Source organism: Dysgonomonas sp. ZJ279 (genome assembly GCF_011039205.1).
Taxonomy (GTDB): Bacteria; Bacteroidota; Bacteroidia; order Bacteroidales; family Dysgonomonadaceae; genus Dysgonomonas.
The window spans coordinates 288357-346027 of the sequence record NZ_JAAKEL010000002.1 but is presented as its reverse complement, the minus strand read 5'-3'; the positions used below and the strand labels follow the sequence as shown (position 1 = coordinate 346027).

Sequence of the window (57671 nt, the reverse complement as noted above, 5' to 3'; positions counted from 1 at the left end):
AAAATAAAAATTCAGAAAAAGAATCGAAAACGCACAAAATAAAAATGATGTTTCACGTGGAACATAAACTAAAAAGCAGAAATGACAGTAGAAGAAAAAGAGTCTAAAATTGAAAAACTGAGAAGAACAGTAAGAAACATTCCAGACTTTCCAATCGAAGGAATTCAATTTAAAGATGTGACTCCCCTATTTAAAACCAAAGAATCTTTATTCGATCTTACAGAGGTATTACTTGATGAATATAGAAACAAAGGAATAACTAAAGTAGTCGGGATAGAATCCAGAGGTTTTATAATGGGTCCCATTATGGCACTCGAATTAGGAGCCGGATTTGTACCAATTCGCAAACCCGGAAAATTACCTGCTGAAGTCTTCGAAGAACTGTACGAAAAAGAATATGGTGAGGATAGCATACAAATTCACAAAGATGCATTGACCAGTGAAGATGTAATACTTCTTCACGATGATCTCCTTGCTACCGGCGGAACAATGCTTGCAGCATATAGGCTTGTAAAAAGAATGGGCGTAAAAAAGATATATGTTAATTTTATTATAGAGCTCGAGGAATTAGCAGGCAGAGAAGTATTTCCCGAAGAGATAGAAGTAAAAGCATTGCTAAAATATTCTATTTAAATAATTTTGGTTATTTAAATCAAAATAGTATATTTATTTAATAGAAATTTCTTAGCATAAAATTATTTCGGATGAAAGAATACCTAAAAAATATAATACAAAATATTCCCGAAAAGCCTGGTTGCTATCAATATTTTGATGACAAAGGGACTATTATATATGTAGGTAAAGCAAAAAATCTCAAGAAGAGAGTATCATCCTATTTCACTAAGAGTCACGATAATAGCACAAAGACCAGAGTCTTAGTAAGTAAGATCAGGGATATAAAATACATCATTGTAGATACTGAAGAAGATACTTTTCTTCTCGAGAATAATTTAATAAAAGAATTACAACCAAGGTATAATGTCTTACTGAAGGATGACAAAACGTATGCATCTATTGTTATCCGAAACGAATATTTTCCAAGAGTAGAACAAACAAGAAATCTTGTAAAAGACAATTCATTATATTTTGGCCCCTACCCTAGTGGAAATGCAATAAAAGTATTACTCGAAACAATTCACAAAATATATCCGATCCGTACATGCTCGCTAAGTCTGACACCCGAAAATATAGCCTCCGGAAAATATAAAGTTTGTCTTGAGTATCATATAAAAAGATGTATGGGCCCTTGTGAAGGACTACAATCTTTAGAGGATTATCATAAAAGTATAGAAGCAATAAAAGGCATCTTGCGTGGAGATACCAATTCTGTTAGCGAAGGTATCTACAATGAAATGATCAAACTATCTGATAATCAAAACTTTGAAGAGGCACACAAGCTAAAGGAAAAATACATGCTCATAGAGAGCTTCAAAAGTAAATCGACCGTAGTTAGCAGCATTAAATATAATATAGATGTTTACAGCTACGACGAAGATGATAACTCTGCATATATCAACTACTTAAGTGTACATAACGGTGCTATCATACAGGCATATACGTTCGAATACAGAAAAAGAATGGAAGAAGCTAAAGAAGAATTGCTCGGATTGGGTATTCTTGAAATGCAAAATCGATTCGGTGCAAAAGCAAAAGAAATTGTAGTACCCTTCTATCCCGATCTCATTCTTAGCGGTGTGGAATTTACGATTCCTCAACGAGGTGATAAAGCCAAGCTACTCGGCCTCTCAATTAAAAATGTGAAACAATATAAACTTGATAAACTAAAGAAAGCAGAAACACTAAATCCTGAACAGCGAAATACACGCATTCTCAAAAATATACAAAAAGATCTCAACCTAAAAGAATTACCGACACATATAGAATGTTTCGATAACTCGAATATACAGGGAACAAATCCAGTATCGGCATGTGTTGTTTTCAAAATGGGAAAACCGTCCAAGAGAGATTACCGCCATTTTAATGTAAAGACAGTAGAAGGTCCTGACGATTTTTCGACAATGCGCGAAGTTATATACAGACGCTATCACAGGCTACTAGAAGAGAAAACTCCCCTACCCCAACTCATTGTAATAGATGGAGGAAAGGGGCAACTAAGTGCAGCATGCGAATCTCTCAAAGCTCTTGGTATATATGGAAAAGTTGCGATTGTGGGTATTGCTAAACGACTCGAAGAAATATATTATCCCGAAGACTCTGTTCCTTTGTATCTCGACAAAAATTCAGAATCTCTAAAGGTAATTCAATACCTTAGGGATGAAGCACATAGGTTCGGAATTACCTTCCATAGAAACAAAAGAAGTAAAGCTCAGGTAAAATCGGAACTAGACAATATTAAAGGTATCGGTGACGAAACCAAACGGATACTCCTAAAACATTTCAAAAGTGTAAAACGAATAAAAATGGCTCCACAGGCAGAAGTAGAAGCAATTGTGGGCGTTTTCAGAGCCAAACTTTTAAAAGATTATTTTGAACAAAAATAAGCTATAGTCTGTTATATAATAGATAGTAAGTACACATACTATTTAGTGTGCTTTCCTAAAATATAAAAGACTAAAACACTAATTAAATTGTTCAAATTATGAAAAATGGCTTATTAAGTTCAGTAAAACAAGCAGTTAAATACTGGTGGGTATCACTCCTAATAGGCGCATTAGCTGTAATACTAGGTATATGGTGTATAGCAGCACCTAACACAACTCTTATTGCTTTATCCGCAGTATTTGTTGCCGGCTTCATCGTCAGTGGTATATTTGAAATTTCTTTTGCAATATCAAACAGAAACAGCCTGAATGGATGGGGTTGGACACTGGCAAGCGGATTTATAGACCTGCTCTTCGGGTTTTTACTAATTGCACTTCCCGTACAAAGTATTGCCGTTCTGATATTCTTTATCGGATTCTGGATAATGTTCCAATCCGTATGGGGAATCGGCGCCGCTATAGAACTACAACGCCACGGAGCTAAAAATTGGGGATGGGCGCTTGTATTAGCAATAATAGGGCTGTTGCTATCATTCGTATTGATTGTAAATCCCATATTTGCAAGCGGATTTATAGTTGGCTTAACAGCTATAACCTTTATATGCTACGGACTCCTCAGAATATTCTATGCATTCAAATTAAAAGCATTGGGAGGAGAAATAGAGGAAGTAGAAAAAATATTAGAAGATAAATAAACTCCATAATTAAAAGTTAGGAGGAAATTGTTTACAAATAAATACCTAATTTTAAGGTCGCATATCAACTTTGATATGCGACCTTTATTTTTAAGATATACGTAATGAGAATACTTATACAACGGGTTAAAAAAGCATCGGTAACAATAGATAATACGATAAAAGGAGAGATAGGAAAAGGATTATTAATCTTTGTTGGAATAGAAGATAGTGATAATCAGGAAGATATAGAATGGCTTTGCAACAAAGCAATTAATCTTCGTATCTTTGATGATGAAAAGGGAATTATGAATTTGCCAATAACTGATATAGATGGCGAAATATTGGTCATATCGCAATTTACACTGCATGCTTCGACCAAGAAGGGCAACCGCCCATCTTATATTCGTGCATCTAAACCTGATATTGCGATTCCTCTTTACAACGAGTTTTGCGACAACCTCCAAAAGCTATTGAACAAACAGGTACAGACAGGTATTTTCGGTGCAGACATGCAAGTGGAGTTAATAAACGATGGTCCGGTAACTATCTGGATCGATTCTAAAAACAAAGAATAAATGACAATAGAAGAAGCTCAACAAGAAGTAGACAACTGGATACAAACTATTGGTGTCCGCTACTTTAATGAATTGACCAATATGGCTATCCTTACCGAAGAAGTAGGAGAACTAGCTCGCATAATGGCCCGAACTTATGGTGACCAGTCATTCAAAAAATCAGACTTGGCAAAAGATTTAGGGGACGAGATGGCCGATGTACTCTGGGTACTGATCTGCATAGCCAATCAGACAGGAATAAACCTCACAGAAGCCTTCAAAAAGAATATGGAGAAAAAAACAAACAGGGATAAAGACAGACATATAAATAACGAAAAACTAAAATAAAATGGCCGAAACAAATAAATATCTCGACGCGCTGAATAAGTATAAAACTGACATCAAAGATGAAGACATAACAGCTACTGTGAACGAGATAATCAGCAAAAAATTTGCAGCTAATAATACAAAAGAAGCATATAAACGTATCTATTCATGCATTGATCTCACATCGCTGAATGCTACCGATACACGTGAAGATATATGGAACTTTACCGAAAAAGTAAACGATTTCGATGGTTCATCCGATACACCGAATGTAGCAGCAATATGCGTATACCCTAACTTTGCCGAAGTGGTAAAAGAAGCATTGATAGCCGATGTGAAAATCGCTGCTGTTGCTGGAGGCTTCCCTTCATCTCAGACCTTTACCGAAATAAAGGTAGCCGAAGCTGCTCTTGCAGTAGCAGCAGGAGCCGACGAAATAGATATAGTGCTTAATTTAGGATACTTTCTTGAGGAAAATTACGAAGAACTTTCGGAGGAAATAAGTGAAATAAAAGATACATGCCGCGATGCTAAACTGAAAGTAATCCTCGAAACAGGAGCTCTCAAATCGGCCTCGAATATAATGAAAGCCTCTATCCTATCGCTTTATTCGGGAGCAGATTTTATAAAGACTTCTACAGGCAAAGGATATGAAGGAGCTTCACTAGAAGCAGCTTATGTAATGTGTACAGCTATTAAAGAATACGAAACTAAAACAGGCATAAAATCGGGTTTTAAAGCTTCCGGTGGTATTTCTACGACAGAAGAGGCCGTAAAGTATTATACAATAGTAAAAGAGGTGCTAGGCGACGAGTATTTGTCTAATGAATATTTCCGTATCGGTGCAAGCCGTTTGGCCGGTAACCTGATCAATAGTATAAAATAATTATCACCAACTATTATTAATAAAGAAAATGGAGAACAGCTATCTGTTCTCCATTTTTATTTTCAAATTTAGATCTTCTTTATGATCTCCTGCATAATAAATGCCATCTTCGGCTGAGCTATTTTAGCTGCCTCCTGGACATCTTCGTGTGTACATTCGACTATCTTACCTATTACACCCAAATCGGTGATTATAGAGAATGCCAGCACCTTCATTTTAGCATGATTAGCTACGATAACTTCCGGTACTGTAGACATACCGACTGCATCCCCTCCTATTATACGGAAATAATTGTATTCGGAAGGTGTTTCGAATGTAGGACCTTGCGTACCTATATAAACTCCATGCTGCAATTTTATATTATTATCCTTGGCAACTTGCATTGCCATCAAACGAAGTTCTTTATTGTAAGCCTCACTCATATCGGGAAAGCGGACTCCTAATTCTTTATAATTTTTGCCATGGAGCGGGTGTTCCGGAAACAGATTTATATGATCGTCGATAAGCATAATATCACCTATATCGAAACTACCATTCATTCCACCAGCTGCATTCGAAACAAATAGATATTCTATACCCAATGCCTGAAATACGCGGATAGGAAAAGTAACTTCTTTCATATTATAACCTTCGTAAAAATGAAAGCGTCCTTGCATTGCAATAACGTCTTTACCACCCAGTTTTCCGAAAATCAACTTACCACTATGCCCCTCTACTGTCGATAGAGGAAAGTTTGGTATCTGTTCGTATGGGATTTCTTTTTTATCACTTATTTCATGTGCAAGCTCACCCAATCCGGTGCCTAAAATGATAGCTATATTAGGAATAACTTCTACTTTATCTTTTATAAAATGCGCGGTTTCCTGTATTTTCTTTAACATGCTTATATATTTTGTCTTTAAATTGTTGTTTACTCTCCTCATCCGAAAAAACAACTTCGATAGGAAGATAGTAAAACGAAGATTTTAATTGCTCGTCAATATCATCTCGCAATACTAGTCGAGCAGCATCTTTTTCTGTTACTAATATAATCTTATTTACCGATTGTATAGCCTCGAATTTATTTGCTATATCCTTAATATCTCTTGCCTTGAAAGCATGATGATCGGGATAGATCATTGCTTCTACTTTATTGGTATACTCCGATAGTTTTTCAATTATCATTTTAGGCGAGGCTATTCCTGTAACCAATAATATATCTTTATCATCCAGATAATCCAAATCAATCTCCTGTTCGTTCTCACTAAATACCGGCTTAAGGTTCTGATAATTAAAGCTGGTAAAGAAAAGGCTCTGATAAGGGAATGTATTTATATTATGCGATATAATGCGGTATTCTATGGGTTGCAATTTCTGAGGGCATTTTGTTACAATCACCATACTGGCCTTACGAACATGCATTGCTGATTCCCGTAATCTGCCGGCAGGAAGCAATTTATCTTCATAAATGGGTCTGTTATAATCGGAAAGGATAATAGTGTAAGACGGCTTCACATAACGATGTTGAAAAGCATCGTCTAACAAGATAACCTGCGGAGGTTTTTCTAGTGCAAGCAATTCATTAATACCCCTTCTCCTATTTCCATCCACAGCTATAATAGCATTCGGATATTTCTGTTTGATCTGGAAAGACTCATCACCTATTTCCAAACTGGTAGACTCACTTGTAGCTAATACAAATCCCTTTGTTTTTCGCTTATAACCACGACTCAATACTGCTACACGATATTTATCCTGAAGTATTTCTATCAAATATTCGGTGTGTGGCGTTTTTCCTGTACCACCCGCCGTAATATTTCCTATACAAATAACAGGAATATCAAATTCTTCGTACTTCAGTATTTTCCAATCGAATAACTTATTCCGAAAAAACACAATAAGCCCGTACAACCATGAAAACGGCAATAACCATTTATTAATGCGTACGGGTGGATTTGTAATCATTATATATTTATTTTATTTGAAAGTCGTAAGGTAAACGGGCTTGTATAAAATCCTGTTCTTTAATTTCTTTCATTAGTTTAAATAGCTCGTAATCGACACCTAAATATTCCTTCATGGCACGAGTGGTCATTTCTTCTTTCTGATCGGAAAATAAAGCCTCAAAGAAATCTACTTTTACAGGGAAACCTGACAGCGCATAATCTTCTAATTCAGCCAATTTTGCAGCTTCTTTTATAGCAACATCTATTCCACCAAGAGCATCCACAAGTCCAATTTTAAGAGCTTGATTTCCTGTCCATACACGCCCCTGAGCTATATTATCTAAAGAATCTTTCGGAATACCACGACCTTCAGAACAACGAGTAAGAAATAAATCATACCCTTTTTCTACGAAATTTTGAAGCATTACCTTTTCATCGTCTCTCATTGGGCGAGTGATATCACCAAAATCCGAGAATTTATTTGTTTTCACATTATCAAATGTAAGACCTACTTTCTTTGTCAGCCCTTCTGCATTCGGAAACATACCGAATATACCTATCGACCCTGTTAATGTATTTGGTTGAGCTATAATTTTAGAAGCATTACAAGAGATATAGTATCCGCCCGATGCAGCAAGATCTCCCATAGAAACTACTACCGGTTTCTTTGCTTTAAGATCGGTAATAGCTTTCCATATTTGTTCCGATGCGTAAGCACTACCTCCCGGAGAGTTGACACGTAAAACAACGGCTTTTACTTTATCGTTATCTTTTAATTTTTCTATTTCTCTTACATATCTTCTATCGGTAATACCATCTCTCGACGTGCCTACATTGATAGTACCTTCTGCATATAATACAGCAATTATATCATCCGATTTATCTTTCTTAAGAAACGATACAGACGACATATTCTTAACAGAAGCCAATCGTAAATCTTCTTTCTTTTCTACACCGGCAAGTGTTTGAATATATTGTCTTGCCTCAGTTTCATACATTAAAGTATCTATCAAACGATCTTGTACATTAACCACAGGATCGCGAAATAATGGCATCGAATCAGTAAGAATATTCAATTTATCTACCGATATATTTCTTGATACGGATATTTCAGAAAGAATGGTCGACCATGAATCACCCATAAAAGAAGATACTTGTTCTCTGTTAGCATCACTCATCTTGTCAAGAATAAACGGTTCTACTGCCGATTTGAAAGTACCTACTTTGAAAATCTGCATTTCTATACCTAATTTTTCCAATAGTCCTTTGTAGAACATAGGTGAAGAAGAATAACCATGTAAATCCAGATTTCCCTGAGGATTGAGGATTACTTTATCGGCTGCTGTAGATAGATAGTAACAACCTTGTGTATACACATCAGCATAAGCAACTAGGAATTTTCCGCTTTCTTTATAATCGACCAACTGATCTCTTATTTCCTTAAGCGAAGCACCCGATGCTGCAAAAGCTCCGGCATTGATATAAATACCTTTAATTTTATCGTTCTCCTTTGCTTTTTTAATAGACGAAAGAATATCATCAAGTCCCATCTGATCGTTTTGACTTATACCAAACAACTCATAAAGAGGATTCGGATTCGATCTATCGGATAAAGTTCCCTCAAGTCTAATAGTTAAGACTGTATTATCTTTCAAATTATACTGCTGATCCGAACTGAGTATCATAGCAGCAAGTCCTGCAAAAAGCATAAAAAAGAAAAGTCCTAAGACTACAAAGCATCCCAACATAGATGCTAACACATTTTTAAAAAATCCTTTCATAATTCGATTTTCAATTATATTTAACAAAAATATATATTTATCTAACAATATGCTATTTAATAGAGTACATAATCACATTGGTTACCTATATATAACAGTTTTTTACAAAATAGCTGATAAAGTTTGTATCTTTAGGTTATAAGCCCCTTTAAACTCTACTTTTCACAATCAACAAAACAGTGTTGATAACCTGTTAATAAGTGTTGATATATTTTTCAAACAATAACCATTGCTTTTCCAAACTAAAGAACATATATGAAATTAGTCGCAGATGATAACTAAAAAATCACAGCTATTTATCATTCGTATTTGAAAGGGTTATTAACATCAATAGTGAATAATTACAAAAAATAGTTATTAACAAAAATAGTTATTAACAGTATTTTAATAAAGTTCACAATCTCCTTTATATAAATAAATTGGCTGCTTTTATCATTGTTAATAACTAAGATTTGTATGTAAACAGACATTTAAGAACGATATATACAAGTAATATACAAAAAAAGGATAAACACAATTAACAGCCTATAAATACAAGTATGATTTTTTTGAAAAGGAATTAAATAAAAACCTTATTATATATATGTTTTAATAACATTGATTTGAAATCAGATTTAAGTTTCAGAATTAATTCACTTTGTCATAAAATTCAAATAGAAAAGTGTTATTTTTATTCTCTCTTATAAAAGTGGTTATATGTAAACTATATAGCTGTTGATTATCAAATATTTAAATTCAATACACATGAAAAAATCAGTATTTATTTTGTCTTTCTTATTTGCTATGAATATCTATCTTAATGCCCAAAGTCTTAGTGAAGCACCTAATTTTGATAAATATGCCAAGGCTAACAGTGAATTAGCTTCGCCTCAACAGGGTGAGAAAAGAGTTGTGTTTATAGGTAATTCTATTACTGAAGGTTGGGTAAATATGCGACCTGATTTCTTTACCGCTAATAACTATATAGGAAGAGGGATCGGTGGACAGACTAGTCCTCAATTATTGCTTCGTTTTCGTCAGGATGTAGTAGATCTTCAGCCTACAGCAGTTATTATTAACATAGGAACAAACGATATAGCTGAAAATACAGGTAAATATAATCCTGTATATACTTTCGACAATATTAAGTCAATGGCTGAAATTGCTAAAGCTAATGGTATAAAAGTAATTTTATCGTCTGTTCTTCCTGTAGGAGAATACCCATGGAGAACCGAGATTAAAAATGTACCTCAAACAATAGATGCACTGAATGCTAATATTAAGGCATATGCCGAAGCTAATGGTTTCGATTATATAGATTATAACATAGAGATGCGTGATGCTAATGGGGCTATGATAGAAGGTTACGGTTCGGATGGTGTACATCCTACAATACGAGGATATGAAGTAATGGAAGTGATAGCTAAGAAAGTAATAGATAAGGTAATTGAATGATTGATACTAACCCATATATTTATATGCTCCTGTTTTCTGATATGTAAATTGTGTGAAATAAGATATTAATTTTATTTGACTGATCAGTTTTGTAATTTATAACAAATAATGAATCAACCTAAAGTAAGTATTATTGTTCCTGTTCATAATGCCGGGCATTATTTTGAAAAATGTTTGGCTTCTTTGGTTAATCAGACAATCGAAGAAATTGAAATTATTCTTGTTCTCGATTGTCCTTCAGACGGTAGCGATAAAGTTGCTGAAACGTTTGCTGCAAAGGATAATCGCATAAAGCTAATATATAACGAGGAAAATTTACATACAGGATTGAGCCGAAATAAAGGAATGAAAATGGCTCGGGGAAAGTACATAGGTTTTCATGATCATGATGATTATAGTGAACCTACGATGTACGAATTATTGTATAAAAAGGCTGAACAAGAAGAACTTGATGTTGTTAGATGTAATTTCACTTGTGTTTATGTGAAGGCTTCGGGATCTGAAAATATCGACGAACAATACAAATATCCCGATATTTCGACAGATGCTTCAAACAAAGAATGGATATATGAGAATGTTAGTAACGGTAATATTTCGTGTGTTATATGGAATCATATCTATAAAGCAGATTTTCTGACAGAGAATAATATACAATTCTTAGATTCGAGAAAGATATGCTCCGAAGATGGGATATTTTTTATTGAAGTTTATCGTAAACTTAATAATTTAGGCATAGTTTCAGATTATTTGTACCATCATGTTTTTCATTCAAATAATACGGGGAAAATATATGACTACCGATCGGTAAAGAATAGAATTTCATATTTTACAGAATTATATTTATTTCTGAATCAAAATGGAATTAGTGAAGATAAATGTCAATACTATTTGTCTAAAAATATTGTATGTTCCTTATATAGTGCTTCGAGGCAAGCTCTACTCTTGTTTCCATTACAAAAAGCGATTGCTGAAATACGATGTATAAGGGAAAGTGAACTGATGATGAAATGTATAAATTATCTATACAAAAAAGAGAATTTATCTACCCTATTCCATTTGAAACCCACTGTTATTATTTTTTCTTTTCTTGTAAAACTATTCAAATAGTATTTTTCTTTCAACTATCTCTTTTTGAGTAACAATTGTTACAGATTTTATCTTACCCTAATTTGTATTTTTGTACTTAATAATTTACAAATACAAATTCTTATGGAACAGTTACACGCACACGAAGTACTTCATATGATGGAAGGAAACAGCTATACAGAGTCTTCATTAAAAGAAGCTATTATTAAAAAGTTTGGAAAAGAGCAGCATTTTTATGCTTGTTCGGCCAAAGATATGGATGTGGATCAACTCATTATATTCTTAAAAAATAAAGGTAAATTTAAATCAACAGAGGAAGAAGGGTTTACTGTGGATATAAGTAAAGTATGTAATCATTAACGAGAATATTTTCGTCTTAATGTTTTCTTTTTTCGTTTTAGCAGGATTAGTTATTCATTTGAGAATGAAAATATCTATTTTCGTACATTGAGGAAGAAATAATTATTAATCCTCTAAATCAAGAATGAAAAATTTATCAAATATATATAGTCCTTATAAGTTTGTTCTTATAAGTATGATATGTGCATTATTTGTCATATATCCCGAAATAACCTGGATACCTTGGGAGTTGAGTAAACTGGAAGAGGCTAGATGAGTGAGTTATATAGCTTTTTTTGTTTTTCGCTATGCTTTTTACACAGCCTTGATCTTCTTATTGATAAAAATCAATTTACAAAAAATAAAGACTTCTTCTTTTAAGGTGCGTTTTGGGTATAATGCCCTGATTAGTATTGCTGCTTATGCTATTTACGGCGTGACGTCATTCTTAATCTATTCGATGGTTAGGCATTTTGGTAGTTTAATATTATTTCAATTTTTTATAATGTGCCTTTTAGGTACTTTTATAGGACACATTTTTTTGTTATATAAAGAACAAAGGAACAAAGAACAAGAAATAGAACAACTTAAAATTGAAAATTTGCAAAGCCGCTATGATGCACTTACAAATCAAATAAATCCGCATTTTTTCTTTAATTCATTAAATGGCTTGACTTCACTGATCCGCAAAAAGGACAATGAAGTAACACTTACCTATGTGAATAAGCTCTCAGACGTTTTCCGCTATATTTTGCAAAGTGATAAAAAAGGACTTGTGACCTTGGGCGAAGAACTGGAATTTGTAGATGCGTTTCGCTATATGATGGAAGTTCGTTTTGCAAATAAACTGGTATATCATATAGAGATAGATAAGGAAAAATTGTCGTATAAAATACCTGTTCTATCCATTCTTCCTCTTCTTGACAATATAGTTGTTCATAATATGATTGATAGCGATCATAAGATGGAAGTTACTATACGTCTGAATGAAGAACAAGAGCTGGTTATATCTAATCCTATATATTCTAAACTGTCATCGCCCATAACTAACGGTACAGGACTAAAGAATTTGGAAAAGCGATTTTCATTGCTGATGGATAAACGAATAAGAGTTGAAAATGATAGTATGATTTTCAGTGTATATTTACCACTAAAATAGCAGTATTATGAAAGTATTGATAGTAGAAGATGAAACAGCTGCTTACGAAAGCTTAGTGGAAATACTAAAGGATATTGATTCTTCTATAGAAGTCATAGGCAATACAGAAAGTGTTAGTCAAACTATTCATTTGTCAGACGGTTCTTCGTTTCTCATATTTGATGTTATAGAAGTAGAAACCCCCATTATTTTCACAACGGCTTATGATGAATACGCAATTGAAGCCTTTAAACTTAATAGTGTAGATTATTTGCTAAAGCCTATCAAGTCGGAAGAACTGGAGCGTGCTCTTAATAAATTTAAGAAATGGACTCAATCCGAAGTCGTTGAATATTTATCCAGATTAACACAACTAGCGCCAACATCACGATATAAAGACAAGTTTTTGATTCCAATAAAAGATAAGTTGCTCCCAATAAATTTACGGGAGGTTTCCTATTTTTATACAACAGATAAGAGTACCCATATTTACCTAAAAAACGGTCAATCCTATCCTTACGCTAAAACATTGGAACAAATATTTTTATCGTTGAATCCTGCAGATTTTTATCGTGCCAACAAACAGTATATCATAGCTCGTGAGAGTATTAAGGATATAACTATTTGGTTTGACAATCGCTTGCTTGTTACACTCGATATTGATGTTCCGGAACGCATTTATGTCAGTAAAAATAAAGCTGCAGATTTTAAAGTATGGATAGTAAATGAATAAATAAGTGTGTCACATCCTCATAAAATAAGAGTCCTTTTTCGTGTTAAGTATTAATCTTTTCGTGTTAATCTGCCCTTTAATACAAATACTAGATATTTATTAAATCTTTGTGAAAATCAAGAATTATAAATATTAAGTATATTCTTTATGCAAACAATAAACTTGAGTAACGAGGCAACTAAAACTAGAAGGATTACAGTAATAGATGCACTAAGGGGATTCGCTCTGCTTGGTGTTATACTTATGCACATGTTGCAGCGCTTCGGTATATTTTCTGGTGTGAGACCTGACGAGTCTTTGTTTCCTATGTTGGACGAAGCTATTCAATGGCTTTCACAAAACGTTATAATGGGGAGGTTTATTAATATTTTCGCCTGTCTGTTTGGATTGAGCTTCTTTATACAGATGGATAGCGCTGCAAAAAAAGGAATTGATTTTCGTAAACGCTTCTTATGGCGGATGGCTATACTTTTTGTTATAGGTGTGATTGGAAACTGTTTTTTTACTGCTGATATTTTATCTATATATGCAGTATTCGGAATTATAATGGTCTTCCTTTTCCCATTAAAAAATTGGATATTGATACTTATTGCCAGTTTACTACTATTGGGTGCTCCCCGAGCATTAATGACAGGTTACGACCGTATTGTAAAAACAGAACAAGTATCGGAAACGAGCCAACCTGCACGACGACCTGCAATGTCTAACACAGCAAAGCCTTCGTTTATTAATTCGGCTAAAGAAAACTTAACTTTCAAACTACAAGGAAAGCTAAACTACCAGTTCGGGATGTATGGACGTGGATATATCACATTGGCACTTTTTATACTGGGTTTAGTTATAGGTCGTTTGCGCTTCTTCGAAGATGTTCAGACCAAGCAGAAAAGAAATATAATCCTCTTTTTCGGATTTGCGCTTTCATCCGCAGTAATTAGTTTGATACTCAATTTAATTCCGCAGGAGCCACTTAATTTCAGAATGCTTATGACGCCTGGCTTTGATATATCTTTTGCGCTGCTTGCAGTTACAGCTCTAAACGATATTCAGATTGTGATATTTTCAGGAGCCTTAGCCCTTGGATTTATTGTCCTTTATCAGATCAAAAGCATTGGAAAATATTTGAATGTGCTAACTCCTTATGGACGTATGGGGCTGACAAACTATGAGATGCAAGGTATATTGGGTGCTTTTATATTTTCGGCGTGGGGATTTGGTGCAATCTTTGGTACTTGGGGTACAACAGAAGTATTTGCACTGGGATTGGTAGTATACGCTATACAAATTATAATAAGCCATTATTGGTTGAAAAAGTTTCGTTATGGACCATTGGAGTGGTTGTGGCGATCCGGTACTTATCTTAAGTGGCAACCATTGCGTAAAGCATAGTTTGTAAAACAAGGCAGAAACAAACTAAAACAGAGAGGGCACTTCTTCTTGAAATTGATGACAATGAATTATTCTCTTGCTCCTCTCTGTTTTATGTATATGTAATGAAAATAATATATGGATAATTAATTCACGTTATATCAGACACTACACATTTACTGAATTAAGTAATTTATTTTATCTTTAAAGAATAAAATAATATGTGTACAAATATGAACAAAATAGCACTTACGTTTTTGGTTGCATTTTTTAGCACATTTGGATTTGCTCAGTCTCCGGACGAGCAGATTGGCAATTGTCTGAACACGTCAGATTTTTTTCTTTTGGAAGAAATTTATCCGACAATTAAAAATGATGTACAGATTCCAGTACTGAATACTTTTGCAGAGTCTCTGCTTTATGCTGCGTTCAATAACCCTGAACAAGCAGTGTCGGCTATAGACTCTCTGATAGCTAAGTATCAGGGAGAAATAGGGCTCGAAAATGTAAGAAATATGCTTATTAACCAATGTTGGATGCTTTTTCGTAAAGGTGAATATCAGGATGGATATAATCGTCTGAAAAGTTTTATCGAACAACTTGAGCCTCATATGCCGGTTGAATTTCTTGCCGGTTCTAAAGCAAATCTAAGGCTATATAAAGCATTCTTAGATGAAAGCAAGCCTCGGCTTGATCGTCCTAACGTGGATTGTGTGATCCCGATGGAGATAGATACTATAAGAATAAAGGGAAATGAAGATGATACACTCAGGTATTCTACACTCATGTTTGTGCCGGTCGTTGTTAACGGTCAACAAGAACGTTTTATTTTCGATACGGGATGTGGCGGAGGTATTTTTTTATCTCAGGAGTACGCGAACCGTTTAGGAGCCAGAATTAAGATGGATTCGTTATCAATATCGGGTTCAGGAGGGCATAGCTCCGGACAAATGGCAATTATCGACAGTATACAAGTGGGTAATATGATATTCAAAAACGTGACAGCAACTATTATGATGCCTAATCTTCAAGTGGATACTTTGTATAAAGTAGATGCGGTACTGGGTGTTGATATTATGGATTATGCAGGCGAAGTACAGATATTTCCAAACGAAAAGAAGATAGTCTTTCCCATAAATAAAACTTCCCTGCCGGCTACAGGAAAAAATATGATGCGGATGCTTGGCGGGGATGCCTTCTTTTTGAAAGCCTATTCCGGTGATGAAAGATTAACTATGCTATTCGATACAGGCGATGTTTATTCTCACTTCAACGAAAAATATTACAATGTGCACAAAGAATATGTAAATATCAATGGATTGAAGGAAAGCAAAATAAGCGGAGGATTCGAAGGAACTAAACAAACAGAATTTTACAGTCTTCCTTCTTTTTCTCTAAAAATAGGAAATAAACAATTTGAAATTAAACATATGATTGTAGGCAGTAACCCTGAGGCAACTAGTCAGCAGTTTGGATTTGGTGCGCTGGGTATGGCATTTATTAACGCTTTTGACAAGGTGACCATCAGTTTTGATGAGATGTTTGTTGAAGTAGAATAAAATTTATTAGTTATGCGAATCAGTATTAATTCTTAGTAGAAAAGTTACATTCATAAATAGGGTAAAAAGTGTTACTTTTGTTACCTTTTAACATATTTTTGCAGACTGGGAAGTACAAATAATAAATGATTGACCACTTATTAGTTATACCACATAACTAAAAAAGTCCTATCTTTGCACCTCAAAATAAATAACTAGAATAATATAATGGCATTACAATGTGGTATAGTAGGGCTTCCAAATGTAGGAAAATCTACACTTTTCAACTGTTTATCGAACGCTAAAGCACAATCGGCAAACTTCCCTTTCTGCACAATAGAACCCAATGTTGGTGTGATTACTGTTCCCGACGAGCGTTTGAACAAATTGGCGGAAATAGTAAAACCAAACCGTATTGTACCTACCACAGTAGAAATAGTAGATATAGCCGGACTTGTAAAAGGTGCCAGCAAAGGTGAAGGACTTGGGAATAAATTTCTTGCCAACATACGTGAAACGGATGCGATTCTGCATGTATTACGTTGTTTCGACGACGATAATATTACACACGTAGATGGTAGTATAAACCCGGTTCGTGACAAAGAAATTATTGATACCGAACTTCAACTTAAAGACCTTGAAACAGTACAAGCACGCATTCAGAAAGTAGAGAAGCAAGCTAAAACAGGTGGCGACAAGGATGCTAAACGCATGTATGACATACTTCTACAATTCAAAGAAGTATTGTTACAAGGTAAATCGGCACGTACTGTGACATTCGATAATAAAGAAGACGAGAAGGCAGCTAAGGAGCTTTATTTGCTTACTTACAAGCCTGTGCTATACGTTTGTAACGTAGACGAATCAAATGCTGTTACAGGTAATAAATATGTAGAAGAGGTACGCGAAGCTATAAAAGACGAAAATGCTGAAATAATAATAGTAGCTGCTAAGATAGAATCGGAAATAGCCGAATTTGAAACTTACGAAGAGCGCGAAATGTTCCTATCTGAAATAGGACTTCAAGAGTCGGGTGTAGCTCGACTTATCAAATCCGCTTATAAATTACTTGATTTACAGACTTACTTTACATGTGGTGTGCAGGAAGTGCGTGCATGGACATTCCTTCGCGGATCGAAAGCTCCTCAATGTGCTGCTGTAATACATACCGATTTCGAAAAAGGATTTATCCGTGCCGAGGTTATTAAATACGAAGACTTTATTACATTAGGTTCGGAGGCTGCTGTAAAAGAAGCCGGTAAAATGAATGTAGAAGGTAAGGAATATGTAGCTCAGGATGGTGATATAATGCATTTCAGATTTAATGTATAAATGATTTTTTCGGCTTCTGAAAAAGATTATCCCATACTTATAGATATTTGGGCAAGTGCAGTTTCGGCAACTCACGATTTTCTGAGTAAAGAAGATTTTGAGTATTACAAATCGCGCCTGCCTTTTTATTTCACACAGGTATCTTTATTTGTTTTCAGAGATGAAAATTCAGATATAAAGGGATTTCTAGGCGTATCGGACGATAATATAGAAATGCTTTTTGTTCATAACTGCTTCAGAGGATTGGGAATAGGAAAAAAATTACTTACTTTTGCAACTGAAAATTTGAATCTGCGTAAAGTAGATGTAAATGAAGAAAATAAACAAGCTTTAGAATTCTATACTTATTTTGGTTTTAAACAAATAAATAGATCGGCACACGATTCTGAAGGTAAAAATTATCCCTTGATACACTTAATATTATAATTATACTTTGATACTAAACAAATAAAACTTATGAAAAAGATTCTTCTTACCCTAACACTTGTTATGTCGTGTTGTTTTGTTGCGAATGCTCAATTCGGCAAAGTGAAAATTAACAGCAAACAGATTGAAGCAGCTACCAAAACGGCTAAGGCACTTACACTTACAGATGCAGAAATGGCAGCATACTGCCAAGAATATATCGACTGGGTAGATGCTCATAATCCTTTATGTAAAGTAACTGATACTGATCCCGGTAAAAAGGCATGTGCCGAACGTCTTGAAAAAATAATATCGACTGCCCCTGATGTGAAAGAATTAAATCTTGATATACAGGCATTTTATGTAGTAGATCAAAATGCTTTTGCTTGTGCAAATGGTAGTATCCGTGTCTTTGCAGGACTAATGGAACTAATGACAGACGATGAGATATTAGGTATTATCGGTCATGAAGTAGGACATATCGTAAATAAAGACTCTAAAGACGCATTTAAAAACGCCCTGCTTACTTCGGCTCTTAAAGATGCAGTAGGTTCTACAAGTGGAACAGCGGCGGCTCTTACCGACTCTCAATTAGGTGCATTAGGAGAATCATTAGCAGGGGCTACCTATTCTCAAAAGCAAGAATATGCAGCTGATGATTATGGGTATGAGTTTTTGAAAAGATCGGGAAAAGATCCTCAAAGTATGGCTTCGGCTTTGCGTGTGATCCAAAAATTGCAAGATGATGCAGGTGCGGACAAAAGTAAAGTGAATCAATTATTTTCCAGCCATCCGGACAGTGCGAAGAGAGCTGAGAAATTAGATCAAAAATACGGAAAAGAGAAAAAATAAGGTAATTGTCTTATTTTTGGAAAGAGAGACTAACAAAAGTCTCTCTTTTTTGTTCTTGTAAAATAAAAATGTATTACTTTGCATAGAAATTATACCGGGGAACATAAATAACTAAAATAAATATAATGGCGGAAAGTAAAATTACAACCATATTGCTTGGTTTGGATGGTGTTGTTGTAGATACAGAAAGCTACTACGATAAATTTTGGAATCAGATTGCACTTGACAACGGATTAAAAATAGATAATTTCTCTGCTGTAATAAAGGGGATGACAATAAATTCTATTATAGAACTTTATTTCGCTATTTCTACACCCGAAGAAAAGCAAGCTATCAGAAAAGCATCTTCCGAAATGGAGCAATCTATCCCATACAAAGACATAATGACTCCGGGTCTTATCGATTTTATTAAATATATCAAAAAATCAAATTATAAGCTTGGCCTAGTTACAAGCTCACCCACAAGTAAAGTAGGTGCTGTATTGAATGAACTATCGTTGAACGGTGGTGTATTCGATACCATTATCACTTCCGATTCTATAAAAAGAGGTAAACCTGATCCTATGGGTTATGTATTGGCTAGCACAAATTTGGGAGTTCATCCTAGCGAATGTGCTGTTTTCGAAGATTCATTTACAGGAATTAAAGCTGCTACATATGCTTTTATGCGTGTAATAGGTATATCCACTACCCTATCGGCAGACTTTTTGAAGGATTATTCTTATGGAGTTATAGAAGACTTCAAAGATTTGGAAAAAGTGAAAGCACTTTTAGTATAAAATCTGATACTATCATATACATCGTGAAAGAGTACCGTTTATCGGTGCTCTTTTTTTATTAAGTTAGCAAGTTCGGAAAAGTACTTGTGCCATGAGATCTCTAATTTTGTGATGAAATATTATAGAATATGCAACGAAAAGTAATTACAAGAGAAGAATATGCGAAACGAATAAATATCATCATAGATTATATAGCTAATAATCTGGATGGGGAGATAGATTTGCAAAAACTTGCCGGAGTATCAGGTTTCTCTCCATTTCATTTTCATCGTATATTCAAAGCTATTGTAGGTGAATCATTAGGGGCATTTATAGTGAGGATGCGTATCGAGACTGCAGCTCGATTGCTGAGATATACAGCAGTACCAGTTCAGGATATTGCTTATAGTGTCGGTTATAATGTTCCCTCTTCGTTGACAAAGGTTTTTAAGCAGTTCTATGCTATTTCGCCAATAGATTATCGTAACAATAAAAATCACACAATTATGAGACCATTACAAATAAGTGAAGATGTAAAATTGAAAGATCCTAAAATAGTTGAGTTATCGCCTCGAAAAGCGATTTATGTACGGCTACAAGGCGATTACAGGACTATGGATTACTGTGGAGCATATAATAAATTATGGGCTTTTATAAAAGAAAATAAACTGTTTACAGCAGGTATCGAAGCGATTACAATAAGCCATGACGATCCTAAGGTTACAGATACAGATAAGCTTCGTACAGATGTCTGCTTAGCTGTTCACAAGGAAGTATTGCCTAAAGGTGAAATAGGAATAAGAGATATTCCCGGAGGTAAATTTGCTGTGTTTACTTACATCGGACCTTATGATAAACTAATCAATGTATTTGATACTATTTACGGGAAATGGCTGCCTGAAAGTGGATACGAACTTCGTATGGAATGCGGGTTTGAAAAATACGTGAATGATTCGTCAAAAGTAGCTCCTGAGAAACTGAAGACAGAGATTTATCTGCCTATTCAATAAACAAAAAAGGTCGGTACGTTAGACGTATCGATCTTTTCTTTTCAAAACTTAATTTACTATTATCTTTTTATTGTTTTACTTTAGTTTGTCTTTTGTTGCCTTTTCTACTTTTTTCGCATCTGTTTTCACTGCCTGAGCATCTTTCTTTGCTTCAGCTTTACCTGCTTTAACTTCCGATTTAACTTCTGTCTTAGCTTTTTCTGATACTGTTTTTTTATGTACATCCTGAGCCATTACATTAGCAGAAGCAATAAGAGCGATGGTCATAACACCTGAAATAATAAATTTTTTCATAAAATTTTCCTTATTGTAAAAGGGTTAAACATGTCATTAATTACATACCAAATGTATAGCTAGTTTGAAAAAAATGGTAGTTAATCCGCGTTAAAAAAAAGTGCTCTATGTGTAACTATTGCAAAGGAATATATATGTCGTTTAAATACTTTCATTTTGATTATTTTGAGATATATAAATGATCTACTCTCAAATATTTTTTGACAATTGTTTCTATATTTATGAGGTATGAGAATAAAATGCTAAAAAGAACAGCCGATGAGTTTATAATCATCGGCTGTTTGACCTATTTAAGTGAATAGAGGATCAGTTTAAATTTGATTCTCTACTTTTTTCAAGAAATCTTTACGTTGTTCATCTGTTCCGCTAGATGTTTCTTCATTGTTGAGCCATGTCGCATTATTAATTCCAATAGAATTTAGCATAGATGGTATAAAATTATCTTCAATAGAGCTTCTGAAATTTTCTGTCGGACTTTGCGATGTTGTGATTACAGTGCCCTTATTTATCTTCAAGAGTGGAGTCCATCCCCCTTCGTAAGAATAAGCAAAATTGACAAGCAATACTTTATCAAAGAAGCCTTTTAGTATAGCCGGCATTGTACCCCACCAGATAGGAAATATAAAAATTATTTCATCGGCATTTTTTAGTACTGCCTGATATTGAATAACCAATGGGTCAAGGGCTTTTCCCTGATTGAAAACAGCTAGTTCTTTTTCTGTAAATGCAGGGTCGAAATTATCTTTGTGAAGATCTATTACCTGATATGCCTTATTCTCTTTATCGAACTTGGCAGTTACTGTATCTAATATTGCTTTATTGAAGCTTCCGTGCCATGGATGGGCAAGTACTATTGTTACCATAATATGTGATTAGTATAATAAATTAAGGCTGCAAAATTACTTATATTTTGTATATTATCCCGCTATGTTAACTTTTATTCCCAAATCTTCAACTTTCTTCCCTATTTTTCTTAAGTCTTCGGCAGGTACTTTTTCAAGCATCTTAGAAGGTGTTTCTCTGTCTATGGTGTAGATCATCACTTCGCGCGGCTTAGTGGCCTTGATGGCTTCTATCCATGCTGAAACCTCTTCTTCCGTAGTGTTGTCAACCACCCTACCCTCGTGGCTACCCCTTAAAAACATAGTTTGCATGATAAAATTCCCTTCAAATCGCTTAAAAAGTTCTATTTGCTTTTCTATACTATACGAAGGTGCATTAGGACGATCTATAAATTTTGCTGTTTCCAGTATGGCCGAATCTAGCTTGAGTATATTGTTATCAACTTTTTTTAATGCTTCGAATACTTTTTGATTAGAGATATGCATGGCGTTCGACAATACGCTTATTTTGGTCTGTGGGATGTACTTGTCGCGAAGTTCGATTGTATCATCTATTATCTCCGAGAATTGTGGGTGCATTGTAGGTTCGCCATTTCCAGCAAAAGTGATAACATCGGGAATTATATTCTCTTCTTTCAATCGAATAAGTTTATCCTCAAGAGCAGCCTTTACATTTTCGCGTGAAGGAAGTTTTGTTTTTGTTTTGAAATCCTTATTATACCCGCATTCGCAATAAATGCAGTCGAAAGAACATAATTTGCCGTCATAAGGCAGTAAATTCATACCCAATGAGGTGCCTAATCTACGACTGTGAATAGGTCCGAAAACTATTTCGTGAAATAATATAGTTGACATAATTATAAGTAAATCTTAATATTTAAATAATCCAACTTACACCATACATAATTAGTATATAACGAATAAGTTTGCCTGCAAACATACTGCCACTTACAATATAAACGTTGGCACGCATGTAACCCAGAGCCAATGCGATAAGATCTCCTACTACAGGCATGAAGCTAAAAAAACCCATTATGGCACCTTTTCCTTCGAGCCAATGTTGCATTTTTTCTATTTTCTCTTTCTTTACTTTCAGATATTTTTCTATCCACTCTATTTTGCCCATGCTTCCCAGATAGTAGTTGGTCATACCTCCCATCCAATTTCCAACAGATGCTACTGCTACACAACCCCATCCATTAAGACCGGCAGCAAGTAATCCGACGAATACAAATTCAGATCCGAAAGGTAGTATAGTGGCAGCTAGAAATGAAGCAAGGAATAATCCTATATATCCATATTCGATAAATCCGTCAAGCATCGTTATCGGGTATAGATAATTATAGCAAATACAATACCAAGTATGATTACAGCTATTCCGATTTTTTTAAGAAAAGATTCTGTTTTCAAACTATCTTCATCATATTTTGCCCCTCGCATAAATGTACGAGGACTGAATATCATTATGATACCTACAATCACCCCTATTGCAGCGTATATGTAATCAATATCAGACAGTTGTGTCATCGTACTTATATTTTAAATGAGATTTTTTTCTTTTTTGCGAGAATATGTAGATACAAAGACCTAATATACTGATGATTGTAATATAGAAACTAATTTTCTGTATCAATGTACCTTTATAATAAACAATTACCTCTCCCGACTGTTCGACTGGTATTTCTATTAATCCGTTCGGGCTTTGTTCTGCCGTTATTTCTTTTCCATTAAGGGTTGCGCTATATCCTTTGTAATATATCAAAGGTAGTTCGAGAATATCTTTTTTGTTCGTATTAACATTGAAGCTTGTGATACCTTTTTCTTTTTTATAATCTGTAATATTGGGCTCTTCGGATTTTGTACTTATTCTATTACCTCTATCATAAATATAGGAACTTGAAGGTACTTTTATTGGCATGTATTCAAGTCCACTATAGTTCGATCGTTTTGTTTCATCTATCTCCCTTAAAGTATTATTTCCATGAATTTCAGCTATTTGGTATGTGAAATTTTTACCTTCGGAGTTAATAACAATGCAGGTTCCTATTATAAAGCCAATTAGAACAATGAGTTTTCTCTTATTTGTCTTTGTAGCCTCAGATAAATAAAATCCTCCTGCAATTGCAAAAAATAAACTGGAGAATTGATACAATCTCCATGGGAATTGCATAAAACTTAGTTTGTTGAAAGGAAATATTGCCCATGGAAATATAGTAGAAGACATAAAAACATAAAATAGACCGACAATTACAAGTATGTCGGCACTTCTCACTAGTTTCGATTTGCCTGAAACAAATACTCGCGTACATATCGAAGCGGTGAGCAATAGGCCTATTTTTACATGGAATGTTTGCAAATGCGAAGTAACTCCTTGTATCATTCCTTCTATGATTGGAGTTATCCGAACTGCCACAGAATTCATATTATCGGGGATTGAGCCTTTAACTTCATAATAAAATGTGTTGGACATCATCTGCTCTATCATTGGAAATAGATAGTACGCGGTAATAATCAATGTTACAAGAGCTGCTATAAACAAATAAGTAATACGTTTGGGTTCTCTTATTAAACACTTATAATAGATTACAAAAAATATTATTAGGGTAATAAAGGTAAGTGCAGAAGAGATAAGATGAGAAAAAATAAGGAGGCTATAGCCAATAGTTAGTATATACCATTTTTTATAGTCTCCTCTTATAATTTCATATGCTCCTAATAAGACTATTGGTAAAAAAATGAAAGCGAATGACTCTCCGATGGCTGCCCTAATGAATAAATCCAGTAGGCGATAGCAGCAAAAGGTATAGAGTAATGCGCCCAGAATGGCAGCTACTGAGCTATTATAGATTCGCTTAATCACGAGATAAGTAGATATGCCACATAAAAGAGTAATGATGAAAATCATGCACTCATAAGCTGTAACATTATCTGTAAAAATAGCAATTACAGCAAAAGGAACGAGTAGTAAATCACAATAGAACGCTTTTATAAAATAGCCATATCCATCTAATCCATTATAGTTGATATACCAAGGGAATCTTCCGTCTTCAATAGCATTTTTCAGACCCTCTATGCGGGCATAATGAACAAGCATATCGTGACCAAGCAATAAAGGTTTGTTAGCCAACATCATATATATGGTCAATAAAGTCAAAATCATAAGAAATAACCAGAAATGTGATTTCTTATTATCTGATATTTTATTTAATATTCTATTGAAAGAATTCATATATTATTGTATGTTACTAACTATATATTTAATGCGCTTGTAACCAATTTTCGCCACTACCGCAATCAGCTCTCAATGGCACAACTAACTTATACGCATTTTCCATTTCTTCAATAACTATCTGCTGAACTTTGTCCAACTCATTATCAAAAACATTAAAGTTTAATTCGTCATGTACTTGTAAAATCATTTTCGATTTTATATTTTCTACAGTGAATCGCTCAAAAATTTTGTTCATAGCCACCTTAATAATATCGGCGGCACTCCCTTGTATCGGGGCATTTATTGCATTTCGCTCAGCATATCCACGTACAGTTGTATTGCGTGAATTGATATCAGGTAAATAACGTTTACGTCCGAAGATAGTTTCGACATATGTTTTTTCACGGGCAATGGTAATACATCTGTCCATGTATTCTTTTACCTGAGGGTAGGTTTCGAAATAACCATCAATCAGTATTTTTGCTTCTCCGCGAGGAATAGATAAACGCTCGGCAAGACCAAATACCGATATACCATATATAATACCGAAGTTGGCTGTTTTAGCTTTACGGCGCATATCACCTGTTACCTGATCGATCGGCAATTTGAATATTTTGGCAGCTGTAGCGGCATGGATATCTTCGCCACTGTTAAAGGCGTCTATCATGTTCGGATCTTTACTCAGATGCGCCATAATGCGCAATTCTATTTGTGAATAGTCGGCAGAAAAGAAAGTACATCCCTTGTCAGCTATAAATGCTCTTCTTATTTCTTTGCCTTGTGCATCGCGAATCGGTATATTTTGCAGATTAGGATTGCTCGAACTTAAGCGACCCGTAGCTGTAACTGTCTGATTATATGATGTGTGTAGTTTGTTATCCTTCGGATTGATAAGTAGTGGAAGAGCATCTATATAGGTGCTTAATAACTTTTTCAATCCTCTGTATTCCAGTATTTTATTGACAATAGGGTGGGAGTCTTTCAGACTCTCCAGCACTTCTTCGCTGGTTACGTACTGACCTGTCTTTGTTTTTTTAGGCTTTTCTACAATTGTAAGTTTTTCGAAAAGGATTTCACCAACTTGTTTTGCCGAATTTATATTGAATTCGGAACCAGCAAGTCCAAATATTTCTTTTTCAATATTTTGAAGCTCAATAGTCAATGTTTTAGAATATTCAGCTAGTGCTTCTATATCTAGTCTGACACCTGCATATTCCATATCGGCCAGAACATATATAAGAGGAAATTCGATTTCATAGAGCAGTTTCTCGACATCTTGTTTTTCGATTGCTTTCTCTAAAATCATTTTCAACTTCAGAGTTATGTCGGCATCTTCACATGCATAATCGCAAATCTGTTCGGGTTTAAGACTGCGCATATTCAATTGGTTTTTACCTTTCGATCCGATCAGTTCTTCAATATGTATTGTTCTGTATTTCAGATAAGTTTCTGCCATATAGTCCATATTGTGTCTCAATTCGGGATTGATAAGGTAGTGAGCTATCATTGTATCGAATAGCTTTCCTTTCACATTGATATCATATTTCTTAAGTACTATAATATCATATTTTATATTTTGTCCTATTTTCAGAATTGTATCATTCTCGAAAAAACATCTGAATTTTTCTACAAGTTTTTGAGCTTTGTCAAAATTTTCATCTACAGGTACATAGTATGCTTCACCTTCTTTAAATGAGAACGACATTCCTACAAGTTCGCTTGATGTTGGATCTAAGCCTGTTGTTTCTGTATCGAATGCACAGAAGTTATGAGCACAGATTTTAGTTATCAGATCGGCTATTTTTTCATCTGTATCAATTAAGTGATAAGAGTGGGGGATATCTTTTAGTTCTTGTAAGCCTGAGTAACTTGTAGTATCGTTATTAACAGCTGCAGTAGGCATTAATTCTGCAAATAAATCTCCTTGAATAGCTTCATGTGTGGTGCTGGGAGGTGCAGCGGCATTCTCTTTCTTCAACACACGATTAATAAGGGTTCTAAACTCGAGTTCTTCGAACAGAGTTTCCAGTTTTTCTACATCTATTCCTTTACGTTTAAATTCTTCCCTTTTAAAATCGATTGGTACATCAGTCTTTATTGTGGCTAAGAATTTAGAAAATATAATTTGTTCTTTATTTTCCTCTAATCTTATCTTTAAAGTTCCTTTAATATGCTTCGTATTCTCAAGTAGATTTTCGATAGTGCCATACTCTTCTAGCAGTTTCTGAGCAGTTTTGGGACCTACTCCCGGACAGCCCGGAATATTGTCGGCAGAATCACCCATCAATCCTAATAGATCGATCATTTGATCGGGTGAGCTTACCTCATATTTGGCCATGATTGCTTTTGAATCGAGCACATCGAAGCCATTTCCAGCAAATTTCGGTTTATACATGAATATATGATCGCTAGTGAGTTGACCATAGTCCTTATCAGGGGTCATCATATATACGTCAAACGATTCTTTTTCGGCTTTTTTCGCTATTGTTCCGATAACATCATCGGCTTCGTAACGCGGCACTTCAAGCATTTTAATATTATATGCCTCTATTATTTGCTTGATGATTGGTACAGCAAGTCTTATATCTTCAGGAGTTTCTTGTCGTTGAGCTTTATAAAGTTCGTAGGCATCATGACGGAATGTTCCACCGGGAGGGTCGAAAGCAACAGCTATATGCGTTGGATTTTCCTTTCTTAATAACTCTTCCAATGTATTTACAAATCCGAATATGGCTGATGTATTAAGCCCCTTCGAATTTACTCTGGGACTTTTTATAAAAGCATAATATGAACGATATATGAGTGCGTATGCGTCTAAGAGAAATAATTTCATCTAAATATGATTTTGAGTTGTTATATGCTGCCAAATTACAGAAAAATCAGTGAAATTAAAAATTGATTATTACTATCTGCATTATGACAAGTTTGCGTATCTTTGAGGCAGAGACCATCGTACAAAAATAAAAAATGTGAAATTTTATTTTTCAACGCTAAATATGTTCTTGACATAGATGCAAAGTTATAAATAAATAAGGCTAAAAGCGGAATTATTTATAAATTTGCATTTCAACTCAATCATAAATATGGATAAAAGGCTTTTAATAGCTCAACCTGTAGCCACTGAACTAGATAAATTTAATCTCTATTACAAAGATTCGATCTTTTGTAATAATTCTCGGATACAAGAAATTATAGATTATATACTGAAATCGGATGGAAAAAAAATTCGCCCGATTTTATTATTACTTGCAGCCCGAGCTTGTGGAGAGATTAATGATACTACCTATAATGCAGCGATTACTGTTGAGCTTCTTCATACCGCTTCTCTTGTTCACGACGATGTAGTGGATGAATCAAAGATTCGCAGAGGGAAAGCATCCCTTAATGCTGTGTATGATAATAAAATGGCAGTTCTTGCGGGCGATTATTTCCTTTCTACAGCATTGATAAAAAGTGTTCTGACCGGAAATATGGAAATAATTTCAGATGTTTCTAATCTGGGTCGCAGTCTTGCAGAGGGAGAATTGAATCAATTGTCTTTAGTAAGAGAATTGATTATTGATGAGACTGAATATTTTGAAGTAATAAAGAAAAAGACAGCATCACTTCTTTCTACTTGTATGAAGATTGGTGCGATATCAGTAAATGCCCCTCGAAGCGAAGTTGATAAGTTTACTCTATTGGGAGAAATATTAGGTGTTTGTTTTCAATTGAGAGACGACATATTCGACTATTTTAAAACAAATGTAGGGAAACCGACTGGCAATGATATACGAGAAGGTAAAATAACACTTCCTTTATTGTATGCAATTGAGAAAGCGTCTGAAGATGAAAAAAGCGAACTTCGTGATATCATTTCATCTTATGATTATACGGAAGAAAATATAGAACGGTTGATATCGTTTGCCAAAGAAAATGGTGGCATAGAATATGCTTATCAGAAGATTGAAGAATATAAAGAAAAAGCAGAAGATATAATCTCGACAGTAACCAATCCGGATGTTCGTAAGGCTCTGGGTCATGCAGTGGAATATATAGTGGAGAGAGCCTATTGATACAATAGCTATAAATATTTAAAAGGAGTGACTCTGCAGAGTCACTCCTTTTATTTTTCGGGAAATGGCTTAAGGGTTTCTATATAGCATTCCTCAATTCTGATAAAATATAATTAACTTTGGATTTCACAATTTAGTCTTTATACAAATGCAACGAACAGAAATAGCTAGTTTAGGAGAATTTGGTCTGATTGATCATTTGACAAAAACAATAGAACTTAAAAATAGTAGTAGCCAAAAAGGGGTAGGGGATGATGCTGCAGTTTTATCGTATGGTGATAAAAAAACTCTGGTAACGACCGATCTTTTGTTGGAAGGCATACACTTTGATCTGACTTACGTACCCATGAAACACTTGGGATATAAATCGGCTATTGTCAACTTCTCGGATATATATGCAATGAATGGTCAACCTAAGCAAATTACGGTTTCTTTAGGTATCTCGAAGCGTTTTTCGGTTGAGGATCTGGAGGCATTCTATGATGGGCTGCAACTAGCTTGCGATCATCATGGTGTCGATATAGTAGGAGGGGATACTTCATCATCATTGACCGGATTAACTATAAGCATTACTTGTTTGGGAGAAGGTGATGAAGGGAAAATTGTTTATCGTAACGGAGCCAAAGAAACAGATTTGATCTGTGTCTCTGGAGATCTAGGAGCTGCTTTTATGGGGCTTCAATTACTAGAGCGTGAAAAAGCTGTTTACGGTGGCGAGAAAGATTTTCAACCGGATTTCTCGGGTAAAGAATATCTTTTGGAACGGCAATTGAAACCGGAGGCTCGTAAAGACATCATTGATCTTTTAGCGAAAGATGGTATTGTTCCTACTTCTATGATTGATATTTCGGATGGTTTGTCTTCTGAGTTGAAGCATGTTTGTAAGCAAAGTGGGGTAGGGTGCTGTGTTTTTGAAGAGCGTTTACCTATTGATTATCAAACAGCCATGATGGCTGAACAATTTAATATGAATGTGACTACCGTAGCTTTGAATGGGGGAGAGGACTATGAGCTTCTTTTCACCGTACCTTTACATCTTCATGATAAAGTATCTCAAATGAAAGGAGTTCATGTGGTAGGGCATATCACCAGAGAAAGCTTAGGACTAATGCTCGAAACCCGTGATGGAACAGAAATTGAGTTGAAAGCTCAAGGCTGGGATTCGATAGAAAAAGAGGCTTGAAGCAAAATTTATTACACAGATATTTGGAGTGAATGAAAATTGTTCTATCTTTGCACACGCTAATAGCAATGGTGCCATAGCTCAGTTGGTAGAGCAAAGGACTGAAAATCCTTGTGTCCCCGGTTCGATTCCTGGTGGCACCACTTTAACAAGAAGCAAATTTGCGTAAATCCCTGAATTTCAATGAGATTCAGGGATTTTTCATTCCCCCTGATAGGCAAAAAACAGCGGTTTTGGGCAACTAAAAAAGTGAAATAGGTGGGACTTTTTGATCCTGCCGCAAAAGTCCCACCTAAACTGTTCTTATTCACTGATACACTGCATTTTGCGTAGCAATACTTTCGGTTCGATTTCATAATTTCACCAACAAAAATTACGATTATGAAACGAAATTCATTCAGCGTTTTCTTCTTTATCAAGAAAACTAAACTACTCAGCAATGGCGAAGCACCTATTCGGCTGAGGATCAAAGTAAACGGTGTTGCCGTAGAGTCCCAAATCAAACGGAGCATATCCCCAAACCTGTGGGATCAAGCAACGGAATCATCAAAAGGTAGAGATCGAAAAGCGTCTGAGCTCAACGAGTATATCCGTATGATGAAGCTCAAAGCGTTGACAATCCATCGTGACTTGGAGATGAGCGGAAAACTATTTACTGCTCGGCTCATTATGAATGCACTGTATAATGCAGATGATGACAAGCGAACTCTTCTGGGCGTATTCCGCAAGCACAACGACGACTGCCGCAAGCTAATCGGCATCGACTATGTCAAAATCACCATCACCCGATTTGATAACTGTTGTAAATATCTTGGCGTGCTAATTCAGCGAAAGTTCGGCAAGGAGGACATCAATCTCAACGAGATTGATGCGGAATTTGTACGTGATTTTGAGATGTACCTCAAAGTTGACAGAGGCTGTCAGCAAAACACCGTTATACGATACATGAAATGTTTCAAAAAGATTATCAATCTCGCCATTGCCAACGAGTGGATGACACGTAACCCTTTTGCTGGCATCAAGTTTCAAGCGAAAGAGGTCATCAAAGAGATTCTGACCAAAGAGGAGATTGAACGAATAATGATAAAGGATTTTGAGATGGAGCACCTTGAATACGTTCGGGACGTTTTCACGTTCTGCATTTTCACTGGCTTGGCTTATACAGATGTGAACAACCTCCGTGCAGAACACCTCACCACCGACAATAACGGAGATGTCTGGATTCGCAAGGCTCGGGAGAAGACCGAGAATATGTGTAATATCCCATTGCTGAAAATTCCTCAGATGATTCTCGAAAAGTACAAAGATCACCCTATTCGTGAGAAAACAGGTGCACTACTACCCGTAACGAGCAACCAAAAGATGAATAGCTACCTGAAAGAGATCGCCACAAGGTGTAACATAAAAAAGACACTGACCACACATTCAGCCCGTTATACATACGCCTCGGTAGTCTGTCTGGCGAATGGCGTTTCGATGGAAAATGTCGCCAAAATGCTCGGACACTCCGATATTCGCATGACCCAGCACTATGCTAAAGTGATGGATTCGAGCATCAAACGAGATATGGCAGGGATTGATAACTGTTTTGCGGATATGGTAATTGTCTAATAATTAAAACTATGAAACGAGAGATAATATCAATTAATGATAACGGGTCGGTCACTGTTCCGTCCGAAGTTAGAATGACCATAAATGAAATTGCCAGCCTATTTGGGGTTTATTACCAATCTGCAAAGCGAATTATCCGCGCCATTGAAAAGTCGGGTGTTGCCGATGGCGACTACTCAATGACATGCACGGTCGATGGACTGACGGTATACCCCGACTACTACGGTTTGGATATGGTCGTGGCGGTGTCGTTTCGGGTGCAGACGGCACAGGCTAAGATTTTTAGGAAATGGATAGTCAAAAATGCAACCACTAATACCACCAGCCCAGTAATAGTTTTGAAAGTGAGTGATTTGCAAATTTTAAACTAATGCTGAGTCGGTCATTATCGTTTTCGGGGCAAAGGTAGCTTCGGGTTTCGAGACGGCTGAGCAAGGTCGAGCCCTGCGGGTTTTCAAAATAATCTCCACGCCTCCACTACGCTTCGGGTAGTATTATTTTGACAAACCTTGCACAGCCTAAACCCGCCTCAACACTGCCCCTGCAACGAAAACGACCGACACGACAAAGAACGCATAACATCAAAAAACCGAGCACACCAATTAATTTTGGTGTGCTCGGTTTTTATTTGCGTCAATTGGCAACTCAACTCCCTCGCCTCTAAATCCGCATAACTATTCTAAAGCCTTATTATAGTTGGTGTCCAGTAATTTTTGTATATCGGATTCCTGATACAACACTTTACCTCCTAACTGAAAATAGGGGATTTTGCCTGTTGTCCTATAATCTTGTAATGTCCGACGACTCACTTTGAGCCGCTCTGACACTTCGGCATCCGTCAAAAACCGCTCGCCTTTCAGGGTCGGGCAATAGGATGCTGTAAATACCTCTACTTTGTCTAACATTAGGTCGAGTGAGTGAAAAAATCGCTTAACCCTCTCATTGTCTTTGGTAATGATTTCGCTCATGGCTTCTATTTTTTAAGTTTATTAATGAACTGCTTCACTTCTTGGGGCTTATAATAAATCTTGTGGTTGATTTGGGTGTATGCCAGCGTGCCGTTGTCCCGATAAGTTTGTAAAGTTCTCTTGCTGATGTTCAGAATCTGGCACACCTCCTGATTGTCGAGCCATTTTTGCAGGCTCTTATCCTGCACCTCGCACAGGGTTGCGACTCTTTGTGCAAAGGCTTCGAACCTCGCCATCATCGCTTCCCATGTTCGGGCTTCTACATTTACGATTTCCATATCACATATTTTTTGCGGTTAATATTATTTCTGTCTCAAATATTGTGAAAGCCGAGAGCAATAAAGTTTACTTTAAATTGCCGATGCGCATCCAATATTATGTAAATATAGACACAAAAAATCAGCTAAAGAGCAAGTAATCAAGTGGTGGTAGCTTGTGGCTGCGATTGTCTGGGGTTTGAAAGACAAAATCTTGTGCGGTTTTAGCAATTCGCAAAATCCCCCTCAGTTTTTCATTAAAAATTGTCGGAATGATGTAACCTTGTTTACAAGCTTTCAAGTTTGAAAATTACCAAATTCTAAAAATTGGCTTTTAGAAAATAATAGTGAAGATTTTAAACTTTCCAACTCTTCAATTTTTAAATCAATACCGATATAAAAATTTACCTTTTTATAAGTTTCAGTTTTTAAATCAGAACTGAAATCCATACTAAAATCACACCTGAAATCATAGTTCCTTTTACTCCAAAGATGAAAGATAAAGCAGAGCACCGCAAACGAATCGCAGTGTGTTGATATGTAGAATAATAGACTTTTATTTGCATATTGAATCGGCAGTTTTCAAGGTTGAAATAGAATATGAAAACGGCAAAGATTTAGAATAATCAATCAAATAGAAATTCAATTATGAAACCAAAAAAGATTACACGGGAGGAATATGCTAAACGCTTTTGCTCCGAGAAACGAATCCGAGACCGTAAGGTGCTTTATGTAAATGCTGAGACGCACCGAAAAATCAGACACATCGCCCTTCTTTTCCGAGACGACTACGTGACCGTTATGTCGCTTGTTGATGCTATCCTGCTGCACCACATCGAACAGTACAAGGAGTTGATTATAGAACTTTCTCAAAAAGATGAGAAAGAGTTTAAAGAATGGTGGCAATCTGAAGTGCAGCAAGAGGAATACGAAGACGATGCCCCCGATGTGGAAAATGAATCGGAACCCACCAGTAGCTTTTAAGCTTGCTACCGTTTTCAATGTTCCGATTATTCAAGGTGTGGATACCCAAACGGCAGGCAGGCTGCGACCAACGGATATTTCGACAGAAATACCATAACTTATTAGGGTATTTTTTTAACGCTTCGTTGCACTCCACTAAAAATACCCACTGAGCCAAAGGGGCATGCCCCTCTGAACACCCCAGTCGCTGAGGCGACATTAAGAACTTAAAATTTAAAGACAATGGGTTTCGTTGTACTCCACCTCCAAAAAGCACACGGCACAGATTCTGCTACCTCGGCACACATCGAGCGGACAATCGTGCCACCAAATGCCGACCCCGCTCGCCTGCACCTCAATAAAGAGCTTGTTGAAAGACCCGAGGGCATGAACCGCACACAGGCGATCCAGCACCGTTTGGAGACGGCAGGGCTGAAACGCAAAATCGGCAAGAATCAGGTGCGGGCGATACATATCAACCTCTCTGGTAGCCCCGAAGATATGCTGTTTATCCAATCGGAAGGGAGGTTGGAAGAGTGGTGCAAGGATAATATGAAGTGGCTGGGCGACACTTTTGGCAAGGAAAACATCGTCTCGGCAGTGCTCCATTTGGACGAAACTACACCCCATATCCACGCTACACTCGTGCCAATTGTCGTTGGCGAAAGAAGAAAAGCCAGTGCGGAAAAGCAGTTGGGTAAGAAGAAATATCGCACAAAATCAACCGATACCGCCCGCCTATGCGCCGACGACGTGATGACACGTGTCAAGCTCAAAGAGTATCAGGATACTTACGCCCTTGCGATGCAGAAATACGGCTTGCAACGTGGCATTGACGGCTCAGAAGCTCGCCACACTACAACGCAAGAGTATTACCGTGAGCTATTCACACAGAAAGACTCCATTGCTGAAAAAGTGGAGTGCCTGAAGCAAGAACAGGAAGAAGTGCGAGAGAAAACGTGGGATTTGTACGACCGAAAGGACGAAGCACGAGAGAAATTTCTTGCTATGGACAGCTATTTGGAGCACAAAAAAGCGGAGATTCTGGCAGTGGAATCGCAACTTAGAAAGGTGAAAAACGACCTCGACCCTAACGCTGTTCGCACCGATTATGAACTGGCTTGCGAGCTATTTCCGAGTCTGGAAGAGACCATTCGGGTGTCGAAAGAGTGTATTTCAGTCGGGTTTTCTAAAGATCAAACAAGAGAAATGACACAGGGAAAGACTGTCCAATTCATAGGCGAACTCTACTCCGAGGAGCACAAACGAAGTTTTAAAGCAGATGATGTTTCCGCACGTATCGAGTCTGACCCCGAAAGGAAAAACCGCTTTCGCATCACTATCAACGGAATATCGATCGCCGAGTGGTTCAAAAATCTTGCCCAAAAGCTTGAACACTCCGTCAGGAGAATTGTCCCGCTTAAGCAACAACCAATAAAGGGCAGGAAAAGATAGGCAGAGTGATGGCGTAATATCTCGATTGGAAAATATTGTAAATCATCTGATTGTTACGAGATTATTCTACAGGTTTTTATTACTTTTGTTAACAGATCTGTTAAGAGCCAACATATGAGCCTGTTTCAAAACATTATCACGAAAAAACACATTACTTCTCAAGGCGATAAAATCAAAGCTGCATACAAGCTATTTGCTGCCTATTTTGACAATACGGCAATACAAGAAAATATTCTTGAAAGCAATGAAGAGCAGTTTCAAGAGGGATTTTTACTTGAACTATTCGTGAATATTTTGGGTTACACATTAAACCCAGCCCCCAACTATAATCTTATTACTGAGCGAAAAAACGAGAAAGATTTAAAAAAAGCCGATGGAGCAATTATTGTTGGTGGCTATGTAGTTGGGGTTATCGTTTTTACTAAAAGAGAAAACATAAGAACTTGAATTTCCCTCAACGTTCGGATAGCAAAATCGAAATTAATTGTATCTTTGTCAAATTAGTCCAAACGAATAAGACAAGATGAATACTTTTGGTGAATATTTACGAAATAGACGAGAGCAGATCGGACTTCCACTTAGAAAGGTTGCGGCAGAACTTGATATAGATACTTCTATCTTGAGCAAAATTGAGAGAAGTGAAAGAACGGCAACAAAAGAAATGTTGCCGATACTGGCCAGAACTCTGGAAATTCAAGAGAAAGAAATTGAGATTGAATATATCAAAGGCTTCATTTTGTCAGAAATAGGAGATTTGAAATATTTAAAAAACGGTTTGGAAGAAATACTTAACAACAATAAGTAAATTATGAGTGTAGATAAAAAAATAGATCAAACAGATTTGACTTTCTTCACTAATGAGGAGGGGCATAGTTTGTTAAGCAGATTTAAATCGACACTAAAAGATACGCAACTTTTTGATGTGCTGGTTGGCTATTTTAGGGCAAGTGGATTTTATCAATTATATGACGCTTTAGAGCCTGTCGGAAAAATTAGAATTCTAGTTGGATTGAGTATTGACAGAGATTCTTATGATGTGATGCAGTACCATAAACAAAATAGTATAATTGATTTTGAATCTCATCAACGAACGAAAAAAATATATCAGGAAAACCTAAAAGAAGAAATTGAAAATACTGCAGAGAATGATAGTAAGCTTGAAATAGGGATTAGCAAATTTATTGAATTTTTGAAAACCGATTGCGAAGATCCAGAAATGGATAAAGGTTACAACGGTAATGGGAAGAAATTAGAAATACGGGCATATCCTTCCAAAAATATTCATGCCAAAGTTTACATTGGAAAATTTAAACCAGAAGACCGGGATTACGGTTTTGTAATTACAGGTTCCAGTAATTTTTCTGAGTCAGGCTTTGTGGCAAATCGAGAATTTAATGTTGAGTTGCGTGGCAAAAGGGACGTGCTTTTTGCTGAAGACCAATTCAATGCACTTTGGAGAGAATCAGTTGATATTTCAGATGATTTTGTAGATACTATTCAGAATAAAACTTGGTTGAATGACCAGATACTGCCATATGAATTGTATTTAAAACTTATTTATGAGTACTTGGAAGAAGATATCAACTTAGCAAACGAATTTGAGCCTTTCCTTCCAGAAGGCTTTATGAAATTGAAATACCAAAATCAGGCTGCTATTCAAGCTAAGAAAATATTAGAAACATACAACGGCGTTTTCTTGGCTGACGTAGTGGGTTTAGGGAAGACTTTTATCACTGCTTTATTGCTCCAACAACTTCAGGGTCGAACATTAGTGGTTTGCCCGCCTGTACTGAAAGACTACTGGAAAGATTCGCTTTTCGATTTCGGTATCAGAAGTTTTGAGGTTGAATCACTAGGAAAACTGGAACACATCATAAAAAAGGGACTGGAACGCTATGACTATATTGTAGTAGATGAAGCACACAGATTCAGAAATGAAAACACACAGTCTTATGCCGACTTATTGGATATCTGCCGCGGCAAAAAGATAATACTTGTTACAGCCACTCCATTAAACAATACGGTTGACGACATTTTTGCCCAATTAAAATTATTTCAAGCTCCTAAAAATCCTACTATTCCGGGGATTCCAAATTTAGAAAAATATTTTGCAGGCTTTAGAACTAAACTGGCAAAACTAGTAAAGACAGATCCTGAATACAAAAAACTCATCAAAGAGATTTCTGATGATATTCGTAACAGCATTTTACGTTATGTAATGGTTCGACGAACCCGAACAGATGTAATGACCTATTTCAAAAAGGATATTCAGATGCAAGGATTGACTTTTCCTGAAATGGATAACCCTCAGAAAATTGTGTACGAATATAAAGGTGAACTGGAAATTATTTTTAACAAAACAATTAATAAACTTCAGGAATTCACCTATGCCCGATATACTCCCTTGTTGTACTACATTGGCAATAAGGCGTTAAGCGAGTTTGAGAGACAACAGCAACGTAACGTGGGTGGATTTATGAAAGGTATCTTAGTAAAACGCTTAGAGAGTAGTTTTCATGCATTCCGTCAAAGTGTTGATCGGTTCATTACTTCTTATGAAAAATTTATTCAGATGTACCAAGCAGGCACGGTTTATATAAGCAAGAAAGTGGATGTGTACGACTTGATCGAAAGTGACAACGTAGAACGCTTAGAGGCATTTGTAGAGGACGAGCAGGCACACAAATATGACTCTAAAGATTTTAGAAAAGAGTTTATAGACAAACTGGCATTTGATTTAGACATTTTGCATGAAGTAAAGAGCCTGTGGACAAATGTTAATTCCGACCCTAAGTTGGAGCAATTCATTCACGATATTAAAACAATTCCAGCCTTAAAGAAAAATAAGCTAGTCATATTCACTGAGTCAAAAGAAACAGGCGATTATCTGTATGAGGCCCTTCTTAATGAGTTTTCGGAAAAGGTGATGTTTTATTCAAGCACGGGAGGGAGACATACTGACAAAAAATTGCTCTCGAACCATACGGTTTCAAGAGATATTATAACCGCTAACTTCGACCCAAAACACAAAGAAAAGCGAGATGATATAAAAATCCTGATTGCAACGGATGTGTTGGCGGAAGGTGTCAACTTGCACCGCTCCAATGTGCTTATTAATTATGATTTACCGTGGAATCCAACCCGAGTATTGCAACGGGCGGGTCGTGTAAATCGTTTAGGTAGCACTTTCTCAAAGGTACATATTTTCAATTTCTTTCCTACTACTCAATCAGACGAACATCTTGGGCTTGAAGTGAACATCACCAACAAAATCCAAATGTTTCACGATATATTGGGGGAAGATGCCAAATATTTGAGTGATGGTGAGGAATTTGGCAGTCAGGAATTATTCAATACATTGAACAATAAAACCGCTTATACTGGCGAAGAAGGAGAAGGCGATTCTGAATTGAAGTATCTTGAAATGATTCGAAAAATCAGAGATGAGCAACCGGAATTGTTTGAAAAAATCAAAAATCTGCCGAAGAAAGCTCGTTCCGGCTTTCAAAAATCAACCATCGCAAGTGATCAATTGGTGACCTTTTTCCGAATAGGTAAACTTAAAAAATTCTACATCAACGAAAACGGCGAATCCAGAGAGATAACCTTTTTTGATACGGTGAAAGAATTGGAATGTAATCCTGATACCAAGCGAGCCCGAATTCCAAACGAGTATTACCATTTATTGCAAACCAATAAAACCCGTTTTGAACTGGACACTATCGTAGGTGATGAGCCTACTAAAGCAAGCGGAGGTCGCTCCAATGCCAAATACATTGAAACCCGCTTGAAAGACAAATCTTTCAAAAACTTCAAAGGATTTACAGACTTCAATGATGAGTTTTTGTATGGAGTGAAAGATATGCTGACTCAGGGAACGATTGCAAAAAAAACAGCCCAACTGATAAAAAACGAGTTGGAAAAAACTACCGATCCACTTCAAATGCTTCATATTTTGGAAAAGCATATCCGATTTGTAGCAATTGAAGGGGTACAGAATGCAAAGAAGTTTCAAAAACGTGAAGTCATCCTCTCGGGGTATTTAATTAAATAAGTCGTATGGACAAGAAAACAGCACAATTTCTCATAGAAGATACATTCAACAATGCTTTCAACGAGGAGCAGTTTACGGTTTTTGCCAAGAACCTGTTGAATGATCTTGAGCCGAAAAATAATTCTTATACAGGCAACCTGATTTGGGATGATTACAAAGAGCATATCAACGCCTACAAACGTATCGGCAAATATGTTGACCCCGAAGGTGAAGCATTAGATGTACTGATTGTAGAAGTTAAAAGTTTGACCAAGTTGGAACGTGCAAGAACTGCCCTGCGAAATTTTGTAATCAAACACTTAAGCAAGTTTGAAAAGGATTATGCTTTGGTGGCTTTTTACAGCAAAGAGGATGGAGGTGTAGATTGGCGTTTTTCGTTCATTAAACTGGAATACCGATCCGAATTGAATGAAGAAAAAGGTACAGTGAAACTTAAAAAAGAGTTTACCCCGGCCAAACGTTATTCGTTTTTGGTGGGCAAATACGAAAAGGCACATACTGCCAAGAATCAGCTATTGCCACTTTTGCAAAACATTGCCAATAACCCTACCATTGAAGAACTGGAAGCTGCCTTTAGCATTGAAAAAGTTACAGACGAATTCTTCAGCCAATACAAAGATTTGTACATCAAGTTATACGAGCATTTCGAAAACGACAATCATGTAAAATCCGCCATTGAACTTGCCAAGATTGACAATGCCCGCTTTACCAAAAAATTATTGGGACAAATTGTATTCTTATACTTTTTACAGAAAAAAGGCTGGCTGGGTGTAGCTCAAAACGAACGCTGGGGTACTGGCAAGAAACGTTTTGTACAAGAACTTTTCGATCAGGCACAAGTCGAAGGGATGAACTTTTTCAAAGACAAATTACAATACCTGTTTTATGAAGCTCTTGCTAAAGAACGAGATAATGTAAACTCTTATTATAAGCGTTTTGATTGTCGCATTCCTTTCCTAAATGGTGGTTTGTTCGAAGCTGATTATGACTGGCAAAATGCAAATATCACTATTCCTGAGGACATTTTTCGCAATCAAGAGAAAAACAAATCGGGAGATATTGGAACTGGTGTATTGGATGTATTTGATCGCTACAACTTTACCATCAAAGAAGATGAACCACTGGATAAAGAGGTGGCGGTTGACCCTGAAATGTTGGGGAAGGTATTCGAAAATATGCTCGACATTACCGAGCGTAAAAGCAAAGGGGCTTTCTATACCCCAAGAGAAATAGTACATTATATGTGTCAGGAAAGCTTGATTCATTATTTGGACAATGCATTGGGTGAAAGTGTAGAAAAGAAAGATATTGAAACCTTCATTCGTGAAGGCCATTTTGCATTGGAAAATGACGAACGGGTAGCAGCCAAAGGCGAATCCAAAACCTACAAATACCAACTGCCTGAAAGCATACGCCAAAATGCCGACCTGATAGACCAAAAATTGATTGATATTAGAATCTGTGATCCAGCCATTGGCTCGGGGGCGTTTCCTGTGGGATTGTTACACGAGTTAGTGAATGCAATGCTGGTATTGAAACCACACCTGAGCTACGATTACCTTACGAAAAAACTGAAGGACTTTGGTTTTGAGCACAGAGAAAGTGTGAACGACAGCCGATACATATATCGCCTAAAACGCCATATCATTCAGGAAAGTATTTACGGAGTAGATATAGATGCCAGTGCCATAGATATTGCCCGATTGCGTTTATGGCTCTCGCTGGTAGTGGATGAGGACGATCTTGATCCGATAGAAACCCTGCCCAACCTAGATTATAAAATCGTGTGTGGAAATTCATTGATTGGCTTGCCCGATGGAGCCATGAAAGATTTGACTGTAGAGACAGAATTAGAAAAGCTGAAAGAGAAGTTCTACAACATTACGGATGATGCCCAAAAGAAAACCCTGCGGAAACAGATTAACTCTAAAATACGGGAACTCTTAGATTCGGCTGAAGAATTTGCAGGATACAAAATTGACTTTGATTTTAAACTATTTTTCTCGGAAGTATGGCGAGAAAAAGGAGGTTTTGATGTCGTGATAGGGAATCCGCCGTATGTGCAACTTCAAGATAAAGAAAAAATTACATCGGATTTGCTAAAGAAGTATGAATTACAAAATTTTGAAACATTTATTAAATCAGGAGATATCTATAGTTTATTTTATGAAAAAGGGGTGAAGTTAACAAAACAGAATTGGGGTATTCTATCATTTATAACTTCTAATCGATTTTGCTTTACCAATTATGGTGAATCAACTAGAAAATATTTATCAAAGCATAATATAAAATCTATTATTAATCTAAATAAAATTGAAGTATTTAAAGAAGCGAATGTTGGTACAATAATAACAATTGTTGAAAACAGGGCACGTACAGGACAGAAACTGATAGCTGGTGAGTTTAATTCTTATAATAATAATGCTTCATTTTTAGAACAAGTTATTAATCAAACAGCTTTAATTGAAAGGGAGTTTTATAGCTCAGGTCAATGGGGGTTTTATGATGCCGTCATCTTAAATCTTAGAAAGAAAATTATTGATAAAGGAGTCGAATTGTTTAAGGTGAAAGATTTAATTATCAACAGAGGAATCACAACTGGTTTGAACAAAGTTTTTATTATACCAATAGAAAACGCACATAGTCTATTTAAGCAAGATAAAAGCTATGAGATTTTAAAACCTGTATTTAAAGGAGCGGAAATAAAAAGATGGAAATGCAAGGACGCAAAAAATTACATATTCCATACTTATACTGGAATAAACATAACAGAATTTCCAGAAGTGTTTGATTACTTAGAAAAGTATAAAAATGAATTGGAAAATGTCTATGAAGCAAAAAAAGGACAGAAACAATGGTATGAACTCAGAAAATGCAGCTATTACGATTCATTTGAACAGCGAAAAATTATTTGGACGAGACTTTCGAATATAAATTCTTTTGCTATTTCAGAGAATGGAGAATATTCAATAGATTCAACTTCTTTTGCTACAGGTTATAATTTAGAATATTACTGTTCTATTTTGAACTCCAGAATAGTATATTTTTATTTTAAGCTTGGTGGGGTTATTTGGGGGAAAGATGGGATTAAGTGGTTTGGCGATTACTTTGACAGAATCCCTGTATTACTTCCAGATATGAAGACGAAAGATGTTTTTAATGTCAAATACTCCTATTTAAAAGCCTTGGCTGATAAACAAAAATATGAAATTCAATTCAGATTTTTTCAAGAAATAGTAGACGGCATCGTCTTTGAGCTCTATTTTCCCGAAGAAATCAAATCGGCAGGTAAAGAAATCCTAAAGCATGTGGGAGATTTAAAGCCCATAAATGATGAGATGAGCGAAGAAGAAAGGCTTGCTATCATCCAAAGTGAATTTGAACGTTTGTACGACCCAAACCATCCGGTGCGTTTTGCCATTGAAACGCTGGATAGTGTGGAAGAGGTGCGGATTATTAAGGAGGCGTTGAAATAAATATGTGTCTATGAAGATTAAGAAAGTTGAAATAAAAGACTATAAAGCTTTCTACGGAAAGAATGAGTTCAACGTAGATGGTAAAAACCTGTTTATCTACGGGGAAAATGGGAGTGGTAAAAGTTCGTTCTACTATGCTTTAAAGGATTTTTTTCAGTCGTCGACAGAAACGTTGAGCTATGACGAAACTGAAAATATTTTTCTGACTCAAGCTCAAAAAGGAAAAGGATACATAAAAGTAACTTTTAATCCTGACAAGGACGGTACTGCCACAGATAAAGAATATACTGTAAAGAAAACTTCAAAAAATACGTATGCGCCTGGTGACACCAGCATAAGAGATGCCATTAAATTAAAAAGTTTCCTGACATACAAACATTTGTTGGGTATTCATCATATCAAAAAAGACAGCGAAATAGACTTGTTTGATTTGTTGGTGAAAGGGGTACTTAAACATTTTAAGAGTGTAGCCATTACTGGGAGTAGTGAGTTGGGTGAATTATGGGAAAATGCAGAAAAAGCGGTTGCAAAACCCACAGAAGGGCAAGTTTACAACATCACGCAAAAGAAAAGTGATGTAGACAAAGCCATCAATATTTTTGATACTGCATTTAAAAAATTGTTTGAAGAAAACAGCATTGAAAACATTCTAAAATACACTCAGCCTATTCTTGACAAATTTGGTCATAATATAGAGCTCAAATTACAATATACACAGGCAAAGCCCACTTCAGATTACAAAGACATAGAAAGAAACCACGTAAGGGCAAAAATCAAATATCTGGGCAAACAGATTGACAAACCGCATATATTTCTAAACGAAGCCCGATTATCAGCCATTGCCATTTCTATTTATTTGGGAATGGTAAAAAGACACATACAAGGAATTCCGTGTAAAGTGCTTTTTCTTGATGATATTTTTATTGGGTTGGATATTTCCAACCGTTTACCACTTCTGGAAATACTAAAATCGGATTTTGCTAATTATCAAGTATTCATAACTACTTATGACAAGCCTTGGTATGAATTTGTAAGGACAAATTATCTTAAGAACAACAGTAGTTGGAAGTGCTTTGAAATATATGCAGGACGATCCAAGGAAGGGTTTACTATTCCGGTAGTAAAAGAAATCAAAGGTCAAGGCAACAACGACCATTTAGATTACTTCATTCAGATCGCAGAGGGATATCATAATTCGGGAGATAACAAGGCGGCGGGTGTTTATTTGCGTTCAGCATTTGAAGCCATATTGAAACAATTTTGCTTTGGTAAAGTGACTGTGAAATTTGTAATTGACCAAAGTAAGCTACAGGCTAATGACTTTTGGAGTGCAACAAAAAGTCATAACCAGGCAAACCGATTAACTCAGCATACAAAAGACGAAATTGACAATCTATTGCCATTGGTTTTGAATCCGCTAAATCATAATGATACCAATAAAAACGAACATAGCAGTGAGATCGGGCGGACAATTAATATTTTACGGGTATTAAAGAACGAATTAAATGTTTAAACTCCTCACTATATCCTCTCTATAACCAAGTAAAAACGTTGAATAAATACGTAACACTTTTATATTTATGAGCAAGCTGCAAAAATTATACGATATGATTCAGTACTCAAAGGAGTTAAACTTACCTTTGCCTGATGAGTATTTACAACAAGCCAATGAATTAGAAGAAGAGATTATCAAAAAAGAGATTCTCCCAATTTTGAGCGAAAAGATAGAACCGGTAATTGGACAAATTCAGCGAGAATTAGTGTTGGTTGTAGATTATATACCTAATGAACCTCTGAGTGTTCGAATTTCCCGGAAACGTAATTTTACAGCATCGATGGAGACAATTGAAATTGTTCCCGATCCTAAAGTTGAGCATAATGTTGGTAATATTAAGCGAAATTCACCAACTAAAAGTGCTAAAACAAATTTACGTGTAACATTTCAGGATGGTACTTTGATAGAGAATCGCTTTGCAAAAGATACTCTATTGGAGGTAATACAAAAAGTTGGTGTCGAAAGAGTACGTGCTCTCGGTATTGTCCAATGTGGTGTGCCGTTAATATCAAATACCATCGATAATGTATATGGAAATGCTCAAGTAGATATTGCAGATGGATGGTATCTAATAACTCACAGTTCAACGGGGCAAAAACGGCAACAGATTGAAAAAATATCTGAATCTCTTAATTTGGACTTAAAAGTAGATATTCTATAATTTCATCCCAATTGAAAGATAATAATCTATGGCTAAGAATATCAATGGCAAAGCATTCAACGGGGAAACTCAACTGAAACTCGATATTTTCAGAGAGTGGTTCCGTGAGTGGTTCCCTGTGTTTTTGCACAACCGCTACGTTTCACATATTTATATTTATGACTTGTTTGCCGGAAGCGGGACGGATGTTGAGGGTAAATACGGATCCCCTCTAATACTTTTAGAAGAAGCGAGAGGAGAAGATGCAAAACACTGCTCTTTCATGAAGAGTGATAACAAGCAAATAACATTTATCTTCAATGAGAAAGAAAAGACAAAGAAGCAAGAAAAATTCGAGTTGCTTCAATCTAATGTAACCTCTTTTTTCTCTGAATGCAAGGAAGAGAATAGTTGTGAACAAGGACGCATTTATAAGTCTCATTGCACAAATAAAAGCTTTAAGGATGGGTTCTATGATGATAGCACGGATTTTCAAAACATACTAAGCAATAGTAAATTTTCAAAATTCTTATTATTGGATCAATATGGATTCAGCCAAATTGATAATAACGTGTTCAATAAATTGATTAATTCACCTAAAACAGATTTTATATTTTTTGTTGCAACATCATTTATAACTCGTTTCAAAGAACATGATAATACAAAAAAATATATAGATACAAACAAAATTGAATTTGACTCAACGAAACCGCATGAGTGCCACAGAATAATTGCAAATTATTATCAATCATTGATTCCAGCGAATAAAGAATATTACCTGCATCATTTCACTATCGAAAATGGGGCTAATAGATATGGACTTATTTTTGGAACAGCACATACATTGGGGATGGAGAAATTTTTGAAAGTCTGTTGGAAGTATGATAATCTTGCTGGAGAAGCAAATATGAATATTGATGGGAACCATAAACCAGGAGAGTTGTTTTATGTAGCAGGTAATAGTAATAAAAAAGATGCTGTAAAAGAGGAAATAAAGAAAATGGTACTATCTGGTCTTATCATTGACAATATCACTGGTTTTAAATATGCTTTAAAACAAAAATGTATGCCAAATGTGTTGAGTGATGTGATAAAAGAACTGGAGTCAAAAAATAAGGTTAGGCGCATTGGCGCAAAAAGCTATACTTCAACTGATATTCACAAAATAAAAGTTGGCAGCAAAGATTATTACAAAATAGAATTGTTGTAAGAATATGAAAACAACTAAGATAGAATGGACAGATAAGACGTGGAATCCGATTACTGGTTGCACCAAAATATCGGCCGGATGCGCGAATTGTTATGCAGAAGTAATGTTCAAGCGACTGCAAGCCATGAAGCAAGATAAATACAAAAATGGCTTTACATTGACAATGCACAATGATGTTCTTGATGAGCCTATAAAATGGAAGAAGCCTCATACCATTTTTGTTTGCTCAATGAGTGATCTTTTCCATGAAAACGTACCATTTGTTTTTATTGACAAAGTAATGGAAACTATTAAATCTACACCTCAGCATAATTATCAGATTCTCACTAAACGGGCAAGCCGAATGGCAGAGTATTTTTCTGATAAAAGCATTCCTGAAAACGCTTGGTTAGGAGTTACTGTTGATATTGCTAGCTCGAAGAGTAGGATTGATTTTCTACGTAATCTTAATGCTCCAATAAAATTTCTTTCATGCGAACCTCTTTTGGAGGATTTAGGTGATATGAATTTAGATGGAATAGATTGGGTTATAGTAGGCGGTGAAAGTGGTGTAAGAGCTCGCCCGATGAAGGAAGAGTGGGTGACTAATATCAAAGTGCAATCAGAAAAGCAAGGTTCTGCATTTTTCTTCAAACAATGGGGGACTTGGGGTAGCGATGGAATTAAACGAAACAAAAAGGCTAACGGCAAACTTATAAATGGCAAAGTGTATCAAGCAATGCCAACACTATAATTGATGAAAGTAATATTATGACCATCAAAGAACTAATAAAACAACCCGAAGGGCGGAGGCTGGAGTTTAAGAGCGAGTTGCCCGAGAATGCGGACTTGGCGAAGACCATTGTGGCTTTTGCCAATGATGCTGGTGGTGAACTATATATCGGGGTCAAGAATAATCCTCGGGAGGTTGTCGGAGTTCCCGAAGATGAACTTATGGCGATTGAGGAGAAGGTTAGCAACATTATCTATGACCGTTGCTATCCTGCTATTTTGCCCGAAATTTCGTTTCTCACCGATGAAGACAAGCATCTGATTAAAGTGTTGGTATATCGGGGCAGTACACCGCCTTATTATCTGAAAGATAAGGGTAAGCTACAAGGCTCGTATATTCGAGTTGGCTCTACCAACAGGCAGGCAGATGAATCGATTATTGCTGAGTTGGAACGGAGGAAGCGTAATATTTCGTTTGACAGCGAGATTGCTATGGAAAAACCTGCTGGACATCTAAACATACAAAGTTTCAAAGATATCTTCAAAGAGAAAACGGGTGAACCTCTCACGCCGCAGGTAATAAAGAAATTGGAGCTAACTAAAGAGATTCAGGGCGAGGAGTATCCTGCCAATGCGCTTGTTCTTTTCTCGGATGATGATTTGCGTAACTCCTTGTTTCACTATGCAAAAGTGGAGTGTGCACGCTTCAAAGGAACTGGTTCGGAGGAGTTTATCGACCAAAAAAGCATTACGACAAACATAGCAACTCAAGCCGAAGAAGCATACAATTTCGTGCTTCGCCATATCAACAAAGGGGCAACTGTTGAGGGCGTATATACCGTTTCACATTGGGAATATCCGATTAATGCCGTCCGTGAAGCTATTCGGAATGCGATTGTGCATCGTGATTATTCACTCACAGGAAAGGACGTTAAAGTTGCGGTTTATGATGATATGATTGAGATCACGAGCCCTGGACTTCTTCCTCCGTCAATCGACTATTCGGCAATGGAGAGTCGCCAGAGCGATGCTCGAAACAAAGTTATTGCACCTATCTTCAAACGGTTAGGTATCATTGACCAGTGGGGTAATGGCTTGAAGTTGATATTCGATGAGTTGAAAGATTACCCGCAAATCGGGTTTCAATGGAAAGAGGTTGGCTTATCGTTTCAGGTTCAGTTTGTAAAGCTTGACTATGTGGCGAAGCAAGAGCTTGGGGCAGAGTTAGGGCAAGAGTTAGGGCAAGAGTTAGGGCAAGAGTCCAAAGAGAAGACGATGTATAGTTTTATTCTTGAAAAATTGTCAGATGAACCAATGTCAAGACAAGAATTAATGACAGCCTTCAACCTCAAAAAAGTATCGGGATACCTGAATAGAACTCTTACAAAGCTACTCTCACAAGAATTGATTGGGCACACAATCCCCGGCACCCCCAACCACCCTGCACAGAAATTCAAACTTACTGAGCGAGGCAAAAGGTTCTTGGAATTATTGGCTAATGCCAAATAAATTTATTTTCATACTTTGAAATAAAAAAATTACTACCTTTACACAGTAATCGAACCAACAAAGTAGAGTCCCGCAGAGCAGTGCAAAGTGGGCGATTGAAATGGGTGGGACTTTTACGCAAACGAGCATATAAAATCTTGATATATTGCGTGTTGCCTGAGTCTGTCGATTCCTGGTGGTACCACGAATAAAAGAAGATAATTAAGCAGTTATAGAAATATAGCTGCTTTTTTTATGTTTATAATTATAGTGATTTAGCTTATAATTAACGGCAAAGTTAAACCAAGAGTTAAACCAGAAATGCAATGAATGCAACAGTTAATATCTTGTGTTACAGGTCTAAGAAATTATCGAACGGAGAAAATCCATTAATGATTCGCATTTGTAAAGATGGAAAGAAGAAATATCAGAGTCTAGGTGTGTCTGTTAAACCAGAGTATTGGGATTTCGATAAAAATCAACCTAAACGGAATTGTCCAAATAGAGATGCTATTATACAAATTATCAGTCATAAATATAACGAATTTACCAATCAAATATTTGAGTTTAAGACATCCAATAAAGACTATACTACTAGTGTATTAGTTGAAAGAGTAAATAAACCGATCAAAGCAAAAACAGTAAAAGAAGTATTTGAAGAACAGATACAGCGTCTATTTGACGAAAAAAGGAGAGGTTATGCCTTATCTCACAAACAATTTTTAAATTCACTGATAGCTTTTAATAAGCATCTTGATAACTATTTTTCTGATATTGACATTACTTGGCTAAGGAAATATGAAACTTGGTTAAGAGGTAATAATATATCTACTAATACGATTGGAGTCCGTTTTAGAACATTGAGAGCCGTTTTTAATGTGGCTATTAAGGAGAAAATTGTTAAAGCAGAATATTACCCATTTGAGAATTACAATGTTTCTAAATTAAGACAAGAAACGGTTAAACGCTCAATTTCTAAAGATGATATTCTTTCCGTTATTAGCTATCCTTATAATGAAGAAAATATCTATGAGAAATTGTCTATCAACTTATTTACATTTTCCTATTTAATGGCAGGAATAAACTTTGTAGATATAGCTTATTTGACTTGTGTTAATATAATTGAAAACTGCTTGGTTTACTTTCGTAAAAAGACCAATAAATTAATTAAAACACCATTGCAAACTAAAGCAATGGCAATTATTTCTAAATACCATAGTAATGAGAATCCTTATCTATTAGCAATACTTTCTGCCATCTGCCTAACCTTGTCTATATCTTCAAATTGGGTGCCATAACGTTCGTTGAAAGAATGAAGGATATTTGATAGCTTATCTATTTCAGGAGTATTGATACCCCCTCGCATATCTGTTGGGATTGGTTTCAAATCATCACCCTGATTTAGAGCAATATTCACGGTAGCTTCCAATTGTAAACGATAACTATCCATGTCTATATTATTCAATATCCCTTGTGTTAAATTAGGAGAATCATTTCCTCCAAGTTTGTTTTGAAGGTGAGATAGGAAGATATACAATCGTTCAAGATAGGGATTTTCGAATGGAACTATCTGCGACAAGAAAATGTAGAGTCGTACATAAGTTTTTACTTTTGCTCTAAAATCAGCTTGTTGATCTTCCGATAAATCATTCCTAAAAATACTGCTGGTTTCATCCAATATAGTATGCAGTTGATCTATTTTGACACCAGCCAATATTTTATCTGAAAACTCTTCAACTTGTTCTTTGCTATACACTTGAAAATTATCCAATGCATCTTGCAAGTCAAACAATTTATTCGGGTCTGTAGCTTCACCTAATATAGTCGCCTCAAAATAAGGTTCGAATGCTTTTTCTATTTCTTCGGCACTATTAGCAAAGTCCAATACAAAAGTGTCTTTCTTTAGTGGATGACTACGGTTTAGACGTGATAGTGTTTGCACCGCACTTACTCCTCCTAATTTTTTGTCAACATACATAGTATGTAGTAACGGTTGATCAGATCTTGTTTGAAACTTATTAGCTACAATCAGAAATCGGTATTCGTTTCTTTCAAACTCTTTTGGAATATTCGCACTGGCAAATCCATTCAATTGAGATTCGGTTTGCCCTTCAATCTCACCCGAAAATGCAACAATAGCTTTATATGGACTGTTTGTATTACGCAGATACTCGTCAAAGGCTTTTTTGTATTTTACAGCATTTGCTCGCGAACTGGTTACCAACATCGCTTTTGCCAAACCTCCCATGCGTCGTTTTTTTATCACTTCGTCCATGAAATGCTCTATCATCAAGATACTTTTCTTTTTGATAGCATGTTCATGGCTTTCTACATAAGCATGCAGCTTCTTTTGAGCTTTCTTCTTATCATATTCGGGATCATCCTCTATTTTCTTTAATAGTGAATAGTAAGTCTGATAAGTAGTATAATTCTGTAACACATCTTTGATAAAACCCTCTTCTATAGCTTGTTTCATTGAATAGAGATGAAATGCTCGAAATTTAGTTTTGCCATCTTCATCAAATGGAATCCCAAATAGTTCTAGGGTTTTGTTTTTGGGCGTAGCTGTGAAAGCAAAATAACTTGCATTGGGTAATAATTTGCGCGAAGCTATCAGGTGTGTTAATAAATCCTCCCCTGTGACGGTGTCGTGATTTTCATCTTCAAAATCATCTTCATCCACCATAGTTAGCCCCGATATTGTTTTGTTGAGGTCACAAGCCATTTGTCCGCTTAGGCTGCTATGTGCTTCGTCAATAATAATAGCAAATTTGTTGCTTGGCAATTCGCCCATCTGATCGGCAATAACAGAAATTTTTTGTATGGTAGATACAATTATCTTTTTGCCCGCTTCGAGCGATTCTTTCAACTGTGCACTACCTACTGTTATTGGTTGCACCACTCCGCTTACTTGTTGAAACTGTTTGATATTTGCTCGTATTTGTGCATCTAAAACACGGCGGTCTGTAATAACAATGACTGTATCGAATATATTTTCTTTGCCCTGTGTATCATGCAAACCTACCAACTGATGGGCAAGCCATGCGATAGAGTTGGACTTACCCGAACCTGCCGAGTGTTGTATCAGATACTTTTGCCCTGTACCTTTTGCCTTGGCATCTGCAAGCAAGTTGGTTACTGCTGTGAGCTGGTGATAGCGCGGAAAAATGAGCTGTTTCTCTTTCTTTGTGCGAAAAACACCTTTATCATCTAAGTATTCCTTCTCTTCTTCAATCAGCTGGCAATAGTTCTGGATGATGTTGGTTAAACGATCTTTGGTCAATATTTCTTTCCATAAATACGATGTTTTGATACCATCGCAAAGCGGATTACCCGTTCCATTATTGTCGCCTTTGTTGAATGGCAGAAAGAACGATTTGTCGCCCCGCAAGTGTGTACACATCAACACCTCTTCCGTATCTACTGCAAAATTTACAATCAACCGTCCGAGTCTGAATAATTCTTCGTTGGGATCTCGATCCTCTTTATACTGTTTGATAGCATGAGCCACTGTTTGCTTGGTCAGTTCATTTTTCAGCTCAAACGAAGCTACGGGAATGCCGTTGATGAAAACCACCATGTCGAGTGATTTCTTATTCTTCGGAGAGAAAAACACCTGAGGCATTACCGAAAAACGGTTTTCGCTATACAATTGATTCGCCATCGGGTTAAAGTCCGACACAGGTTTGTCGTAGAAAAGCATGAGTTTAGTATTGGTAAACCCATCTACAATACCTTTGCGTAATACTTCTATTACACCTTTCTGTTGTATCTGATCGTTAAGCCGTTTTACTATCTTTTGCTCATAAAGATCTTTATGGTAGGTTTTCAGTTTGTCCACAGCGTCGGGCTGTGTAGTTTCGAGAAACTGAAACAACATCTCTTTGTCCAAGCAAGCTACATTATCATATTGAGTGTTTTGCCTCAACAAATATCCGTTCTCTTCTACGAGATATTCTGCTATGTGGGCTTCAAAGCCTTTTTCGGTAGTATCGGTACTCATAATTGTTCACTTAAATATTTGTTAAACAACTGAATCATTCTATCCTGATGTTCTTTACAATTTTGCCAATTCCAATGTTCATATTTGAAAATTAAGTCAGACTTAAGAGAGTCTAGTCTCTTCTTTTCTGAAAATGTTGTTTTCTTTTCTGAAAATGTTTTGTTTGAATATTCAGAATTTAGACCAACAGATAGTAAAACTAAATTTCCATAGCTATCCAAACGTTCCTTTTTTATATCGCCGTTTATCCCTTCATCATCACACCATAGCTTATTTGTGTCATATTCTTTAGGCGTTTGTGGGGATATGTGTTCTACCGAATTTTTTTTCGTCATTCGATAATTATCCCATTCCTTAAATTCATCATTCTTTTCATTTTGGAAGTCATTTCTATAAAACCAAAGAATAAATTCAAGTTTATAAAACCAATAACTCCAAAATCTAGTACCCTTTGGTTGAGATAATATTGATGTTCCCGATTCAAAAGGTAATTGTTTGTTGATACTCAAATACCAACTTCTGAGGCTCAAAGAGGCATCATTGGCTCCACTAAACATCTGGTTGTCTAATTGCCTTAAAAACAGGTACAATTCATTCGTGTCATTACAGACTAACATTTTTTTTAGGAATGGAGTGAGCCAATATAGGGTTACGATTTGCTGAGAATGGTAGAGCATGCTTTGTAATAAAGCAAAACCACAATTGCTTTCAGGCAATCTGCGTTGTAAGATTTTCTTATTTAAATAAAGCTTCTTTATAAGATGGTGCTCTTCATTATTTCCCACATCTACCCATTTGACAACAAATTTATCAAATTTAACTCTCAGTTTCCATAATAATTCAATAAAAGACTTTGCACTATCTTTTTTGTAGTCAGTATCAAAAAAGTGCTTTTTAAAAATTTCCAATAGCTTCTTTTCATTAACCTCTGGTACGTTTTCTTCATTGATATTGAGATCGGATAGATAAACTCTCAAAGTGTGAATAAGGAACATGGGAAAGCTGATAATACTTCTTACCTTTCCTGAGTCATACTCATATTCATCCTTTGCAGGTTTATTGTCATCACACACGCCTTCATTGAGAATTTTCAGAAGGGATATTTCTTTTCTTCTTATTGTGTTACTTATTTTGTCGAGAATATTATCAGGCAAGTTTACTTCTCTATCTATATCAGAATCTGTATCAGACAGCATTAATAGGTTCCATGTAAGACCTGTTAGTTCCTTTATATTCTTTTCTATATAGCTGTCCATATTGGAGCAAGCTTCCCAAAGAATTCCATATTTATATCTTTCCTCATCAGTTAATAATTCCAGAAACCGTGCTTTTAATATTTCATGGTGTTGTAATTGCATGCCTCTATTGTTCAACACCTCGAACAATCTATTCTCGTCAATACCAAAGGGCATTCTTGTGTGAATAAATTTAACCTTATTGTAAACAAAGTCTCTAAAAGATTGTATATTGCCATCCTTTCCTTCAAAAAAATGTTTTATAGTTCGCTGTGCCTGATCTATTTTACTTAACTCTGCTTTTTCTTCTTTTGTCAAGCTTGAATACTTTTCAGGGTCAGTAAAGTAAGAATTTGCGAAATCTCTTATTGCAAATAATAAGCGAGGAACCTTTTCGTTATTGTCGCCCTGGATATGAGTAAACTGCAACAATTCACCTTTCAGTTCGTTACAAATTAGCCACAAAGTAGTGAAGCGTTGTTGTCCATCAATCAAATCAAACAGATGAGAGTCTGATGGAGTTGTCATAACTCCTCCGATATAGTAATATGCCTGTTTTTCTATACAAGCTCGTTCAATATCTTCTAATAGCATTTGCACTTGATCATCACCCCATACATATAATCTTTGATATAAAGGTATCCGATATTTATATCCTTTATCAACTATTTCAGACAAAGTTATTATTGATGAATCAACATTAAGATTGGAGCTACTTTTTATCATTTAAGAACTGTTTTCTATTTTTTAGAGAATTGGGCAATCTGAAATAATCAACAATTGATTTTTTATATCGACCGCGAACATTGGCATTTATTTCAATAGTATCATTTTTGTAGATATTTTCATCCGTGTTGGCTACGATAAAATCAAAAACTTCTTGTGGAACAAAAGAATATGCTATGATATCAAGCAAATTCTGTTGTTTGTCCCGTAATATTTTCACACTGGTTCGAGCTACGATGCTAGATTGTGTAATCCTATATGAACCAATCATATAGTCAAGGTAATTTGCAAAATCGAATAATCTGTTTACACCGAATTTATCGAAATAAAACATACAACACAATTTGAACAATTCAACCAAATAGATGGATAACCCATTGTTCAAATAAATCTTTCTGTAAAAATCCTTGAAATTCGCAAAATCTGTATCTGTATTCTGATCATCAAAAAGATAATTGTACATTTCAGAGTACTTATCTGTGTACAAAAAAAAGCCTATCCCTTTTTCCAATGGTTGTCTCATGGCAAAGGGTAGATCAATAGAGTTGGAGTGTAAAGAGATGTCTTGTGTGTTTAATTTTATCCCTTTCGTTACGCTATAACTCATAGATTGAGCTAAACAATTATTCCGTGTAGGAAATAAAGAAATCGAGTTCTCCTTATTTGAAGTAATTGTTTTTGTCTGAAACTCCTCTAATATATTTTTTTGGTTTGCATATTCTACGTCTTTCCCCTTCCAACAACGTGATCTGTAAAGTATATTTTCATACAGACCTTTCAAGAATTGTTCCTTGTTGCTCGAGTCCCATTTTTTAGCAAGAACACGCTGTTTATCCATATCGTTTTTCAACTCACGCAAATGATATGATTTTAGATAATCTACTGAACTCAATTTTACACCACGATTGTTTTGGGTCTCAAAAAATGAAAATGCGTCATCCTGATTATAAGTAATAATGAGAGAAAATAGAAGCTTTTCACGTATCTTATCCCAAGCCAGTTTGAATGTCTCAAATTCACCTTTGATATAATCTTTAATTTTGATAATATGATTTTGGGAAATGCTATTATTGAATACCAGTTTAAGATTTATCTCATTTTTGTGAAGAACGCTTGAATTACTATTTATCAAATAGTCTATTATCAGTAAAGTTGTAAGACGTTGCTGCCCGTCAATTATTTCATATTGGGTATTACCATTAGTATCTTTTTTATTGTAAAAAAGAATACCTCCCATGTAATAAAAGGGAATGTCTGTTTCTTTTAGGTATTGCTGCCAGTCGTTTACTAATGTACTAACTTTACTTTCGTCCCAAACAAAAGGGCGTTGATAGTCTGGTATCGAAATTGAGTATTGTTGGTCAAATGAAAAGATATCCGACCAATTACATACTCCAGCTTCAATATTGCTTTCTTGCATAGGAGCTAATAGAGACAATAGTGGCAAATCAATCATATTTTATTCTTCGTTTACTTGTTCGGTATCACTGTCTACCATGTCGTCAAGCTCGGTGTATATTTCATCCTCTTCGCACTCGTCCGACGCATCGGTGGCGGGAACTGCATAGTGGCGCACATCTATTTTGCCTGTAACGGCTTCGGCTATCAAGGCTGTGCGATATTCTTGTACCAAGGCTATTTCTTGCTCAATGGCGGCAATGGTTTTGTCCAATTGCGCGGTTTCGCGCTCTATATATTCTACTATGGCTTGCTGTTCAGGGAGAGGGGAGTGTAAAATAGGCATATTCCTTATTTCAAATTGATTTAAACCTTCTCTTGAAGCTCCTACTTGCTCAAATTGTATAAGTCTTTGTATATATGACGAACTTAAAGTCTTCGCCAAATATTCACTTATGATAATTGTTTTAGGTCTAATAATGCACACATGTTGGTTAACATTTCCAATACCTAATGTATAAGGTATAATACAGCATCTACCAATAGAAGCCCCTGTTATGTTCAATACAACATCATTTGGTTTCAATTCAGTATTTAGCATTGAGTCATGTACTGCCTTATCAATATACACAACATTGTCTAGTTTTAGACCATCAAAATGAACATTCTGACTTCTTAAAAATGGAATACCATCTTTTCGATATATCTCTGAACCACCTCTAGGGGTAATACCACTCCCTGTTTTATCAACAAGATACTTCAACTTCCTCACTTCCCAATGCGCAGGAATATCGCCGAGCCAGTCGATACCGCTGGGACGAAGTGGAGCATCGGGATTGATGCCACGGGTAACAACATGGTTGATAATGGCTGCTTTTTGTTCGTTCAAGAGCTTTATCAGTTGCTTCTTTTTACGCACAAAGCGGTCTATCTTCCGTGTTTTGTAATCCAAGAAGTTGGCAATGGCGGTTTGCTCGGGTAGTGGAGGAAAAACAAGTCTTTCTTTTCCTAATTCATTAAATCCCATCGACTGCCTAACACCTCCACCTCCATTGTAGAAGTGTTTTATTAAATCCACATAATTCAATAATTCAAAGTAGTACTTTGAATGGATATCACTTTTGGGCTTTAATCCGATATATGCACTTGTAATAATTCCTTTTTCTTTTACATAACCAACTCTAAGGCTGTTTTTATCATTCTGCAAGTCTAAAAGTCTCATAACTATGTCGCCTTGATCCATTACTTGGTATCCAGCAAAAGAGGCAGGGAGTAACCCACTTGCAGTATTAATGTCTTTATTCTTTATCTTTCCATAGCTAAGAGTCAATAAATTTTTCTCTGAAAGCTCAGTATTTTTGTTTTTATTATCAATAAACAGTTTACGCAAAGCAGTTTCTTCCCAATGCTCTGGAACTTTGTCTAACCAAACAATCTCCGAGTCCTTGTATTTATCGTATGGTTTGTATTGTTTCATTGTTCCACAATTTCTTTAAGTAGACCATCGGTTTCGGCTTCGAGGCGCATAATGTCGGCAGCTATCTCGGCAAGTGGGCGCAATCCTTCGTACTGGTAAAAGTATTTGTTGAACGCTATTTCGTAGCCCACTTTCATCTTCGCCTTGTCGTACCACGCATCGGGGGCAAAGGGCAACACCTCGCGCACGAAGTAATCGTCTATCAGCGTTTGGCGGTC

49 protein-coding genes, 1 tRNA gene and 2 pseudogenes (1 of these 52 only partly in view) are annotated in these 57671 nt (G+C 36.0%); 35 read left to right on the top strand and 17 right to left on the bottom strand.

Annotated elements, in window-relative coordinates:
- The first annotated feature begins 81 nt into the window (after nt 1-81).
- The 6 genes from G7Y57_RS05320 to deoC all read left to right on the top strand — a co-directional run bounded on the left by G7Y57_RS05320 (nt 82) and on the right by deoC (nt 4945).
- A complete protein-coding gene (locus tag G7Y57_RS05320) occupies nt 82-633 on the top strand; it encodes an adenine phosphoribosyltransferase (protein WP_165021157.1) in 552 nt (183 codons plus the stop codon).
- 71 nt (nt 634-704) lie between these two features.
- Nucleotides 705-2501 carry an excinuclease ABC subunit UvrC gene (gene uvrC / locus G7Y57_RS05315; RefSeq protein ID WP_165021156.1) on the top strand — a complete coding sequence of 599 codons (1797 nt, stop codon included), beginning with the start codon at nt 705-707 and terminating at the stop codon, nt 2499-2501.
- A gap of 98 nt (nt 2502-2599) precedes the next feature.
- Entirely contained in the window at nt 2600-3196 is a 597-nt protein-coding gene (locus tag G7Y57_RS05310) for an HdeD family acid-resistance protein (RefSeq protein WP_165021155.1), read from the top strand.
- 104 nt (nt 3197-3300) lie between these two features.
- A complete protein-coding gene (gene dtd, locus G7Y57_RS05305; RefSeq protein ID WP_165021154.1) occupies nt 3301-3753 on the top strand; it encodes a D-aminoacyl-tRNA deacylase in 453 nt (150 codons plus the stop codon).
- Nucleotides 3754-4080 carry a nucleotide pyrophosphohydrolase gene (locus G7Y57_RS05300; protein ID WP_165021153.1) on the top strand — a complete coding sequence of 109 codons (327 nt, stop codon included), beginning with the start codon at nt 3754-3756 and terminating at the stop codon, nt 4078-4080. It begins immediately after the preceding gene.
- A gap of 1 nt (nt 4081) precedes the next feature.
- Nucleotides 4082-4945, top strand: coding sequence for a deoxyribose-phosphate aldolase (gene deoC, locus G7Y57_RS05295; protein WP_165021152.1), 864 nt, complete (start codon nt 4082-4084; stop codon nt 4943-4945).
- A 68-nt stretch (nt 4946-5013) separates the two neighbouring features.
- Here deoC and G7Y57_RS05290 read toward each other — a convergent pair whose 3' ends face one another.
- Genes G7Y57_RS05290 through sppA form a run of 3 tightly spaced genes read right to left on the bottom strand, consistent with a single transcriptional unit; the run spans nt 5014 to nt 8651 of the window.
- Nucleotides 5014-5826, bottom strand: a complete 813-nt coding sequence (locus tag G7Y57_RS05290) for a purine-nucleoside phosphorylase (protein ID WP_165021151.1) — start codon at nt 5824-5826, stop codon at nt 5014-5016.
- The gene (lpxK, locus tag G7Y57_RS05285) at nt 5783-6889 is read right to left on the bottom strand and encodes a tetraacyldisaccharide 4'-kinase (protein ID WP_165021150.1); all 1107 of its coding nucleotides are present in this window, start codon (nt 6887-6889) and stop codon (nt 5783-5785) included. Before lpxK ends, G7Y57_RS05290 begins: the two co-directional genes overlap by 44 nt.
- 7 nt (nt 6890-6896) lie before the next feature.
- Complete coding sequence (gene sppA / locus G7Y57_RS05280) at nt 6897-8651, bottom strand: signal peptide peptidase SppA (protein WP_165021149.1); 1755 nt, start codon at nt 8649-8651, stop codon at nt 6897-6899.
- 744 nt (nt 8652-9395) lie between these two features.
- Between sppA and G7Y57_RS05275 the strand changes: the two genes are divergently transcribed.
- From G7Y57_RS05275 to G7Y57_RS05220, 12 genes and pseudogenes are all read left to right on the top strand, one after another.
- Entirely contained in the window at nt 9396-10085 is a 690-nt protein-coding gene (locus G7Y57_RS05275; protein ID WP_165021148.1) for an SGNH/GDSL hydrolase family protein, read from the top strand.
- A gap of 108 nt (nt 10086-10193) precedes the next feature.
- The gene (locus G7Y57_RS05270; protein ID WP_165021147.1) at nt 10194-11192 is read left to right on the top strand and encodes a glycosyltransferase; all 999 of its coding nucleotides are present in this window, start codon (nt 10194-10196) and stop codon (nt 11190-11192) included.
- Nucleotides 11193-11294: 102 nt separating this feature from the next.
- Nucleotides 11295-11531 (top strand): YecH family metal-binding protein, encoded by a 237-nt coding sequence (locus tag G7Y57_RS05265; RefSeq protein ID WP_165021146.1) that lies wholly within the window; start codon nt 11295-11297, stop codon nt 11529-11531.
- A 124-nt stretch (nt 11532-11655) separates the two neighbouring features.
- Nucleotides 11656-12669: pseudogene (locus tag G7Y57_RS05260) on the top strand (sensor histidine kinase).
- A gap of 7 nt (nt 12670-12676) precedes the next feature.
- Nucleotides 12677-13381: a LytR/AlgR family response regulator transcription factor gene (locus tag G7Y57_RS05255; protein WP_165021145.1), complete on the top strand. Its 705-nt coding sequence runs from the start codon at nt 12677-12679 to the stop codon at nt 13379-13381.
- A gap of 147 nt (nt 13382-13528) precedes the next feature.
- Nucleotides 13529-14767 (top strand): DUF418 domain-containing protein, encoded by a 1239-nt coding sequence (locus G7Y57_RS05250; protein WP_165021144.1) that lies wholly within the window; start codon nt 13529-13531, stop codon nt 14765-14767.
- A gap of 212 nt (nt 14768-14979) precedes the next feature.
- Complete coding sequence (locus G7Y57_RS05245) at nt 14980-16305, top strand: retropepsin-like aspartic protease (RefSeq protein ID WP_165021143.1); 1326 nt, start codon at nt 14980-14982, stop codon at nt 16303-16305.
- Nucleotides 16306-16512: 207 nt separating this feature from the next.
- Nucleotides 16513-17616: a redox-regulated ATPase YchF gene (gene ychF, locus G7Y57_RS05240; protein ID WP_165021142.1), complete on the top strand. Its 1104-nt coding sequence runs from the start codon at nt 16513-16515 to the stop codon at nt 17614-17616.
- Entirely contained in the window at nt 17617-18042 is a 426-nt protein-coding gene (locus G7Y57_RS05235; protein WP_165021141.1) for a GNAT family N-acetyltransferase, read from the top strand. It abuts the gene before it with no gap.
- A 30-nt stretch (nt 18043-18072) separates the two neighbouring features.
- Nucleotides 18073-18873 carry a M48 family metallopeptidase gene (locus tag G7Y57_RS05230; RefSeq protein WP_165021140.1) on the top strand — a complete coding sequence of 267 codons (801 nt, stop codon included), beginning with the start codon at nt 18073-18075 and terminating at the stop codon, nt 18871-18873.
- A 125-nt stretch (nt 18874-18998) separates the two neighbouring features.
- Complete coding sequence (locus G7Y57_RS05225) at nt 18999-19652, top strand: HAD family hydrolase (RefSeq protein WP_165021139.1); 654 nt, start codon at nt 18999-19001, stop codon at nt 19650-19652.
- Between the two features lie 128 nt (nt 19653-19780).
- A complete protein-coding gene (locus tag G7Y57_RS05220) occupies nt 19781-20641 on the top strand; it encodes a GyrI-like domain-containing protein (RefSeq protein ID WP_165021138.1) in 861 nt (286 codons plus the stop codon).
- Nucleotides 20642-20716: 75 nt separating this feature from the next.
- On the opposite strand, the gene G7Y57_RS05215 is transcribed toward G7Y57_RS05220, so the two are convergent.
- The 7 genes from G7Y57_RS05215 to polA all read right to left on the bottom strand — a co-directional run bounded on the left by G7Y57_RS05215 (nt 20717) and on the right by polA (nt 27821).
- Nucleotides 20717-20935 (bottom strand): hypothetical protein, encoded by a 219-nt coding sequence (locus tag G7Y57_RS05215; protein WP_165021137.1) that lies wholly within the window; start codon nt 20933-20935, stop codon nt 20717-20719.
- A 311-nt stretch (nt 20936-21246) separates the two neighbouring features.
- Nucleotides 21247-21798 (bottom strand): NAD(P)H-dependent oxidoreductase, encoded by a 552-nt coding sequence (locus tag G7Y57_RS05210; RefSeq protein WP_165021136.1) that lies wholly within the window; start codon nt 21796-21798, stop codon nt 21247-21249.
- Between the two features lie 54 nt (nt 21799-21852).
- Nucleotides 21853-22632, bottom strand: coding sequence for a radical SAM protein (locus tag G7Y57_RS05205; RefSeq protein WP_165021135.1), 780 nt, complete (start codon nt 22630-22632; stop codon nt 21853-21855).
- A gap of 22 nt (nt 22633-22654) precedes the next feature.
- Nucleotides 22655-23098, bottom strand: coding sequence for a YqaA family protein (locus tag G7Y57_RS05200; RefSeq protein ID WP_165021134.1), 444 nt, complete (start codon nt 23096-23098; stop codon nt 22655-22657).
- Between the two features lie 2 nt (nt 23099-23100).
- Entirely contained in the window at nt 23101-23304 is a 204-nt protein-coding gene (locus G7Y57_RS05195; protein ID WP_165021133.1) for a hypothetical protein, read from the bottom strand.
- Entirely contained in the window at nt 23288-24937 is a 1650-nt protein-coding gene (locus tag G7Y57_RS05190; protein ID WP_255491344.1) for a YfhO family protein, read from the bottom strand. Before G7Y57_RS05190 ends, G7Y57_RS05195 begins: the two co-directional genes overlap by 17 nt.
- Nucleotides 24938-25034: 97 nt before the next feature.
- The gene (gene polA / locus G7Y57_RS05185; protein ID WP_165021131.1) at nt 25035-27821 is read right to left on the bottom strand and encodes a DNA polymerase I; all 2787 of its coding nucleotides are present in this window, start codon (nt 27819-27821) and stop codon (nt 25035-25037) included.
- Nucleotides 27822-28071: 250 nt separating this feature from the next.
- Between polA and G7Y57_RS05180 the strand changes: the two genes are divergently transcribed.
- The 5 genes from G7Y57_RS05180 (at nt 28072) to G7Y57_RS05160 (ending at nt 32208) form a co-directional block, all read left to right on the top strand.
- A complete protein-coding gene (locus G7Y57_RS05180) occupies nt 28072-29043 on the top strand; it encodes a polyprenyl synthetase family protein (RefSeq protein ID WP_165021130.1) in 972 nt (323 codons plus the stop codon).
- Between the two features lie 148 nt (nt 29044-29191).
- Nucleotides 29192-30226: a thiamine-phosphate kinase gene (thiL, locus tag G7Y57_RS05175; RefSeq protein WP_165021129.1), complete on the top strand. Its 1035-nt coding sequence runs from the start codon at nt 29192-29194 to the stop codon at nt 30224-30226.
- Nucleotides 30227-30296: 70 nt separating this feature from the next.
- A tRNA-Phe gene (locus tag G7Y57_RS05170) sits at nt 30297-30369 on the top strand.
- Between the two features lie 238 nt (nt 30370-30607).
- Nucleotides 30608-31837: a site-specific integrase gene (locus G7Y57_RS05165; protein ID WP_165021128.1), complete on the top strand. Its 1230-nt coding sequence runs from the start codon at nt 30608-30610 to the stop codon at nt 31835-31837.
- 11 nt (nt 31838-31848) lie between these two features.
- On the top strand, nt 31849-32208 hold the full coding sequence (locus tag G7Y57_RS05160; RefSeq protein ID WP_165021127.1) for a virulence RhuM family protein: 360 nt from the start codon (nt 31849-31851) through the stop codon (nt 32206-32208).
- A 303-nt stretch (nt 32209-32511) separates the two neighbouring features.
- Here the strand turns inward: G7Y57_RS05160 and G7Y57_RS05155 are convergent, their stop codons facing one another.
- Nucleotides 32512-32805 carry a helix-turn-helix domain-containing protein gene (locus G7Y57_RS05155; protein ID WP_165021126.1) on the bottom strand — a complete coding sequence of 98 codons (294 nt, stop codon included), beginning with the start codon at nt 32803-32805 and terminating at the stop codon, nt 32512-32514.
- A 5-nt stretch (nt 32806-32810) separates the two neighbouring features.
- Nucleotides 32811-33083, bottom strand: coding sequence for a helix-turn-helix domain-containing protein (locus tag G7Y57_RS05150; protein WP_165021125.1), 273 nt, complete (start codon nt 33081-33083; stop codon nt 32811-32813).
- Between the two features lie 627 nt (nt 33084-33710).
- Between G7Y57_RS05150 and G7Y57_RS05145 the strand changes: the two genes are divergently transcribed.
- The 12 genes from G7Y57_RS05145 (at nt 33711) to G7Y57_RS05090 (ending at nt 49912) form a co-directional block, all read left to right on the top strand.
- Nucleotides 33711-34046 (top strand): DUF3408 domain-containing protein, encoded by a 336-nt coding sequence (locus G7Y57_RS05145; protein WP_165021124.1) that lies wholly within the window; start codon nt 33711-33713, stop codon nt 34044-34046.
- A 222-nt stretch (nt 34047-34268) separates the two neighbouring features.
- Nucleotides 34269-35480 carry a MobV family relaxase gene (gene mobV / locus G7Y57_RS05140; protein WP_165021123.1) on the top strand — a complete coding sequence of 404 codons (1212 nt, stop codon included), beginning with the start codon at nt 34269-34271 and terminating at the stop codon, nt 35478-35480.
- Between the two features lie 114 nt (nt 35481-35594).
- On the top strand, nt 35595-35927 hold the full coding sequence (locus tag G7Y57_RS05135; RefSeq protein ID WP_165021122.1) for a hypothetical protein: 333 nt from the start codon (nt 35595-35597) through the stop codon (nt 35925-35927).
- A gap of 76 nt (nt 35928-36003) precedes the next feature.
- Nucleotides 36004-36285, top strand: a complete 282-nt coding sequence (locus tag G7Y57_RS05130) for a helix-turn-helix domain-containing protein (protein ID WP_165021121.1) — start codon at nt 36004-36006, stop codon at nt 36283-36285.
- Between the two features lie 3 nt (nt 36286-36288).
- Nucleotides 36289-39534 (top strand): helicase-related protein, encoded by a 3246-nt coding sequence (locus tag G7Y57_RS05125; protein WP_165021120.1) that lies wholly within the window; start codon nt 36289-36291, stop codon nt 39532-39534.
- Between the two features lie 5 nt (nt 39535-39539).
- Complete coding sequence (locus tag G7Y57_RS05120) at nt 39540-43010, top strand: Eco57I restriction-modification methylase domain-containing protein (protein ID WP_165021119.1); 3471 nt, start codon at nt 39540-39542, stop codon at nt 43008-43010.
- 10 nt (nt 43011-43020) lie between these two features.
- The gene (locus tag G7Y57_RS05115) at nt 43021-44523 is read left to right on the top strand and encodes an AAA family ATPase (RefSeq protein WP_165021118.1); all 1503 of its coding nucleotides are present in this window, start codon (nt 43021-43023) and stop codon (nt 44521-44523) included.
- Nucleotides 44524-44590: 67 nt separating this feature from the next.
- Nucleotides 44591-45226 (top strand): hypothetical protein, encoded by a 636-nt coding sequence (locus G7Y57_RS05110; RefSeq protein ID WP_165021117.1) that lies wholly within the window; start codon nt 44591-44593, stop codon nt 45224-45226.
- A 28-nt stretch (nt 45227-45254) separates the two neighbouring features.
- Nucleotides 45255-46415 (top strand): three-Cys-motif partner protein TcmP, encoded by a 1161-nt coding sequence (gene tcmP, locus G7Y57_RS05105; RefSeq protein WP_165021116.1) that lies wholly within the window; start codon nt 45255-45257, stop codon nt 46413-46415.
- Nucleotides 46416-46419: 4 nt separating this feature from the next.
- Complete coding sequence (locus tag G7Y57_RS05100) at nt 46420-47148, top strand: phage Gp37/Gp68 family protein (protein ID WP_165021115.1); 729 nt, start codon at nt 46420-46422, stop codon at nt 47146-47148.
- 17 nt (nt 47149-47165) lie between these two features.
- Entirely contained in the window at nt 47166-48635 is a 1470-nt protein-coding gene (locus G7Y57_RS05095) for an RNA-binding domain-containing protein (protein ID WP_165021114.1), read from the top strand.
- A gap of 305 nt (nt 48636-48940) precedes the next feature.
- The gene (locus tag G7Y57_RS05090) at nt 48941-49912 is read left to right on the top strand and encodes a site-specific integrase (protein ID WP_165021113.1); all 972 of its coding nucleotides are present in this window, start codon (nt 48941-48943) and stop codon (nt 49910-49912) included.
- Here the strand turns inward: G7Y57_RS05090 and G7Y57_RS05085 are convergent.
- The 5 genes and pseudogenes from G7Y57_RS05085 to G7Y57_RS17960 form a co-directional block, all read right to left on the bottom strand.
- A complete protein-coding gene (locus tag G7Y57_RS05085) occupies nt 49846-52617 on the bottom strand; it encodes a type I restriction endonuclease subunit R (protein ID WP_165021112.1) in 2772 nt (923 codons plus the stop codon). The two genes, G7Y57_RS05090 and G7Y57_RS05085, sit on opposite strands and share 67 nt — an antisense overlap.
- Complete coding sequence (locus G7Y57_RS05080) at nt 52614-54578, bottom strand: DUF262 domain-containing protein (RefSeq protein WP_165021111.1); 1965 nt, start codon at nt 54576-54578, stop codon at nt 52614-52616. The genes G7Y57_RS05085 and G7Y57_RS05080 overlap by 4 nt, the downstream gene beginning before the upstream one ends.
- A complete protein-coding gene (locus G7Y57_RS05075; RefSeq protein WP_165021110.1) occupies nt 54565-56034 on the bottom strand; it encodes a DUF262 domain-containing protein in 1470 nt (489 codons plus the stop codon). Before G7Y57_RS05075 ends, G7Y57_RS05080 begins: the two co-directional genes overlap by 14 nt.
- A 3-nt stretch (nt 56035-56037) precedes the next feature.
- Entirely contained in the window at nt 56038-57453 is a 1416-nt protein-coding gene (locus G7Y57_RS05070) for a restriction endonuclease subunit S (protein WP_165021109.1), read from the bottom strand.
- Nucleotides 57450-57671: pseudogene (locus tag G7Y57_RS17960) on the bottom strand (N-6 DNA methylase) (it continues 1608 nt past the right edge of the window). Before G7Y57_RS17960 ends, G7Y57_RS05070 begins: the two are co-directional and overlap by 4 nt.

Coding starts and splice junctions, on each gene's coding strand:
- G7Y57_RS05210 (WP_165021136.1), bottom strand. CDS start 21,798: ATGGTAACAATAGTACTTGCCCATCCATGGCACGGAAGCTTCAATAAA.
- G7Y57_RS05250 (WP_165021144.1), top strand. CDS start 13,529: ATGCAAACAATAAACTTGAGTAACGAGGCAACTAAAACTAGAAGGATT.
- G7Y57_RS05320 (WP_165021157.1), top strand. CDS start 82: ATGACAGTAGAAGAAAAAGAGTCTAAAATTGAAAAACTGAGAAGAACA.
- G7Y57_RS05220 (WP_165021138.1), top strand. CDS start 19,781: ATGCAACGAAAAGTAATTACAAGAGAAGAATATGCGAAACGAATAAAT.
- G7Y57_RS05135 (WP_165021122.1), top strand. CDS start 35,595: ATGAGCCTGTTTCAAAACATTATCACGAAAAAACACATTACTTCTCAA.
- G7Y57_RS05300 (WP_165021153.1), top strand. CDS start 3,754: ATGACAATAGAAGAAGCTCAACAAGAAGTAGACAACTGGATACAAACT.
- G7Y57_RS05230 (WP_165021140.1), top strand. CDS start 18,073: ATGAAAAAGATTCTTCTTACCCTAACACTTGTTATGTCGTGTTGTTTT.
- G7Y57_RS05160 (WP_165021127.1), top strand. CDS start 31,849: ATGAAACGAGAGATAATATCAATTAATGATAACGGGTCGGTCACTGTT.
- uvrC (WP_165021156.1), top strand. CDS start 705: ATGAAAGAATACCTAAAAAATATAATACAAAATATTCCCGAAAAGCCT.
- G7Y57_RS05270 (WP_165021147.1), top strand. CDS start 10,194: ATGAATCAACCTAAAGTAAGTATTATTGTTCCTGTTCATAATGCCGGG.
- G7Y57_RS05180 (WP_165021130.1), top strand. CDS start 28,072: ATGGATAAAAGGCTTTTAATAGCTCAACCTGTAGCCACTGAACTAGAT.
- G7Y57_RS05205 (WP_165021135.1), bottom strand. CDS start 22,632: ATGTCAACTATATTATTTCACGAAATAGTTTTCGGACCTATTCACAGT.
- G7Y57_RS05085 (WP_165021112.1), bottom strand. CDS start 52,617: ATGAGTACCGATACTACCGAAAAAGGCTTTGAAGCCCACATAGCAGAA.
- ychF (WP_165021142.1), top strand. CDS start 16,513: ATGGCATTACAATGTGGTATAGTAGGGCTTCCAAATGTAGGAAAATCT.
- G7Y57_RS05155 (WP_165021126.1), bottom strand. CDS start 32,805: ATGAGCGAAATCATTACCAAAGACAATGAGAGGGTTAAGCGATTTTTT.
- deoC (WP_165021152.1), top strand. CDS start 4,082: ATGGCCGAAACAAATAAATATCTCGACGCGCTGAATAAGTATAAAACT.
- G7Y57_RS05120 (WP_165021119.1), top strand. CDS start 39,540: ATGGACAAGAAAACAGCACAATTTCTCATAGAAGATACATTCAACAAT.
- mobV (WP_165021123.1), top strand. CDS start 34,269: ATGGGTTTCGTTGTACTCCACCTCCAAAAAGCACACGGCACAGATTCT.
- G7Y57_RS05115 (WP_165021118.1), top strand. CDS start 43,021: ATGAAGATTAAGAAAGTTGAAATAAAAGACTATAAAGCTTTCTACGGA.
- dtd (WP_165021154.1), top strand. CDS start 3,301: ATGAGAATACTTATACAACGGGTTAAAAAAGCATCGGTAACAATAGAT.
- lpxK (WP_165021150.1), bottom strand. CDS start 6,889: ATGATTACAAATCCACCCGTACGCATTAATAAATGGTTATTGCCGTTT.
- G7Y57_RS05090 (WP_165021113.1), top strand. CDS start 48,941: ATGAATGCAACAGTTAATATCTTGTGTTACAGGTCTAAGAAATTATCG.
- G7Y57_RS05100 (WP_165021115.1), top strand. CDS start 46,420: ATGAAAACAACTAAGATAGAATGGACAGATAAGACGTGGAATCCGATT.
- G7Y57_RS05080 (WP_165021111.1), bottom strand. CDS start 54,578: ATGATAAAAAGTAGCTCCAATCTTAATGTTGATTCATCAATAATAACT.
- G7Y57_RS05145 (WP_165021124.1), top strand. CDS start 33,711: ATGAAACCAAAAAAGATTACACGGGAGGAATATGCTAAACGCTTTTGC.
- G7Y57_RS05290 (WP_165021151.1), bottom strand. CDS start 5,826: ATGTTAAAGAAAATACAGGAAACCGCGCATTTTATAAAAGATAAAGTA.
- G7Y57_RS05125 (WP_165021120.1), top strand. CDS start 36,289: ATGAGTGTAGATAAAAAAATAGATCAAACAGATTTGACTTTCTTCACT.
- polA (WP_165021131.1), bottom strand. CDS start 27,821: ATGAAATTATTTCTCTTAGACGCATACGCACTCATATATCGTTCATAT.
- G7Y57_RS05225 (WP_165021139.1), top strand. CDS start 18,999: ATGGCGGAAAGTAAAATTACAACCATATTGCTTGGTTTGGATGGTGTT.
- G7Y57_RS05255 (WP_165021145.1), top strand. CDS start 12,677: ATGAAAGTATTGATAGTAGAAGATGAAACAGCTGCTTACGAAAGCTTA.
- G7Y57_RS05245 (WP_165021143.1), top strand. CDS start 14,980: ATGAACAAAATAGCACTTACGTTTTTGGTTGCATTTTTTAGCACATTT.
- G7Y57_RS05130 (WP_165021121.1), top strand. CDS start 36,004: ATGAATACTTTTGGTGAATATTTACGAAATAGACGAGAGCAGATCGGA.
- G7Y57_RS05275 (WP_165021148.1), top strand. CDS start 9,396: ATGAAAAAATCAGTATTTATTTTGTCTTTCTTATTTGCTATGAATATC.
- G7Y57_RS05150 (WP_165021125.1), bottom strand. CDS start 33,083: ATGGAAATCGTAAATGTAGAAGCCCGAACATGGGAAGCGATGATGGCG.
- G7Y57_RS05310 (WP_165021155.1), top strand. CDS start 2,600: ATGAAAAATGGCTTATTAAGTTCAGTAAAACAAGCAGTTAAATACTGG.
- G7Y57_RS05095 (WP_165021114.1), top strand. CDS start 47,166: ATGACCATCAAAGAACTAATAAAACAACCCGAAGGGCGGAGGCTGGAG.
- G7Y57_RS05235 (WP_165021141.1), top strand. CDS start 17,617: ATGATTTTTTCGGCTTCTGAAAAAGATTATCCCATACTTATAGATATT.
- G7Y57_RS05110 (WP_165021117.1), top strand. CDS start 44,591: ATGAGCAAGCTGCAAAAATTATACGATATGATTCAGTACTCAAAGGAG.
- G7Y57_RS05195 (WP_165021133.1), bottom strand. CDS start 23,304: ATGACACAACTGTCTGATATTGATTACATATACGCTGCAATAGGGGTG.
- tcmP (WP_165021116.1), top strand. CDS start 45,255: ATGGCTAAGAATATCAATGGCAAAGCATTCAACGGGGAAACTCAACTG.
- sppA (WP_165021149.1), bottom strand. CDS start 8,651: ATGAAAGGATTTTTTAAAAATGTGTTAGCATCTATGTTGGGATGCTTT.
- G7Y57_RS05165 (WP_165021128.1), top strand. CDS start 30,608: ATGAAACGAAATTCATTCAGCGTTTTCTTCTTTATCAAGAAAACTAAA.
- G7Y57_RS05265 (WP_165021146.1), top strand. CDS start 11,295: ATGGAACAGTTACACGCACACGAAGTACTTCATATGATGGAAGGAAAC.
- G7Y57_RS05070 (WP_165021109.1), bottom strand. CDS start 57,453: ATGAAACAATACAAACCATACGATAAATACAAGGACTCGGAGATTGTT.
- G7Y57_RS05190 (WP_255491344.1), bottom strand. CDS start 24,937: ATGATTTTGACTTTATTGACCATATATATGATGTTGGCTAACAAACCT.
- G7Y57_RS05075 (WP_165021110.1), bottom strand. CDS start 56,034: ATGATTGATTTGCCACTATTGTCTCTATTAGCTCCTATGCAAGAAAGC.
- thiL (WP_165021129.1), top strand. CDS start 29,192: ATGCAACGAACAGAAATAGCTAGTTTAGGAGAATTTGGTCTGATTGAT.
- G7Y57_RS05200 (WP_165021134.1), bottom strand. CDS start 23,098: ATGCTTGACGGATTTATCGAATATGGATATATAGGATTATTCCTTGCT.
- G7Y57_RS05215 (WP_165021137.1), bottom strand. CDS start 20,935: ATGAAAAAATTTATTATTTCAGGTGTTATGACCATCGCTCTTATTGCT.